Here is a 56246-nt window from a genome sequence, read left to right as displayed (position 1 = left end):
TGTTCCGCGCGCGGCAACGGGAACTGCTCGCATTCCGCGCCGAGGTGCAGAAGGCGGACGGGCACCTGGTCGTCGTGCTGCCCGGTTCCCTCGCCCACCACGTCGAAGCCGAGCTGTCGAGGTACATCGTCCGGATCGAACGGCCGGACGGCCGCGAGGTGCTGGCCGCCCACCTCGCGGCCGAGCAGATCACGCTGCCGACCGATCGGCTGGACCACGAGGACGTCGAGCAGCACCTGACCGCCTCGATGGCCGAGATTACCAACCTGGCGCGCATGACGGTCGAAGCACGGCGCTCGGATCCCGGCGGCGACGCGGAAAGCTGGTTCCTGGAGGCGATCTCGGCTTGCACGGATCGGCGCGGTGAAGTCGCGGAAGTGGTCGGGAAGCACGCACGGGGCCGGGCGCGATCGGTGCTCCTGGCCGCGGCGATGTGCCGGGGCGCGACCAGTGACGCGGTGTTCTTCGCCTCCCACCGGCTGGTGAAGCAGCTCGGCTTCGAGGAGGAGCCCCGGCTGGAGCAGGACGGCCACCACGACCACCTGGTGTCGCTCGGGATCGAGGTGACCGCGGACGGCCGGGTCGAGTTCGACAAGCTGGGCTACGACCAAGCCGCGCGGGACTACTTCTGGGACAGCTACCCCGACCTGCGGAAGCGCTTCTGCGGCTGGGTGCACAGCATCATCCGCGATCCGCTGTTCACCGGCCGGGACCGGATGAACCTGGTCGACCACGTGGTGGCCGCATCCCTGCGGACCAACTCCCCCGCGCACGTGCGGTGGCTGATCGAGCAATGGGTGTTCCCCGAAAGCAACGCGCGGTCGAACCCCCTCCAGGACTTCGGGGTGCGTGCGCTCATCGCGGGGCTGAGCGACGAGCGGCACGGGCGGTTCTTCCGGCGCATGGTGTGGGAGTGGTCCACTTCGGACGACCTGCCCGCCGCCGTCGGGCAGATCCTGGTCGAGGTGTGCACCGAGGTGATCGCCCCCAGGTTTCCCGCGCAGGCGCTGGTTCGACTGCACCAGCGGGCGCGCCGGGAGGACGGGCGGGGAGATCCGACGGCCAGGCAAGCACTCCTCGAACTCACCAGCACGAACCCGACCCTGTGGCGTCTCCTGCTCGACCGGCTGGCGAATGATGCCGCCCGGGACAACAACTGGCCCATGGACCTGTACCTGTTCCTCGCCCTCGCCGACCCGACGCACCTCATCCGCGGTGACCGACCGCTGATCACCGATGCGGTCGTCCGGCCGCAGCTGGTGTTCCTGTGGTACCGAGCGATGGTCGCGGCGGGGGCTCCGGCGGCCGTCCCGGACCCGGTGCGGCACCGCGTGAGCCACTGGCTGGCCGCAGCTGTGCAGCCAGCACCGCGGGACCTCCTGCTGGGACTTCTCGTCGAAGCGGCGCAGCAGAACCTGCCGCTCCTGGGATTCCTGCACGTGTCCGCGCGGGACTGGAGCCACGCCGGGGACGGACGCGCTGAAGTGGCCATGCGGTTGTCCCAGCTGATCGACCTCGCGCAGGGCTTGCAGCCCACCGACTACCTGTTCGACCGGATGCCTCAGGAGGCCGCTCGATGAGCAAGGAGAACAAGATCCTCTACCTCGGCCTGGCCACGGCTGCTGTTCTTCCGCTGGTGCTGGGCCTGCTGCTGGAGTGGCCGGGCTGGGTGACCGTGCCGCTGTTCGCGGGGGTGCTCTACGGCATCTACCGGAAGCTGATGCACGGCACCAGGACCGCGAGCGACCACGTCGGCATCCTGCTGGACAAGATCGGGTTGCACGCGGGGAACCCGGTTCGCGACCTGAGCGCGCACCGGATCGCGAAGTTGATCGAGGCGGGCGGGAATCAGGCAGTTGCCGACCAGGTTCGGCAGAAGTTCGACGCGCCCCGCCCCTTCGTCTGAGGCCAGGCCGACCTGGGAATACCGCCGGAGGTGGCTTCCGTTCCACCCACGTAGCGGTTCGCCGCGGTCACCGGCGGCTACCGATCCGGAGTCCGGCCGGTAGCCGCCGGGTCCGCGGGTTCCGGGTGGGGTGCTCCGGATTCGGGGAGTGATCATGGGTATCGAGCTGAACCACACCATCGTCGGGGCGCGGGACAAGCACCGGTCCGCGCGGTTCCTGGCCGATGTCCTCGGGGTCTCGGTCGGTGCCGAGGTGGGGCCGTTCGTGCCGGTCGTGCTCGACAACTCGGTCACGCTGGACTACATGGCGCAGGACGAGGTGCAGCCGCAGCACTACGCGTTCCTGGTCGGCGACGCCGAGTTCGACGCGGCTTTCGAGCGGATCCGCGCTGCGGGGATCACCTACTGGGCCGATCCCGGGCACGCGGAACCCGGCGAGATCAACCACCGCTGGGGCGGTCGGGGTGTCTACTTCGAGGATCCCGACGGGCACAACATGGAGATCCTGACCCGGACTCCGTGATCGGGACGTCCACTCAGGTCAGCGGCCGTCGGCGAGGTCTCGGAGGGATTCGAGGAGACCGGTGCTGGCGCGGAGGCCGGTCAGGAGCTCGCGTTCCGCGGTTGCCACCTGCGGGGCGATGCGGCGGTGCTCCGACTGGCCGCGGCGGCTCAGGTGGACCAGGACCTTGCGGCGGTCCGCCGGGTCGACCTCGCGGTACAGCAGGGCGGTGCTGACCAGGCGGTCCACCAGGCGGGTGAGCGTCGGCCCGGGTGTCGTGGTGCGCTCGGCCAGTTCGGCCATCGCCAGGCCGCCCTCGGTCGCCAGGGTGTCCAGCACCAGCCACTGGTCGAAGGTCAGGCCTTCCGGTTTGAGCACCTGCTCGACCGTCGCGACCACCGCGCGGGCCGCCCGGACCAACGGGCCCGCCAGGGCTGTGGCGTTCGCTGCTCCCATGCGCTCCGTTCCTCACTCTTGCGCGATCCTGCTCGGATAGTAAAACTTCCACCTGGAAGCAATCGAGCGCCCGCACCGTTTCGGAGCCCGGATGACGACAGGCACAGCGCTCCGCGAGCGAGCCGCGCAGTGGCGCGTGTGCATGGTGATCCCGCTGCGCGGTCCGGCCGGGTTGTTCGGACCTTCGTGCGAGGCGATCACCGATCTCGCGGTGCACGAGCTCAACGAGAGCGGCGGCATCCTCGGGCGGGAGGTCTCGGTGGAGGTCGTGGACGGCGGGGCGCCGCCGCACCAGGTCGCCGCCGAGGTCCAGCGGCTGGTCGCGCGGGGCGCGGTGGACGCGGTCAGCGGCTGGCACATCTCCTCGGTGCGGCACGCCATCGCGCCGGTCGTGGCCGACCGGATCCCGTACGTCTACACCTCGCTGTACGAGGGCGGCGAGCGGCGGGCGGGCATCTTCTGCTCCGGTGAGACGCCGCAGTTCCAGATCGCCCCGGCGCTGCGGTGGTTGCGCGACAACCTCGGTGTGCGCCGGTGGTTCGTGGTCGGCGACGACTACGTCTGGCCGCACGGGTCGACCCGGGCGGTTCGCGCCTTCGCGCACGAGCTGGACCTGAGCATCACCGGTGAGACCTACGTCGGGTTGGGCTCCGGCGACATGCGGCGGGTGACCCGGCAGGTGGCCGCCGCGCCGTGCGACGGCGTGCTGATGCTGCTCGTCGGCCAGGACGCTGTGCGGTTCAACCGGGCCTTCGCCGCCGAGGGGCTGCACGACCGGCTGGTGCGGTTCAGCCCGCTCATGGAGGAGAGCATGCTGCTGGCCAGCGGTGCACACGCGACCCGGGGACTGTTCGTCGCCGCCGGGTACTTCCGCTCGTTGGCCACCGGGCACGCGATGGACCTGCTCAGCTCGTACGTCCGGCGGCACGGGCCGAGCGCGCCGCCGCTGAACAACGCCGCCGAGTCCTGCTACGAGGGGCTCCACGCGCTGGCCCAGCTCGCCCGTCGAGCCGGGTCTCCACGGCTCGCCGAGCTCAACGCCGCGATCGACGGCACCGCCTACCAGGGCCCGCGCGGCACCGTCGAGTTCCGCGGCCACCAGGCGGCCCAGCACGTCCACCTGGCCGTCGCCGACTGCTACGACTTCGACGTGATCACCCGGCTCTAGAAGCACCGCGCTTGACGGCACCACCGCGACGTCTTACTTTCATTCGGAATATTTCCACCTGAAAGTTCCTGCTCGCGGAGGCACCCATGCGACACGGAGACATCTCGGCCAGCCCGGACACCGTCGGCGTGGCGGTGGTCAACTACAAGATGCCGCGGTTGCACACCAAGGCGGAAGTGCTCGCCAACGCGCAGCGGATCGCCGAGATGGTGGTCGGCATGAAGACCGGGCTGCCCGGCATGGACCTGGTCGTGTTCCCGGAGTACTCGACGCAGGGCATCATGTACGACCCCGACGAGATGTACGCGACGGCATCCACCGTTCCCGGCGAGGAGACCGAGATCTTCGCCGAGGCCTGCCGCCGGGCCGAGACCTGGGGCGTCTTCTCCATCACCGGCGAACGCCACGAGGAGCACCCGGCCAAACCGCCGTACAACACGCTGGTGCTGATCAACGACCGCGGCGAGATCGTGCAGAAGTACCGCAAGGTCCTGCCCTGGGTCCCCGTCGAGGGCTGGTACCCGGGCGACACCACGCACGTCGCCGACGGCCCCAAGGGCCTGAAGATCTCGCTGATCATCTGCGACGACGGCAACTACCCGGAGATCTGGCGGGACTGCGCGATGAAGGGCGCCGAGCTGATCGTGCGCTGCCAGGGGTACATGTACCCGGCCAAGGAGCAGCAGGTGCTGATGTCCAAGGCGATGGCATGGGCGAACAACTGCTACGTCGCGGTGGCCAACGCCGCCGGTTTCGACGGCGTGTACTCCTACTTCGGCCACTCCGCGATCATCGGCTTCGACGGCCGCACCCTCGGCGAGACCGGCGAGGAGGAGTACGGCATCCAGTACGCCCAGCTGTCGGTGTCGGCGATCCGCGACGCCCGCCAGCACGACCAGTCGCAGAACCACCTCTTCAAGCTGATGCACCGCGGCTACACCGCGGTGCACGCGGCCGGCGAGGGCGACAAGGGCGTCGCCGACTGCCCGTTCGACTTCTACCGGACGTGGGTGACCGACCCGCAGCGCGCGCAGAAGGAGGTCGAGTCGTTCACCCGCGACACGGTCGGCGTCCGGGGCTGCCAGGTCGGTTCGCTGCCGGTCGACCCGAGCTGACCTCGCTACCGCGGGATTCCGAGGCGCTGCCGGATCGAGGCCCGGACGTGGTCGGCGGCCGTCCAGTCACCGTCGAGCGGGGTGACGGAGACGTGGTCGGCCGCCAGCGCGTTGTTGTCGGAGTCGCGCACCGGGTCCGGCGAGGTGTCGAACTCGGGCCGGATCACGTAGCAGTCGGGGCACAGGTCGGTGCGCTCGTAGCGCGGCCGGACGAACGCCGCACGACCGGTCGAGGTCACCTGCGTGCCCCTGACCTCGGACGCGACCGGGTAGTTGATGTTGAGCGCGATGTGCGGCGGGAGCAGCGGTCCGCCGTTCGAGGTGCTCCGCAGCTGGTCGAGCACGCGGGTCGCGTGCTCGGCGACGGCGGGGACCGAACCGACCTGCGGCGGGTCGGTGCTGACGTCGATCTCGACGCTGACCGCGATGGCGGGGATGGCCAGCTCCGCGCTGGTGATGGTGGCGCCCACCGTGCCGGAGTGGTTCGCGACGGCTCCGGTGTTCTGCCCGGGGTTCACGCCGGAGACCACGACGTCCGGCGGCTCGGACGCGAAGACGTTCTGCACCCCGAACAGCACCGCGTCCCCGGGCGAGCCGCACACCGACCACACGTCCGGGGCCAGCTGCTTCGCCGTGATGGTGTTCTCCTCCGTCGGCTCCCCGGTCGCGTAGTTCGAGGACAGCTCGGTGCCGCTGCCGCTCTGGTCGTCGCACGGGGCGACCACGGTCACGCGGTGCCCGGCAGCGGTCAGCGCTTGCTTCAGCACTGCGAGCGTGGGTGCCGCGTACCCGTCGTCGTTGGTCAGCAGGACGTCCAGCGGTTCCTGCGCCGGACTCACCGAAGCCGTCGCGAGCACGCACGCGACCGCAGCCGTCGAAGCCGCCCACCACCGGAAACTCCGTCTCATGACGCCACCTCTCCTCGGGTGCACCGGAGCTCCCATCGCACCGGACCAACCAAGCACTTGTCCAAGTCCGGTTCGGTTTGCTTCCATGCCCACTGGACATGAACCTGCAGCAGCTGAGCTACCTCATCGCCGTCATCGAGCACGGCACGATGACGGCTGCCGCTCGCGCGCTGCACATCTCCCAACCGGCGCTCGGACGTGCGGTGCGAGCGCTGGAGCGGGAGGTCGGCACGTCGCTGCTGGCCTCGGACGGGCAACGGCTGCACCCGACTCCCGCCGGGCTGGCGGTCGCCTCCCACGCACGAGCGATCTCCGGCCACATCGCGGACATCCTGTCGCTGGGCGAGAGCCGAGAGCTCGTGCTGGCGGCGACCCCCACCCTCGGCGCCGGGACCGCGCCACGACTCCTGCGCGTGCTGACCGAGCAGTGCCCGACGGCAACGGTGTCGCTGGTGCGGCGCGACGGTCCTGCCGACGTCGCCGCCATGGTGCGCAGCGGACAGGCGATGGCCGGGGTCGTCGAGCTCCCCGCCGACGGCCGGGCCGATCTGGCCGACGGGTTGGGCACCGCGCCGCTGGGACGCCGCGAGATCGTGCTGCTGTGCCCGGTCGGAATCCCGGTGCGCACCCCGCTCCCCCACGAGGACCTGGGCGGGCTACCGCTGATCGTGCCCGCGAGCGGCCACCGGCGCAGCCAGCTCGACCTGTGGTTCGCCGAACTCGGAATCCGCCCGCGCGTGGTGTGCGAGACGGACGAACGCCTCGCCTGGGAGCACATGGTCGGCACCGGCCTCGGCTGCGCCTTCACCGACCGGTGGCACGCCGAGCACGCACCGGTGCGCAACACCCGCATCGTGGAGCTGGCACCACCGGTCCGCACCCGCGTGAAGCTGCTGTACCGCGAGGACAATCCCAGCCGCACCCTCCGAGCGCTGCTGGAGGGTCTGCCGTGAGATTCCCGAATGCGCTCAGATCCGCCGTTCCAGCAGCTGCCCCGGCCAGTCCCCGACCGTGAGCGGGGTGGTCGCGGTGAAGCCGTTGCGGCGGTAGTAGTCCACCAAGCGCCCCTCGCCGCCCGCATAGCAGTCGACGCGCAGCAACCCGACGCCGAGTCGCTCGGCCTCCTGCTGGGCGTGCGCGAGCAGCCCGCTGCCGACTCCCATCCCCGCGTACGCGCGGGAGCTGACCAGCAGGGAGATGTACAGCTCCGGTTCATCGACCGGCGGGACGTAGGGATGAGGATCGGACGAGAGCGTCATGGCGCCTGCTGCCCGACCGTCCACCTCGGCGATCCAAGTGGTGCCGCCCCCGACCATTTCGGCGATGTGCTCCCGCCGCTTCTGCGACTCGGACCAAGGACTGCTCCCCCACTGCCCCGACCGCCCGTTCGCGACGAGCCAAGCCACGGCCTCGTCCAGCATCTCCAAGATCCTCGGCACATCGCCAAGCCCGCCCCGCCGGATCACCATCGCATCCTCCCCACCTCGCTCGCCCGGCACATCCACCAGGCGAAGCCAGGCCCGGCAGATCCGAAATCGATCGCTAGAGCCTCGCACGGGAGAAGGACCACGCCAACGCATCGGTGCCGGGTGTCCGCGATTTTCGGGGACTTGTGCTGTGTTCGCGGGGATTGGGGCCTGGCGGGTAGGAATCCGGTTGCCGCGGCGTGCCGAAGGCTGCGGTGGGGATGACGTTCCCGGCCGGTCCATCGGTGTCCCGGATCCCTTCGAGGCTTGGGTGCTGGTGGTCGTTTTGCCAGGTAGGGCACGGCTTTTCATGAAATCGGCGTCGTTGCCCGGTTGATGCCGCAGCGATTCCGAGAGAAATCTGACTCTCCTGCCGCATCTGCGGGTGTCCGAGCGCGGCGTCGTCCGGTGGTCGGCGGACGTTTCCGGGGAGGTACTCGGCGCCCGGTGGTGATAGCGGGGTGGAGTTGGCGAGGAGGAGTGCCGTTGCGCACGGGGTCACGTCGGGTTCAACCCCGTGCCCGACCGGCCCCTTCTCGTCGTGACCCCACCCCGCTATCACCACCGATCCCCTGGCCCAGGTCTTGTGTCACCGACCGCCGAACCCGGCCTCCCGATGGTCAACCCGGCGGTAAGACCGGTCCCTGGTGGCCTTTCGGGGGTTTGAGCACCACTGGTCGGTGCGTCAGCGCCCCAGGGTCTTGTGCCTCCACCTGATCGAGCGGCCTCACCCCTCCTCTCGCCGCGTTGATGGATTCCGTTAGTGCCGGTAGGGCTCAAACGAGCGCTGCCGGGTCCCACACTTACAGATCTGTCCATCATGGACAGTCCAGAGCAAGCGCCGGTGACCGTCACCCGATGCCACGCGTCCGCCACCAACCCCACCTACACCAGATCAATCACCAGCACCACAAGTCACTTCAGCATCAGCAGGCTCCCCAAAACCCCACGCCCCGCCGCAAGGCCCCGCCCTCCGCCGTCCGGGCCTGCCGGGACGGCTCGGCTGCGCGACGATGGGGCTCATCGTGGTGTCGGACGAGTTCGGGGCTTGTGCCGGGGTGGACGTCGGAGGCACGTTCACCGATGTCGTCGTGCACGGCCCCGGTCACCGGCCGAAGGCCGTCAAGGTGCCCACCACCCCGGCCAACCCCGCTGAAGGCGTCCAGCGGGGCGTCGAAGTGAGCCTGCCGGGCGGCGCCCCGCGGCTGCTCCCGCACGGCAGCACCACTGCGACCAACGCCGTGCTGGAGCGCAAGGTCGCCCGCACCGCCTTCGTCACCACCGCAGGTTTCACCGACGTGCTGCAGATCGCCCGGCAGAACCGCCCCGCGCTCTACGACCTGTCGGTCACCAAGCCCGAACCGCTCATCCCGCGGGACATGGTGGTCACGGTCGAGGAGCGGATGGGGCCGGACGGCGAGCCGGTCATCGCCCTCACCGACGCCGAGATCGAACGCGCGGTGGCCGCGGTGCGCGAGCTGGAGCCCGAGTCGATCGCGGTGAGCCTGCTGTTCGCCTACGCGTGCGACGACCACGAGCGGCGGTTGTGCTCGGCGCTGGCCGAGCTGGGCGTGCCGATCACCCGCTCCAGCGCGCTGCTGCCGGAGTTCCGCGAGTTCGAGCGGGCGTCCACCTGCGTGCTCAACGCAGCGATCGAACCGGTCATGCACCGCTACCTGTCGAACCTGGCCTCCCGCCTGCCCGAACCGACCATCACCGTGATGACCTCCAGCGGCGGCACCGCGGGCGTGGACTTCGCCGCCACCTCCCCCGTGCACACCCTGCTGTCCGGTCCGGCCGCCGGGGTGGTGGCGGCCGGGGCGGTGGCGCGCTCGGCCGGGTTCGCCGATGCGATCGCCTTCGACATGGGCGGCACCTCCACCGACGTCTGCCTGATCCGCGACGGGCACCCCGAGGTCTCCACCGCGTCGGAGATCGCCGGGCTGCCGTTCCGCACTCCGGCGGTCGGGATCCACACGGTGGGCGCCGGGGGCGGCTCGATCGCGTGGGTCGACGCCGGTGGTGCGCTGCGGGTCGGCCCGCGCTCGGCCGGTGCTGATCCCGGCCCCGCCTGCTACGGCTCCGGCGGGCAGGAGCCGACCGTGACCGATGCGCACTGCGCGCTGGGGCACCTGGACCCGGCGCGCGAGCTGGGCGGCGGGCTGCGCCTGGACGCCGATGCGGCGCGCCGGGCACTGGACGGGCTGCCGGAGTCGGCTGCGGGCGTGCTGGCAGTGGTCCGGGCGACGATGGCGCGGGCGCTGCGCAAGGTCAGCACCGAGCGCGGTGTCGACCCGGCCGGGCTGGCGCTGGTCGCCTACGGCGGCGCGGGACCGCTGCACGCGACCGCGCTCGCGCGCGAGCTCGGCTGCCCGGCCGTCGTGGTTCCCCCGGCTCCGGGCGTGCTCAGCGCGCTAGGCCTGCTGCTGGCGCCGCCGCGCTTCGAAGCCTCGCGAACGGTGCTGGCCGACGCCGGGGACGACCTGTCGCAGATCTGGGCGGAGCTCGCCGAGGAGGCGCACGCCGAGCTCGAGAAGCAGGGCGTGGCAACGGACATCGCGCCGTCCAAAGTGGCCGACATGCGCTACGCGGGCCAGTCGCACGAGCTGCGGATCGACGTCGTCGACGAGACCGGGGCCGCCGAGCTGCTGCACGCCGCGCACCGCGAGGCCTACGGCTACGAGATCCGGGACGAGCGGGTCGAGGTGGTGACGCTGCGGGTCGTCGCCCGGGGCGAGCCGGTGCTCGCCGCCCCGCCGGGGAACTGGGACCAGGGCAGCCCGGAGTCCAAGCCGGACCGCGAGATCGGCATCGGCGACCGGACCGCGCGCGCCCGCGTCGTCCCGCGCGCCGGGCTGCGGCCGGGCGATGAGATCACCGGCCCGGCGCTGGTCGAGCAACCGGACACCACGACGCTGCTCGGCGACGGCGAGGTGGCGGTCGTGGACGAGGCGGAGAACCTGGTGGTGCGGTTGGCATGACCGAACTGTCCGCGGTGGAGCTGGAGGTCTTCCGGCACGCCCTGGCCGGGGTGGCCGACGAGATGGGCGTGGCGCTGCGGCGCGCCGCCTACTCCCCCAACATCAAGGAGCGCGCCGACTGCTCGGCCGCGGTGTTCGACGCCGACGGGGAGATGGTCGCGCAGGCCGAGCACATCCCCGTCCACCTCGGCGCGATGCCCGCCAGCGTCCGCGCGGTGCTGGACACCTGCGGTCGGCTCGAACCGGGCGCGCAGGTGTGCGTCAACGACCCGTACCTCGGCGGCACCCACCTGCCGGACCTGACGATCGTCGCCGCGGTCGGCTACGGCGACCGGTTGCTGGGTTACGTGGCCAACCGCGCCCACCACGCCGACGTCGGCGGCGCGGCACCGGGTTCCATGCCCGCTTCAGCCACCGAGATCGCGGTGGAGGGGGTGCGGATCCCACCCGTCCGCATCGCCGACGCCGCCGGGGAGCGCGAGGACGTCGTCCGCCTGATCGCGGCCAACTCGCGGACCCCCGGTGAGCGGCGCGGCGACCTGCGCGCCCAGTTCGCGGCCAACCACGTCGGCGCGGTGCGGATGCGCGAACTCGCCCACCGGATGGGCTCGGCGCGGCTGCGCGCGGCGATGTCGGCGGTGTGCGACTACTCCGACCGCCGGGTGCGCGCGGCGATCCGCGAGATCCCCGACGGCTGCTACCGGTGCGAGGACGTGCTGGAGATCGGCGACGGGGTGCCGATCCGGGCGGCGGTGACCGTCAACGGCGACGAGGTGTCGATCGACTTCTCCGGCAGCGCCCAGCAGATCCCGGTGAACTGCAACGCGGTGTTCGCGGTGACGCTGTCGGCGTCGATGTTCGTCCTGCGGATGCTCACCGACCCCGGCGCACCGCCCAACGCGGGCTGCTACCGCGCGCTGCACGTGACCGCGCCCGAGGGCACCGTGGTCAACCCGACGTTCCCGGCCCCGACGGCGGCGGGCAACGTCGAGACCAGCCAGCGCATCGTCGACGTCCTGCTCGGCGCGTTCGCCCGGGCCATCCCGGACCGCGTGCCCGCGGCGAGCCAGGGAACCATGAACAACCTGCTCATCGGCGGCAGCGACCCGGCGTTCAGCTACTACGAGACGCTCGGCGGCGGCGAAGGCGGCACCCCCGACCGGCCGGGCATGTCCGGCGTGCACACGGGCATGACCAACACCCAGAACACCCCGGCCGAAGCGGTGGAGCTCGGCTACCCGCTGCGGGTCTGGCGCTACGAGCTGCGCCCGTCCTCCGGCGGCGCGGGCCGCCACCCCGGCGGTGAGGGCTTGGTGCGCGAGCTCGAAGCCCTGGCCGACTGCACCTTGACCATCCAGTCCGAGCGCCGCGCCAACGCCCCCTGGGGCGCCCGTGGCGGCCACCCCGGCGAGGTGGGCCGCAACGTCCTGATCCGCGCCGACGGCACCGATGAGCAGCTCCCCGCGAAGGGCACCTGGCCGCTGCGCCGGGGCGACCGGATCCGCATCGAAACCCCGGGTGGCGGCGGCTGGGGAAGCCCCGAGCAGGGGGTACCCTGAGGGTGCGGGCCGGGCGCTCCGCGCTGGCACGTGGAGCATCCGCATCCCCGGCCCAGCGGAGCCTCCGACCCCAGCGGCCGGAGGCTTCCCCGTCTCAGCCGAGGTCCGGGGGCGGGGCTTCGGCCAGCAGGGTGCGGATCGCTTCCCCGGCCCGGGTGCTGGTCCGGTCGGTCCGCCACCACAGGGCCACCTCGCGGCCTCGGGTCGCGTCCGCGATCGGGACGACGCGGACTCCTTCGGTGTTCGCCATCGACATGGCCAGGGCGTTCGTCACGCCGACCGCGATCCCGCCGCGCACCAGGGCGATCAGGGTTTGCGGTTGGTTGGTCCGGAAGACGACGTCCGGTGCGAGACCGGCCTGTTCGAAGACCAGTGCGGGCTCGACGTGGTCGTTGCCGCGGCCGCCGTTCTCCCCCACCGTGACCAGCGGCCGGGCGGCGAGGTCGGCCAGCCGCAGCGGGCCGTCCGGACGTTCGTCGCCGGGCAGGACCGCGACCAGCGGTTCCCGCCACAGGGGCTGGTGGGTCAGCGCGTCGCTGGCCGGGACGGGCAGGACCGGGCGGACGGCCAGGTCGACGTCGCCGGAGAGCAGCGCCGCCTCCAGCTCCAGCGTCGCGCCTTCCCACAGCACCAGGTCCACGCCCGGGTACCGCTGCGCGCTCTGCTCGAACAGGTACGGGAACAGGTGCGCCGCGGCGCTGGGGTAGGCGCCGAGGCGGACCTTCCCGCGCACGCGCTGCACGGCGCGCGCCGCGTTGTCGCTGGCCGCTTGGAGGTGCTGCAGCATGCCGCGGGCGTGCGGCAGCAGCTCGCGGCCTTCGGCGGTGAGCTCCACCGGGATGCGGGTGCGGTCGAACAGCCGCACGCCCAGCGCACGCTCCAGCTCGGCGACGTGCGTGCTGATCCTCGACTGCGACCGGTACAGGGCCTGCGCCGCGGCGGAGAAACCACCTTGCTCCACCACGGACACGAAGCTGATGAACCAGTCCAGGCGGAAGCGGTACGCCTCCGCGGCCTTCACCACGACCACCCGATGTCCACCGGACAGATGATCGCGGTCAGCCGAACAACTTGTCCAGCTGCTGGTTCACCGTCAGCACCGCGAGCACGCCGAACAGCAGGATCGACCAGACCAGCGCCACCAGCCGGTAGCCGCGGATGCGGATCGGGGCGGGCAGCATCTTGCGGTTGATCGCGATCAGCAGGCCCGAGTACACGAACATCATCACCCCGCCGGTGCAGGCCGAGATCGTCGCCAGCAGCAGCGGCTGCCCGAGACCGGCGACGACCACGACGATGCCGATCAGCACCAGGCCCCACACCAGCGCGGCGTAGATCTTGCTCTCCGAGGCGTTCGGGAAGTAGCTCGTCTTCAGCACGTCGGCGGCCAGCCTGCTGGTGTAGTCGACGATGCCCAGCGCCGCGGCGAACAGCGAGAACGCGCCCACGATCCAGAAGAAGTAGCCGAACCAGCCGCCTGCCGCGGCCATCATGGCCTCGCCCTCGACCCGCAGGAACGACACGTCGTTGGACGCCTCGCCGGAGCCGAAGACGGTCGCGTGCGCCAGCATCGACATGAACATGATGGACAGGAACGTGATGGCCACGAAGGTCAGCGCCTGCTCCTTGTTGGCGAAGCGCCACCACACCCGCCAGCGGTCCAGGTTCTCCTCGGTGGCCGGGAAGATGAACCCGGCCTGGCCGCGCGCCTCGGCCTCGCCGGTGAGCGGGGAGACGATCTTCGGCACGTAGCGGCCCATGCCGAAGCCCTTGTCCCGGATCCAGTTGCTCTGCACCAGGTTCTGGCCGCCGCCCGCACCGGCGAAGGCCAGCGCGCCCATGAGCACGGCGAAGCCGAGTTCCTCCGCCGGGAAGCGCGGTTCGGTGACGATCGTGGGCAGCGCGCTCCAGGTGCGGGCGCCGAGGACGAACAGCGAGCCGATCACGATGAGCAGCAGGATGGCGGCGACCTTGAGCATCTGCGCCCGCTCCAGCGCGGTGTAGACCGCGGGCGCCAGGGTGAGGATCAGCGCCACCACGACGAGGATCACCACCGACACCACCGCGACGTCGCCGCCGAAGGCGTAGGTGAACAGGGTCGCCGAGCTGGTCGCCCACGCGGGCCACAGGTTCGCGAAGTAGGCCAGCACCGCGAACACCAGGCCCCAGTGCTTCCACAACCGGCTGAACCCGGTGACCGCGGTCTCCCCGGTGGCCAGCGTGTAGCGCTCGATCTCCATGTTCAGGAAGTACTGGGTGAGCAGCCCCAGCAGCGCGGCCCACACGAAGGTCAGGCCGACCTGCGAGGTGATGTAGGGGAACAGGATGAACTCGCCGCTGGCCAGCCCCACCCCGGCGGCGACGATGCCGGGGCCGATCAGCCGCCACTGCCGGGCCGGGGGTTCGGGCAGGTCGCGCACCTGCGGGCGCGGGATGTGCTTGTCCGGGAAGGCCTTCGCCGGGTCGGTCGGGTTCACTTCGGTCATCTGGCCCTCCGCGTCTTCCGTCTGCTGTGGACAGTGCTGGGTCACCGGACCGGCGCGGGCTCCTCGGTCAGGCCGACCGGTTTGCCGACCAGGAACGCGTAGCTGAGCGCGGCGGCGATGGCGATCCCGCTGGCCGCCAGCAGCGCCAGCACGAACGACCCCGTCCGGTCCACGATGATCCCGGTGATCAGCGGCGCGAACGCACCGCCGAAGTAGCCGCCGAAGTTCTGCAGGCTGCCCAGCGATGCGGTGATGCGCTCGGCGCCGACCGTGGTGGCCAGCGACCAGGCCCCGGCGCTGGCGTTGTTCATGAAGAACTGCGAGGCCGAGATGCACACCAGCGCGAGCGTGGTGCTCGGGGTGAGCGCGACCGGGATGGTGCACAGCCCGCCGAGCAGCAACCCCGCGCAGATCGGCACCTTCCGCGCGATCATGGTCGGAACCCCGCGCCGCACCAGCAGATCGCCGACGCCGCCGCCGGAGAGCATGCCCAGGGTCCCGGCCAGGTAGGGCACGACGAGCGCCAGGCCGGTGTCGGCCACGCTCAAGCCGCGCTCGCCCTCCAGGTAGGCGGGCAGCCAGGTCAGGTAGAGGTAGATGGAGTAGATGACGCCGGAGAAGCCGATCATCATGCCCCAGGTGCTGCGGTGCCGCAGCAGGCCCAGCCACTCGCGCAGCGACACCGGCTCCGGGGCCGGCCCGGGTTCGGCGGACAGCTGCCCGCGGTCCCGGTAGACGGCGAACCAGATCAGCGCCAGCACGATCCCGGCGACCCCGGCCACCACGAACATCGTGCGCCACCCGTAGCTGAGCATCAGCCAGGTTAGCAGCGGCGGCGCGATCGCCGGGGCCAGCGTCGACGCGGTGTTGAACAGCCCGATCGGCAGCCCGCGGGACTCGCGCGGGAACCAGTCCGCGACGACCTTGGCCCCGCCTGGGAAGGCCGGTGCCTCGCCGACCCCGAGGAACAGCCGCCCGAACAGCATCTGCTTGAAGTTCGCGGCGATCCCGCAGAACGCTTGCGCGACCGACCACAGCAGCAGCCCGCCGCCGAGCACCTTCCGCGGCCCGAACCGGTCGAGGAGTCCCCCGGCGGGCAGCTGCGCGAAGGCGTAGGCCCAGGAGAACACCGAGAGCAGCAACCCCATCTCGGTCGGGCCGATGCCGAACTCGTCCTGCACGCTGTGGTTGGCGATGGCCAGCGTGCTGCGGTCGACGTAGTTGATGATGCCGATGAGCAGCAGCAGGACGAGCAGCAGCACGCGCATCCGGCGGATGCTCTGCGGTGGCCTCATGCGGTCTCCCCCGGACGGCGGTGTCCTGAGCGTCCCGGAACCGACCGCGATCCGAGATCACCCACCGGATTCCGGCGCTTGACCATAAGCAGCCGTCACACCCCGGTGAAGCGCACTTTTCGCATACCCGCCATCCGCTCCGCGGATGGGCTCAGCGCTCCGCGCTCCGCAGCCGCTCCGCTATCGCGTCGCGGTCGCGCTGCGCGCGCTCCCGGCGCTGCCGGGCGGCTTTCGCACTGCGTCGGAGCTCGCGCTGCTCGCCCTCCGCGTGCTCCAGCTCGTCGCGCCGCTGCGCGAGCTGCTCGCGCAGGGCGTCGATCTCGTCGCGGAGCTCCTCGCACCGCTCCTCCGCTTCGCGCTCCTCGCGCTCGGCGGCTTCGAGCGCGTCCGCGGCTTCGCTGAGCTGGGCGTCGCTGCGCCGCAGCTCCTCGCGGAGTTCCGCGAGCTTCTTCGCCGGCGGCTCGGCCTTCTCCGCGGTGCGGCGGATCGCGGCGGCGGCGAGCTCGTCGAGTCCGAATCCGCTGTACTCCAGGGGTTTGGCGAGGGTCGCCGAGCGGACTTGGCGCGCCGCCTCCGGGTCGGAGAGGGCGGCGGTGAGGGTTTGCTCGACCTGCTGGCGGGTCGTTTCGGTCAGCGGGTGGCCGTGCTCCTCCGCGAGGGCTGCCGCTCGGGCGGTGAGGTCGCGCAGGGTCCTGGTGCGCTCCCCGGCGAGGCTGCGGAGGTCGTCGCCGCGCAGTTCGCGCTGGGCCGATCTCAACCGCTCCCCCAGGTCCAGCAGGGTGTCCAGCGCGCGGGGGTCGCGGGCGGCCAGCAGGTTCACCGCCCAGGCCGCGGTGGTGGGTTTGCGCAGCTTCTTCAGCGCGGCGGCGAGGTCGCGGTCGCCGCCCTGCTCGGCCGCCGCCGCTTCCCGGTCGCGGGCGGGGATGAACCCGGCCGGGTCGGCGGTGCACAGCTCGCGGGCGATCTGGTCGAACTCCACCGGATCAACGTGCCACGGCTGGTCGAGGTGCGCGATGGCTCGGGTGATCGCAGGCTGTGGGCATGAGTGGTTTGGAACGTCCGCGCGAGGGGCGCATGATCGCCGGGGTGTGCCGGGCGATCGCCAACCGGTTCGGCTGGCGGGTGGGCCTGGTCCGGCTGGCCTTCGTGGTCTCCTGCGTCCTGCCCGGCCCGCAGGTCCTGTTCTACGTGGTGCTCTGGGTCCTGATCCCCAGCGCTCCGTGAGCCGTCAGATCGTCCAGGTGCAGGCGGGCGCGATCGAGCAGCGAGTTCGGCACGCGGGGAAGCGCCGCATCGCGGTCAGCGGCCGCGAGTGCGGTGGGCGATCAGCTGGGTGCGCGCGGGTCCGTTCGTGCTCCGCCAGCCCCGCGCGCACGCCGAGTTCGTCGACCGCGGCCGAGAGTGACGGCGTCAGCGCCTGGCAGGTGCCCTGCTGCGGCCAGTCCGCCGATGCCGCCGCCCGCGATGGTCCTGCTGGGTCCGCCTGCTGTGCACGGAGGTGCACCAGCTGGACTTCGCCGGCACCGACCTGGAGCCGGTCTTCGAGGAGTGCCTGGCCGGGCTCCTCCGGCATCGACCGAGCCGCGCCGGGGAATCTTGCGGCGCCGCACGCGTTGACCGGGGTGTGAACTTGCGCCTCTCCGTGCTGGACCGCTCGCACGTCGGCCTCGGGCTGAGCCCGCAGCAGGCGCTGCGGGACACGGTCCGCTTCGCCCAGCAGGTCGAGGACCTCGGCTACCACCGGTTCTGGGTGGCCGAGCACCACAGCGTGCCCGGGGTCGCCGGGGCCGCGCCCACCGTGCTGGCCGCCGCCGTCGCCGCCGCGACCAGCCGGATCCGGGTCGGCACCGGCGGCGTCATGCTGCCCAACCACCAGCCGCTGGTGGTGGCCGAGCAGTTCGGCGTGCTCGGTTCGCTGTTCCCGGACCGCATCGACGTCGGGCTGGGCCGCTCGGTCGGCTTCACCGACGGCATCCGGCGCGCGCTGGGGCGCGGCAAGGAGGCCGCCGAGCAGTTCGGCGACCAGCTCGCGGAGCTGCTGGGCTACCTGCACGGCCGGTCGGCCTCGGGGGTGCACGCAGTCCCGGCCGAGGGGCTGGACCTGCCGGTGTTCCTGCTCGCCACCGGTTCCGGCGCGACCACCGCGGCGGAGTTCGGGCTGCCGCTGGTGATCGCCGCCGCGCACGGCGACGAGCGGATGATCCGCACCATCGAGGAGTACCGGGCGGACTTCCGCCCGTCGGCGCAGGCCGCCGAGCCGTACGTGGTGCTGGCCCGGTCCATCGCGGTCGCCGACAGCACCGAGCGGGCCCGGCGGCTGCTCGTCCCGGAGGCGTGGGCGACCGCCTACTCCCGCACGCACGGCGAGTTCCCGCCGCTGGAGGCGCCGGAGGAGATCCTGGCGCGCTCGATGTCCGACCGGCAGCGCGCCCAGTTCGAGCGCGCCCTGCGCGGTCACCTGTTCGGCACGCCGGACGAGGTCGCCGCGGGCCTGCAGGACCTGGTCGCGCGCACCGGGGCGGACGAGGTCCTGGTCACCACCACCGCCCACGACCCGGCGGACCGGCTCGACTCCTACCGCCTGCTGAGCCGCGTCCAGCGCACCCCTACCCCGGTGGGTTGATGCCCCGGCGGGCGTGCCCGGGGGCGCGGTCGGCGCGGTCGACCCGCCGGTGGCTGGAGTCCAGCTGCCAGGGCACGTTGACCACCAGCACGCCCGGTTCGAACCGCAGGCGCCAGGCCAGGCGCAGCGAGCTCTGGTTGTGCAGCAGGTTCTCCCACCAGCGCCCGACCACGTACTCCGGGATGTAGACGCACACCAGGTCGCGGGGCCCGGCGCGGCGGATGCGCTTGATGTAGTCGATCACCGGCCGGGTGATCTCCCGGTACGGCGACTCCACCACCTTCAGCGGGACCTCGATCCCCTGCCGCTCCCACTCCCGGCGCAGCAGCTCGGTGTCGTTCTCGTCGACGTTCGCGGTGAGCGCGGTCAGCGTGTCCGGCCGGTTCGCGCGGGCGAACGCCAGCGCGCGCAGCGTCGGCTTGTGCAGCGTGGACACCAGCACCACCGCGTGCACCCGGCTGGGCAGCGCGACGTCGCCGGACTCGGGCTCCAGCTCCCGGCGCACCTCGGCGTAGTGCCGGTGGATGCCGCGCATGATCACGTAGAGCAGCGGGATCGCGAGCACGACCAGGTAGGCGCCGTGGGTGAACTTGGTCGCCAGCACCACCACCAGCACCGTCGCGGTCAGCACCGCGCCGACGGCGTTGATCAGCCGGTGGCCGTGGATGCGCCGCCGCTGCTGCGGGTCGGCCCCGGCCAGCTCGTGGTTCCAGTGCTTCACCATGCCGATCTGGCTCAGCGTGAACGAGGTGAACACCCCGATGATGTAGAGCTGGATCAGCGCGGTGACCGAGCCCTCGAAGGCCGCGATGAGCGCGATCGCGACCAGCCCCAGCAGGACGATACCGTTGGAGTGGGCCAGCCGGTCACCGCGCGTGTGCAGCTGGCGCGGCAGGTAGCGGCGCTGGGCCAGCAGCGAGGCCAGCGTCGGGAAGCCGTTGAACGCGGTGTTGGCGGCCAGCAGCAGGATCAGCGCCGCACCGGCCTGCACCACGAAGAACAGCGGGCTGTCCAGGCCGAACACCGCCCCCGCCAGCTGCGCGATGACGGTGCGCTGCCCGGTGCTGCGGCAGTCGGTCGGGAACCCGATCAGGTCGCACGGGTCCTCGGCGACGCGCACCTGGGCGATCACCGACAGCGCGGTCACCCCGCTGAACAGGAAGATCGCCAGCACGCCCATGATCACCAGGGTCCGCCCCGCGTTGACCGCCTTCGGCCGCTGGAACGCGGGCACCCCGTTGGAGATGGCCTCCACCCCGGTCAGCGCCGTGCAGCCGGACGAGAAGGCCCGGAGCAGCAGGAACACCAGTGCGAGGCCGGTGATGTCCACCTGCTCGGGCCGGATGCCCCACCCGGCGCTCTCCGCGACCGGCGGGTGCCCGACGGCGGCCTGGGTCAGCCCGACCACGATGGTGAGCCCGAGCGCGCCGACGAACAGGTAGGTGGGCACCGCGAAGGCCCGCCCCGACTCGCGCGCCCCGCGCAGGTTCATCGCCATCAGCAGCACCACCACGCCCACCGCCACCCACACCCGGTGCGGGTAGAGCTGCGGCAGCGCCGACACCACGTTGTCCACCCCGGCGGCCACCGACACGGCCACCGTCATCACGTAGTCGACCATCAGCGCCGCGGCCACCACCAGGCTGGGGTTGCGGCCGAGGTTGCGCACCACCACCTCGTACGAGCCGCCGCCGTTGGGGTAGGCGTGCACCACCTGCCGGTAGGAGGCGACCACGACCGCGAGCAGCACCACCACGGCCACCCCCACCCACGGCGTCAGGTGCAGCACCGCGAGCCCGCCGATGGAGAGGATCAGCAGGATCTCCTGCGTGGCGTAGGTGACCGAGGAGAGCGCATCGCTGGCGAAGATGGGCAGCGCGATCCGCTTCGGCAGCAGCGTCTCCGCCGCCCGGTCGCTGCGCAACGGCCGCCCGAGCAGCAAGCGCTTCACCAGGTTCACCGCCGAAGGCACCGCTCCAGCGTAGGCCGCTTCAGCGCCCTCCACCCGTCCAGCGCGCACGATTCGTCCACAGTGGCCAGAAATGGGCGGCCGGTAGGCTGTGCCGGGACGACGGGAGGCGTGTCGACCATGATCGAGTGCTCCCCGGCCGTGCTGGCCGGACGCGTGCGGGAGTGCGACCGGTTGTTGCCCAGGCCGGGCACGGTGCCCTCCTCCGCCCTGCCGACCGTGCCGTGGGCGGAGTTCTGCGATCCGACCGGGCCGTGGTTGTCGCGCTGCGTCGAGGAGTGGCAGGAGCGCGGCGGCTTCCGGCACCGACGCGCGGGCCTCGTGCTGGTGGCGTTCCGGTTCGGCTGGCTCGCGGCGTGCGCCACCGTCCCGGAGTTCCACCTCGGCGCGCCCGTCCCGTCGCTGCGCGACCTGCGCGTGGCCGTCACCGCGGAGGGCCGCCTGTCCGCGCTCCGGCCGGAGACGTCGCGGGTGGTCACCGCGCAGCAGTGGTGGCAGGACCTGGCCGAGGCGTTCGAACCGCTGACCGAAGCGCTGCACGCCCTGGGCGGACCGCCGCCGGAAAGCCACGAGTACTGGGGAAACCCGGTCGGCTCGGTGGGCACCGTGCTCTGGCGGCTGCACCGCGCGGGCATGCCCGGCGACGCGATCGCCACCGCCCGCGAACTGCGCGCCGCCACCGGCCGCGAACACCTGCTCGACATCGCGCCCGACCGCGACCCGTGGCCCCGCCGGACCACCTGCTGCCAGTGGTGGCGAGCGGGCGGCGGCTACTGCGACGAGTGCGTCCTGTCGTGAGTGCGAAAACCGGCTCCAACCGGCTTTCGCACTCACGACCTGCGCGCCCGAACCGCGGCACGGGTTTGGCGGGCTATTTCCAGGTCCTCGCGGGCTTGGACCACCGCGGTCCGCACCGGGGCTCCGACGGCCGTGATGTCGGCGTCCCCCGACGCCGCCTCGTTGCGCTCCGGGTCCAGCGCCGCCCCGGCGAACGACAGCGCTTCGCAGACCGCGGCGCGCACCGGCGGTTGGTGCTCGCCGGTACCGCCGGTGAACACCAGCAGGTCCAGGCCGCCGAGCACCGCCACCATCGCACCCGCGTACCGCACCAGGCTGCGCCGGTAGACGTCGAAGGCCACCGCCGCGTCACCGTCCCCTTCGGACCGCGCGGTCAGCACGTCGCGCAGGTCGCCCGAGGTCCCGGACAGCCCCGCGAGCCCGGACCGCTTCGCCAGCACGTCGAACAGCTCTTGCGGCGCAACGCCTTTCGTGTTGATCAGGTAGCCGATCAGGCCCGGGTCGACCGTGCCGCTGCGGGTGTTCATCACCAGGCCCTCTTCCGGGGTGAAACCCATCGTGGTGTCCGCGCAGCGGCCGTCGCGCACCGCGGCCATCGACGCGCCCGCGCCGAGGTGGCAGCTCAGCACCCGGCCCTGGCGCGGCGGCAGACCCGTCAGGTCGGCTCCGCGCACCACCGCGTAGGAGTGCGAGAGGCCGTGAAAACCGTAGCGGCGCAACGACCACTTGCGGTTCCACTCCCTGGGCAGCGCGTAGGTCGCGGCCGCGGGCGGGAGACCCGCGTGGAAGGCGGTGTCCACGCACACCACCGACGGCGTGCCCGGAGCGATCGAGCGCGCTGTTCGCAGGCCGCCCAGCGCTCGCGGCTGGTGCAGCGGCGCCAGCTCGGTCAGCGATGCGAGGTAATCGACCACGTCGTCGTCGGCCACCGTCGCGGTGACGATCCGGTTCCCGCCGTGCACGACGCGATGTCCGATGGCGTCGGCGCCGTGCTCGTCCAGGAACCGGCGGATCGGCTCCGGCTCGCCCTCCCAGCGCTCCAGGTGCTCGTGGGCCACCACGTCGTCGCCGTCCAGCAGCACGAGCTTCAGGCTGCTGGAGCCAGCGTTGACGGCCAGCACCCTCATCGCGCCGACCACGTCCAGTCCCGGACCTCCGGCAGGTCCTCGCCGTGCGTCGAGACGTAGTTCCGGTGCTCGATCAGCTTGGCCTGCAGCGCCTCCCGCGCGTACGCCGCGCTCGGGCCCAGCCGCGGCACCCGGTCGATCACGTCGATGGCCAGGTTGAACCGGTCGATCTGGTTGAGCACGCACATGTCGAACGGGGTCGTCGTGGTGCCCTCCTCCTTGTAGCCGCGCGCGTGGATGTTGTCGTGGTTGCGGCGCCGGTAGGTCAGCCGGTGGATCAGCCACGGGTAGCCGTGGTAGTTGAAGATCACCGGCCGGTCGCGGGTGAACAGGCTGTCGAACTCGGCGTCGGACAGGCCGTGCGGGTGCTCCCGCTCGTCCTGCAACCGCATCAGGTCGACCACGTTGACCACCCGCATCCGCAGGTCCGGGAAGTACCCGCGGAGCAGGTCGACGGCGGCCAGCACCTCCATCGTCGGCACGTCGCCGGCGCAGGCCAGCACCACGTCCGGTTCGCCGTCCCGGTCGTTGCTGGCCCAGTCCCAGATCCCGATGCCCCTGGTGCAGTGCACCACCGCCGCGTCCATGTCCAGGTACTGCGGCGCGGGCTGCTTGCCCGCCACCACCACGTTGATGCAGTCGCGGCTGCGCAGGCAGTGGTCGGCGACCGACAGCAGGGTGTTCGCGTCCGGCGGCAGGTAGACCCGCACGATCTCGGCCTTCTTGTTCACCACGTGGTCGATGAACCCCGGGTCCTGGTGCGAGAAGCCGTTGTGGTCCTGCCGCCACACGTGCGAGGTGAGCAGGTAGTTCAGCGACGCGATCGGCGGTCTCCAGGACAGCCCGCGGCTGACCTTGAGCCACTTGGCGTGCTGGTTGACCATCGAGTCCACGATGTGCGCGAACGCCTCGTAGCAGGAGAAGAACCCGTGCCTGCCGGTGAGCAGGTAGCCCTCCAGCCAGCCCTGGCAGGTGTGCTCGGAGAGGACCTCCATCAACCGGCCGTCGGGGGCCAGCGCCTCGTCGTCCGGTTCGGTCTCGGCGGCCCAGGTGCGGGAGGTGGCTTCGAGGACCGCGTTGAGCCGGTTGGAGTTGTTCTCGTCCGGCGCGAACACCCGGAAGTTGCGCTCCTCGGCGTTGCGGCGCAGCACGTCGCGCAGGAACCGGCCGAGCACCTTGGTGGCCTCCCCGGTGGTCGCCCCGGGTTCGTCGACCGAGACCGCGTAGTCCCGGAAATCCGGCAGCCGCAGCGCCCGCAGCAGGAGCCCGCCGTTGGCGTGCGGGTTGGCGCTCATCCGCCGGGTACCGGTCGGGTTGTGGTCCTTGATGCGCTGCACCGGGGCCCCGTCGGCGTCGAACAGCGCGGCGGGCTCGTAGCTGCGCAGCCAGGATTCCAGCTGGCGCAGGTGTTCCGGGTTGCCGCGCGGATCGCTGATCGGCACCTGGTGCGAGCGCCACGACCCCTCCACCCGCATACCATCCACAGTGGACGGACCGGTCCAGCCCTTCGGGGTGCGCAGCACGATCATCGGCCAGCGCGGTCGCTGCGCCCAGCCGTCGCGGCGGGCCCGGCGGTGGATCGCGCGGATCTCGTCCAGGCACCGGTCCAGCGTCGCGGCGAACAGGTGGTGCATCGCCTCCGGCACCGCACCGGCGACCAGGTAGGGCTCGTAGCCGTAGCCGCGCAGCAGGCTGAGCAGCTCGTCGTCGGGGATGCGCGCCAGCACCGCCGGGCTGGCGATCTTGTAGCCGTTGAGGTGCAGGATCGGCAGCACCGCGCCGTCGGTGGCCGGGTCCAGGAACTTGTTGGCGTGCCAGCTGGTGGCCAGCGGACCGGTCTCCGCCTCGCCGTCGCCGATCACGCACGCCACGATCAGGTCGGGGTTGTCGAACGCCGCTCCGTGCGCGTGCGACAGCGAGTAGCCGAGCTCGCCGCCCTCGTGGATGGACCCCGGTGTCTCCGGGGCGACGTGGCTGGGGATGCCGCCCGGGAAGGAGAACTGGGTGACCAGCCGCCGCAACCCGTCGTAGTCCTGCGCGACGTCCGGGTAGACCTCGCTGTAGGTGCCCTCCAGCCACGCCGCCGCGACCAGCCCGGGGCCGCCGTGACCGGGCCCGATCACGTACATCATGTCCAGGTCCCGCTCCCGGATCGCCCGGTTGAGGTGCGCGTAGACGAAGTTCAGCCCGGGCGTGGTGCCCCAGTGCCCCAGCAACCGGGGCTTGACGTGCTCGGGGCGCAGCGGCTCCCGCAGCAGCGGGTTGTCCATCAGGTAGATCTGCCCGACGGAGAGGTAGTTCGCGGCCCGCCACCAGAGCTGCAGCCCGTCCAGCTCCGCCCGCTCGAGGTGCTCGGTCACGGCCGGGGTGGTGGTCCACGCCGCGCTGCCGGTCTCGACGCTGATCTCGCTGCTCATCCGCGGCTCCTTCGCGCTCGGCGCCCGCCGTCCAGCGTGGGACGCCCGGGCCCGTTCGCAACTCGGCGAGTGAAGTCCTGCGGACAACCGCACCTCGACCGTGCAGCGCACCGCATTACGCAACGCCGCCCGCGCCCGGAGTTTTCCGCGCTGCGAACGGGGAGTTCAGCGCCGAGCGGGCCATCGCCGAGCTGCGGGAGCTCGCGACCGGGCCGCGACCGATGGGCAGCTCAGCCGCCGACCCGGTTTCCGCCCGCGGCCAGCGGACGTCGAGGCGGGGACCCGCGAGGACGGCGACCTCGTCGCGGTCGCCCGGAGCTACCGGTTCTGACCCGAACGCTCGTGAGCGTTTTCGGGCGTTATGGCACCTCAAAACGCTCACGGGACCTGACCAGGCCAAACCCTCCCAGTCCCGGGAATCGGTTCTGCTGAGCGCTAGATCAGCCGCTCGACGGTGATCTCCGCCGCCGAGCGGTGGGCCGCGGAGATGATGTCCAGCGCCGCCACCGCGTCGGCCGGGTCGACCGGTGGCGGCGTGCCCTCGCGCAGGGACTCGACCACTCCGTCGTAGAACGCCAGGTAGTCGCCCCGCTCGCTGGGCACGCGGCGCACGTCGTCCCCGGCGCCCAGCACTCCCCAGCTCGCCTCCGGTTCGCGGCCCCAGGAGTCGTCCACCGGGAGGCGCCCCTCGCGCAGCGCCGCCTCCTGCGGGTCGAGGCCGTGCTTGGTGAACGCCGCGCGGTCGCCGAGCACCCGGAAGCGCGGGCCCGGCTGCGCCGCCACCTTGCTCATCCACAGGTGCGAGCGGACCCCGTTCACGTGGGTCAGCGCCAGGTAGGAGTCGTCGTCGGCCCGCACCCCCTCGCGGCGGCGGTCGATCTCCGCGTACACCGAGGCGACCGGGCCGAACAGCTGCAGCGCCTGGTCGATCAGGTGGCTGCCCAGGTCGTAGAGGATGCCCGCGACGTCCTCCGCGCCGCCGGAGTCGCGCCAGGTCGGCTTCGGGGTCGGCGACCAGCGCTCGAACCGCGATTCGAAGCGGTGCACCCGCCCCAGCTCACCGTCGCCGATGAGCTTGGCCACGGTGCGCACGTCGCTGTCCCAGCGCCGGTTCTGGAAGACCGTCAGCATCAGCCCCTTGGCCGCGGCGTGCTCGATCAGCCGCCGCCCCTCCACCGCGGTCGGCGTGAACGGCTTGTCCACCACGACCGGCAGCCCGGCGTCCAGCGCCGCGGTCGCCAGCTCGACGTGGGTCCGATTCGGACTCGCCACCACCACGAGGTCCAGCTCACCGGCCAGCAGCGAGTCCACGTCGTCGACCACCGCGGTGTCGGGGTGCTCGGCCCGCACCTGCTGCTGCCGCTCGGGGTTCGCGGTGACCACCGCGGACAACTCCAGCGACGGGTGCGCGGCGATCAGCGGGGCGTGGAAGATCGCGCCCCCGACGCCGTAACCGACCAGACCGACTCGCAGTGCAGAACTCATGTCCCCATTAGACCCCGCCGCCCCTCCCCCAGCTCCGGCCCGGGGTGTGTGCAGTTTCAATGAGGTTTTTCCAACCTCGTTCAATCGCGTCAGGCCGAGGCTCGGCGGAGGTTGCCGTTGTCCTGGCCGGGGCAGACCAGGCCGGTCTCGTAGGCCGTGATCACCAGCTGGGTGCGGGAGCTGAGGTGGAGCTTCTGCATCACGTGGTACAGGTGCGACTTGACGGTCAGCTCGGCCAGCCCGAGGTTGCGGGCGATCTCGGCGTTCGACCCGCCGCGCGCCACCTCCAGCAGCACGTCCAGTTCCCGCTCGGTCAGCACGCTGAGCTCGCTGCGCGCGTCGCGGACGCCGAGCGCGGCGAACCGCTGCAGCAGCCGCTTGGTGACCCGCGGGGCCAGCAGCGCTTCTCCGGCCGCGACCGTGCGCACCGCTTTGACCAGGTCCTCCGGGGTTGCGTCCTTGAGCAGGAAGCCGCTGGCCCCGGCGCGCAGCGCGGCGTAGACGTACTCGTCGAGGTCGTGGACGGTCAGCATGATCACCGCGGTTTCCCCGCCGGTCTCGGCGATGATGTCCGCGGCCGCGGTGATGCCGTCCTTGCCGGGCATGCGCACGTCCATCAGCACCACGTCGGGGCGGCGCCGCCGGACCGCGGCCAGGGCCGCGTCGCCGTCCGCCGCTTCGGCCAGCACCCGCAGACCGGGCTCGTTGGACAGCAGCGCCACCAGTCCCGCGCGGATCATCGCTTGGTCGTCGACCACCAGGACAGTCGTGTCCTCAGTTTCCACGCCGGGCCTCCTTGCTCCGGGCCGGCCCAGTTCCGATTCAGGCCAGGTCCGAATTTTCCGCGCACGGTAGCACGGCTTCAAGGTGAAATCCGTTCAAAACCGGATGTGCGGTCAAGGTTCCGCCCAGCAGCGCAACGCGTTCCCGCAGACCGATGAGCCCGTGTCCCGAAAAATGGGACACCGGCGGTACCTCCCCCGCGCCCTGGTGGTTGGTCACCTCGATCCGCAGCGCGCTCGGCCCGTAGTCCAGCAGCACCCGCGCCCGCCCGGACCCGGCGTGCTTGAGCACGTTGGTCATGGCCTCCTGCACGATCCGGTAGGCGGTCATCTCCACCCCGGGCCCGAGCTCGCGGACCTGACCGCGCCGCTCGAACCGCCACTCCACCCGGCCGCCCCGGACCGAGTCGACCAGCGCGTCGACCCCGTCCAGCCGCGGCGTCGGCTGCCAGTCCATCGGGTCCTGACCCGCGGAGTTGCTGTCGCGCAGCGCGTTGAGCAGGTTGCGCATCTCCCCCAGCGCGCTGCGCGAGCTCTGCTCCAGCTCCTGCAGGGTCTGCCGCGCGTGCTCCCGGTCGCGGTCGATGAGCGCCCGCGCGACGCCCGCGCGCAGGGCCACCACGGACAGGTTGTGCGAGACGATGTCGTGGAACTCCCGCGCGATGCGGGCCCGCTCCACCACCGCTGCGTCCGCGGCCAGCTGGTCGCGCGCTTCGTCGAGCATCGTCAGGGTCTGCTCCAGCTGCGCCGCGCGCTGCCGTCCGATCTGCATGGTGCGCGCCCAGCCGATGACCATCACCAGGTTGACCACCCCGCCGGTGATCCGCAGGAAGCTCTCCACCGGCGTCAGCTCGAAGACCACCGCCTGGGTCACCGGGAAGATCATCGCGACCGTCCCGGCCACCACCGACACGGCCAGCGACCCGCGCACGCAGACCGAGTAGATCGCGACCAGGATCGCCAGGTTCAGGCCGCCGATGTAGAGCTTGAGCAGGGTCAGCGCGATGGTGACGACCAGGATCACCAGGAACACCGTCCACGGCGCCCGCCGCCGCAGCACCAGCAGCGCGGTGGCAGGCACGCTCACCAGCAGCGGCCACCACCAGTCCATCCACGGTGGATGCTCCCCGATGGACAGGTCGAAGCCGTGCGCCACCGCGAGCACCAGGACGAACCCGATGTCGCCGAGCACCGCGCGGTGCTCCACCAACCAGGCCCACAGGCCCGTCCGCGAACTCGTCGCAGCGGTGCGGCCAAGCGCATGATCGACCATCGGACCTGCCTCACGGTGCGCGGGTCGGCTCGCGGTGCCAGCCGTGAGCAGGCCCCGTCCCCGCTCACGAGCAAGATCGTGCGCACCGCACCGCGCAGCTTCATCCGCCGAAAGTGGTAACGGAGAACCTACCGCGCGCCCAACCCGGGACGATCAGCTGCCGCGCGCCACCCAGTCGTCGAACTGCGCCCGCACTTCGCCGATCGTGGTGCTCTCGCCGTGCCCGGGGCGGACCTCGGTGTCCGCGGGCAGCGGCAGCAACCGGTCCCGGATGGACGCGGTGATCGTGCCGAAGTCCGAAAAGGACCGGCCGGTCGCTCCGGGACCACCGGCGAACAGCGTGTCACCGGTGAACACCACGCCCAGCTCCGGCGAGTGCAGGCACACCGCGCCGGGCGCGTGGCCGGGCGTGTGCAGCACGCGCAGGCCGATCCCGCCGACCTCGACCACCTGCCCGTCGGCCAGCTCCCCGTCCGGCTCGCGCTCCGGGTGGGTCAGGCGCCAGAGCACCATGTCGTCGGGGTGCAGCAGCACCGGCGCACCGACCGCCTCGGCCAGCTCCGGCGCCTTGCGCACGTGGTCGTCGTGGGCGTGCGTGCACAGCACGGCCCGCACCTCGCGGTCGCCGACCAGCGCGCGGATGGCATCGACGTCGTGCGGCGCGTCGATGACCACGCACTCGGCGTCGTCGCCGACCACCCAGGCGTTGTTGTCCACCTCGAAGGTCTGCCCGTCCAGCGAGAACGTCCCGGACGTCGTGGTGTGGTCGATGCGCGCGGCCATCAGAAGACCACCACCGAGCGCAGCACCTCGCCGCGCTCCATCCGCGCGAACGCCTGCTCCACCTCGTCCAGCGCGATCTCCTCGCTGACGAACTTCTCCAGCGGCAGCCGCCCCTGCTGGTGCAGCTCCACCAGCATCGGGAAGTCGCGCTCCGGCAGGCAGTCGCCGTACCAGCTGGACTTCACCGCACCGCCCCGGCCGAAGACGTCCAGCAGCGGCAGCTCCAGCGTCATCTCCGGGGTGGGCACGCCCACCAGCACCACGGTCCCGGCCAGGTCCCGCGCGTAGAAGGCCTGCTTGAACGTCTCGGGCCGACCGACCGCGTCGATCACCAGGTCCGCGCCGAACCCACCGGTGAGCTCGCGGATCGCCGCGACCGGATCGGTCTCGGCGGCGTTGACCACGTGCGTGGCGCCGAACTGCCGCGCCCAGTCCAGCTTCTTCGCGTCGGTGTCCACCGCGATGATCCGGCGCGCCCCGGCCAGGTCCGCCCCTGCGATCGCGCCGTCGCCGACCCCGCCGCAGCCGATCACCGCCACGGTGTCGCCGGGCCCGGCACCACCGGTGTTGACCGCCGCGCCGATCCCGGCCATCACGCCGCAGCCGAGCAGCCCCGCGACCGCCGGGCGGGCCGACGGGTCCACCTTGGTGCACTGCCCGGCGTGCACCAGGGTCTTCTCCGCGAACGCGCCGATGCCCAGCGCGGGCGAGAGCGGGGTGCCGTCCAGCGTCATCGGGCGGGTGGCGTTGTGCGTGCTGAAGCAGTACTGCGGGCGGCCGCGCTTGCACGCCCGGCACACCCCGCACACCGCGCGCCAGTTCAGCACCACGAAGTCGCCGGGCCGCACGTCCGCGACGCCCTCGCCGACCGCCTCGACCACCCCGGCCGCCTCGTGGCCGAGCAGGAACGGGAAGTCGTCGCTGATCCCGCCCTCGCGGTAGTGCAGGTCCGTGTGGCACACCCCGCAGGCCTGCACCCGGACCACCGCTTCCCCCGGCCCGGGGTCCGGCACGTCGATGGTCACCACCTCGACCGGCCTGCCCCTGCCTGTCGCCACCACCGCGCGGACGTCGGTCACGAGCACCTCCTGGGAGTGCGTCTGTCGCGAGGAGCCCATCGTGATATGCGCGCACGACGATCAGCAAGGGCGGCGCGCGGCGGACGCCGAACACGCTGCGTTACTCGCTGACTACTGTACGATTCCGGCGAGAAGGGGGAGGGCCATGGTCGACACGCGCAACTCGCCGGCGCGGCAGATGGACATCGTCCGACCTGCCGCCGCGCGGATCTACGACGCGTTCCTGGGCGGCAGCCACAACTTCGGCGTGGAGCGCGGCTTCGCCGAGCGCATCGAGCAGGCGCTGCCCGGCATCGGCGCCACCTACCAGGAGAACCGCGCCTTCCTGCGGCGGACCGTGGAGTTCCTGCTGGCCCGCGGGGTGCGCCAGTTCCTCGACCTGGGCTCCGGCATCCCCACCATCGGGCACCTGCACGAGGTGGCGCGGCGGCGCACCCGCGACTTCCGGGTGCTGTACGTGGACAACGAGCCGCTGACCGTCGCGCACAGCAGACCGCTGCTGGCCGACGAGCCGCGCGCGGACATCCTGCTGGCCGACTGCCGGGACCCGGAGTCGGTCCTGCACGCCCCGGAGACGCAGGAGCTGCTCGACCTGGACCGGCCGGTGGGGCTGCTGATGACCTCGGTGCTGCACTTCGTCCCCGACTCCGACGACCCGCTCGGCCTGGTGGAGGCCTACCGGGACGCCCTGGTGCCGGGCAGCCACCTGGTGGTCTCGCACGTGACCGGCACGCACGCCCCGGAGGCGGTGCGGGTGCTGGCCGACTTCTACGCCGAGACCTCCGATCCGCTGCACCCGCGGGAGACCAGCTGGATCGACAAGCTGTTCGGCGACTTCGAGGTCCTGCCGCCGGGCACCACCTACCTGGCGGACTGGCGCCCCGACCCCGGCCAGCCGACCTCCGCGGCGGACCGCTACCAGCTGCTCTACGGCGGGGTGGCCCGCAAGTCGGCCGACGCCCGCATCCCGGTCCAGCCGGTCAGCGGCGGATGAACAGCAGCAGGACGCCCGCGACGATCGCGGCCGCACCGGCCGCCAGCCAGGCCCCGGCCAGCCCCGCGTGCTCGGCGAGGACGCCGAACAGCAGCGGCCCCAGGCTGCCGCCGAGGTAGACGCCGGTCTGGGTGAACGAGGTGGCGCTGGCCACCCGGTCCGGGGCGATCTTGGCGACCGCGAAGTTCAGCAGCCCCGGCCAGGCCCAGCCCGCGCCGAACCCGATGGACACGCCGATCAGGAACGCCACCGGCGAGTGCACCGCCATCAGCCCGAAGCCGATCGAGCCGATCAGCAGCATCGCGGAGATGACCCGCACCAGGTTCGGGTTCCGGCGGTCGGCGACCACCCCCGCGCACAACCTGATCAGCAGGCCGGTCGCCGATCCCAGCGACAGCACCAGCCCGGCCGCGGACGGGCTGAACCCGACCTCGACCGCCGTGGTGGTGACGAACGCGCCGAGCGCGTTGGCCGCCGCCGACCCGAGACCGCCGGAGATCGCCAGCAGCAGGAGCGCGCTCCGGCGCGCACCCGGCCCGCCGCCCGCCGCGCTCCCGGACTTCGACCGCTCCGCCTCCGGCAGCCGGGGCACCGCGACCGCGGCCACCAGCCCGATGGCACCGGCGATCACGAACACCCAGCGCCAGCCGACGGTGAGCGCCACCGCGGGCACCGCCACCCCGGCCAGCAGGGTGGCCGCCGGGATCGAGGACTGCTTGACGCCGAAGCCCATGCCGCGCCGGTGGACCGGGATGCCCTGCGCGATGAGCAGGTTCGAGGCGGGCTGGGCCAGCGAGTTGGGCAGGCCGCCCAGCCACAGCAGCGCCAGCAGCCAGGCCGAGTTGGGGGCTACCGAGATCCCGAACAGGCACAACGAGCTGCCCAGCGCCCCGACCCGCATGCCCAGCCGCGAGCCGATCCGCTCCACCAGCCAGCCCATCGTCCGGGAGGACAGCGACGCGACGCCGAAGAACCCGGCCGCGCCGACGCCCAGCAGCGCCGCGCCGAAGCCGAACTCCCGCTGCAGCTGCACGCCGAGACCGCCGACGAGGAACACCGGGAACACCCCGACGGTGACCACCGCGGCGACCGACGACAGCACCCGCGCGGTCCCGACGGTCCGCTGGTGCTGCCCGACGGTTGCCGCTGCGGGCATCCCGGCCCCTCCTCGACGTCGAGCGGTGTCCTGGTCACCTCAGCGTGGAAACCCGAATGGTTTTTAGCAACGCTAACGTGACGTACGCCTCTGCCCGCACCGCTGCGGCCAGCAGGCGGTTGACGTGCGACCCCGCCGCCCGCGAAGGTCGAGGGGTTGATCGAGAGCACAGGAGGAAAGAGCGTGTCGGTAGCGCCCGGGTCCGGACTGCCAGCCTCGGAGATCCCCGGACTGGTGCTGCTCGACGCGGTCGAGCTGTCCTGGCTGATCTCCCGCCGCGAGGTCAGCTGCGCGGAGGTGATGGAGACCTACCTCGCGCACATCGACCGGTTCAACCCGGAGGTGAACGCGATCGTCTCCCGCGCCGACGAGGCGAAGCTGCTCGACGAGGCCCGGCAGCGGGACCAGGAGCTCGACCGCGGCGAGCACCGCGGCTGGATGCACGGCTTCCCGATCGCGGTCAAGGACCTCTCCGACGCCGCTGGCCTGCCCACCACGAAGGGCTCGCCGGTGTTCGCCGACGCCATCGCCGACCGCGACGACCTGCACGTGCGGCGGATGCGCGAGGCGGGCGCGATCGTCATCGGCAAGACCAACGTCCCCGAGTTCGGCCTCGGCTCGCACACCTTCAACCCGGTGTTCGGCACCACCCGCAACCCCTACGACACCGCGCGCAGCGCGGGCGGCAGCAGCGGCGGCGCCGCAGCGGCCCTGGCGCTGCGGTTGCTCCCGGTGGCCGACGGCAGCGACTTCATGGGGTCGCTGCGGAACCCGGCCGCCTGGAACAACATCGTGTCGCTGCGGCCGAGCTTCGGTCGCATCCCGGGCGAGGGGTTCCTCAGCTCGCCCTCCGTCATCGGGCCGATGGGGCGCACGGTGCGGGACGTGGCGATGCTGCTGTCCACGATGGCCGGTCCCGACGAGCGCTCGCCGCTGAGCATCGAGCAGGACCCTGAGCTGTTCACCGGCACGCTGGAGCGCGACTTCGACGGCGTGCGGATCGGCTGGATCGGCGACTTCGACGGCTACCTGCCGACCGAGCCCGGGCTGCTGGAGCTGTGCGCCGAGTCCTTCGCCGCCTTCGGCGAGATCGGGTGCGAGGTCGAGCCGGTGGCCAAGCGGCTGCCGGTCGAGCAGGCGTGGGAGACGTTCCTGCTGTGGCGGTCCTGGACCGTCGGCCGCAACCACGCCGAGCTCTACGACGACCCGGCCGCGCGGCCGCTGCTCAAGCCCGAGCTGATCTTCGAGATCGAGAACTACCACCGGCTCCGGGTCACCGACATCAGCCGCGCGCTGACCGGCCGCGACGAGTGGTACGCGGCGGTGGCGGAGCTGTTCGACGAGTACGACTTCCTGCTCGCGCCGAGCGCCCAGGTGTTCCCGTTCGACGCCGAGCAGCGCTGGCCGCAGCAGATCGGCGACCGGTCGATGGACACCTACCACCGGTGGATGGAGGCGGTGGCGCCGTGGACCCTGTCCGGGCACCCGGTGGCCAACCTCCCGGTGGGCTGCAACGCGGCGGGCCTGCCGATGGGCGTCCAGCTGATCGGCCGGAACCACGCGGAGTGGTCCCTCCTCCAGCTGGCCCACGCCTACGAACGGGCCACCGACTGGCCCCACCGGTTCCTCCCGCCCCTGCTCCGCTGACCCCGCCGGGCGGCTGGCCCGGGCGCGCGATCGCTGGTTCACTTCGCCCGGACGCGGCGGCACAATCGGCGCGGGATCACGAAGCGCGGAAGGGCGGGACGGATGGGCGACGACGTCTTCTCGTTGCAGGACAAGGTCGCGCTGGTCACCGGCGGTGGCCAGGGCATCGGGCTGGAGATCGCCAAGGCCTTGAGCACCGCCGGTGCGCAGGTGGTGATCGCGGAGATCAACCCGGACACCGGCCGGAGCGCCGCCGAGCAGGTCGGGGGCAGCTTCCAGCAGGTCGACGTGACCGATTCCGCGGCGGTGGCCGGGCTGGTCGACCGGATCGTGGCCGACCACGGCCGGATCGACGTCTCGGTGCACAACGCGGGCACGGTCACCAACGAGCCCGCGGAGTCCATTTCGGACGAGTCGTGGCGGCGCGTGCTGGGGCTCAACCTGGACGCGCTGTTCTGGTGCTGCCGCGAGGTCGGCCGGGCGATGCTGGCGCGGGGATCGGGCTCGATCATCAACATCGCCTCGATGTCCGGGCTGATCTCCAACCACCCGCAGCCGCAGGCGCACTACAACACCTCGAAGGCCGGGGTGATCATGCTGACCAAGTCGCTGGCCGGTGAGTGGGGCGGTCGCGGCGTGCGGGTCAACTCCATCTCCCCCGGCTACACCGGCACGGACCTGCTCAAGGGCGTCCAGGACACCCAACCCGAGTGGTACGCGCAGTGGCTGGCCCAGACCCCGATGGGCCGGGTGGCCGAACCGCGCGAGATCGGCCCGCTGGCGGTGTTCCTGGCCGCGGAGGCCAGCAGCTTCATCACCGGCAGCAACGTCGTCATCGACGGCGGCTTCACCGTCTGGTGACAGGCCCCGACGAGGGCTTCCAACCTCGTTTTGCGCGGCGGTGCGGGTAGCGGAACCTCAGCGCCCGCCTGGCTGTGGGTGCCCAACTTTATGTATGCCAATACACAGCAGTTGGGCCGTCCTCGCCGGAAGGAACCCCGGAGGGGTGGGCACCGTGAACCCGCATCGGTGCCAGCTGCGAGGGTGGGTTATGCGCCTGGCGGCGCATGCGACACCTGCCCGGTCGGTGCCGGTCGCCCTTCGCGGCTGCGGTCCACAGACGGGGATGAACAATTTCAATGGAAATCGGACCTCCGATTTCCATTGAAATCGCGGAACCCCCGGTCAGCCGCGGAAGGCGTTCTGGCCCGTGAGGGCCTGGCCGATGGTCAGGGCGTGCATCTCGCTGGTGCCCTCGTAGGTCAGGACCGACTCCAGGTTGGTCATGTGCCGGATCACCGGGTACTCCAGCGAGATCCCGTTCGCACCGAGGATGGTGCGGGCGGTCCGGGCGACCTCCAGGGCGCCGCGCACGTTGTCCAGCTTGCCGAAGCTCACCTGCTGCGGGATGAGCTGCCCGGCGTCCTTGCGCCGACCGAGGTGCAGGGCGAGGAGGCGACCGTTCTGCACCCGCACCGCCATGTCGGCGAGCTTGCCCTGGGTGAGCTGGAACCCGCCGATCGGGCGGCCGAACTGCTCGCGGGTGGTCGCGTAGTCCAGCGCGGCCTCCAGGCAGGCGCGGCCCGCGCCGACCGCGCCCCACACGATGCCGTAGCGCGCCTCGTTGAGGCAGGACAGCGGGCCCCGCAGGCCGGTGACCTCGGGCAGCACCGCGTCCGCGGGCAGCCGGACGTCGTCGAGCACCAGCTCGCTGGTCACCGAGGCGCGCAGCGACAGCTTGTGCTTGATCTCCGGCGCGGAGAAGCCCGGGGTGTCGGTCGGGACGACGAAACCGCGCACGCCCTCGTCGGTCTTGGCCCACACCACGGCGACCGAGGCGATGCTGCCGTTGGTGATCCACATCTTCCGGCCGTTGAGCACCCAGTCGGAGCCGTCGCGGCGGGCCGAGGTGAGCATCGAGGCCGGGTCGGAGCCGTGGTCGGGCTCGGTCAGGCCGAAGCAGCCGATCGCCTCACCGGCGGCCATCTGCGGCAGCCAGTGCTGCTTGTGCTCCTCCGAGCCCCAGCGCCAGATGGCGAACATCGCCAGCGAGCCCTGCACCGACACCAGCGAGCGCAGCCCGGAGTCGCAGGCCTCCAGCTCCTCGCAGGCGATGCCGTAGTCCACAGCGGACAGCCCGGCGCAGCCGTAGCCCTCCAGGTGCATGCCCAGCACGCCGAGCTTGCCCAGCTCCCGGGCCAGTTCGCGGGCCTGCGGGAACTCCCCGCGCTCGTACCACTCCGCGACGTGCGGCTGCACGTGGTCGCGGCACAGCGCGCGCACGCTGTCGCGGATCGCCAGCTGCTCCGGGGTGAATTCGGCGTCGATCCCGAGCGGGTCGCGCGGGTCGAACGCGGGGCGCTTTCCACCGGCACTCATTGCGAGTTCCTCCTAGATTCTTTATTGAGCCGCAGCCGCGACGCGTACCGCAACACCGGCGTGAGCTGCCGCAAGCGCGCAGCGATTAACCCACCCTCGCAGCTGGCAGTCCAGGGAACCCCTGAGGTTCCGCTACCGGCACCGCTACGCAAAACGCGTATGGAATCCATCATTTGGACACGATGGGGGGAAGCGGTTCTGCTGGGTCTTCCAGCCAGGCCAGGACTTCCTTGCCGTGCTCGCCGAGCAGCGGCGGGGGCGTCGGGTCGGCGCTGCCGTGCGCGGAGAAGTCGATGGGCATCCGCACCTGCATCGCCGCCCCGCCGCCGGGGTCGACCATCGGCCGCAGGCCCAGGGACTCGGCGTAGTGCACCGCCCGCGACAGGTCGTTGACCTGACCGCACGCGATCCCCAGGCCCTGCAGCCGCTCCTGCCAGTCGGCCGCGGTGCGGGCGCCGAGCACGTTCTCCAGCTGCCGGGCTAGCTCGTCGCGGTGCGCGACGCGCTGCGCGTTCGTGGCGAAGCGCGGGTCATCGGGCAGCCCGACCAGCCCGAGCGCCCCGCACAGCTTGCGGAACTGGCCGTCGTTGCCGACCGCGACGGCCAGGAAGGCGTCCTCGCAGCGCAGGGTCTCGTACGGCGCGATGCTCGGGTGCCGGTTGCCCATCCGCTGCGGTGCGACGCCGGTGGTCAGCAGCCCGCTCATCTGGTTGACCAGCGAGGCCAGCAGGCTGGACAGCAGGTTCACCTCGACGTGCTGGCCCTCTCCGGTCAGCTCCCGGTGGCGCAGCGCGGCCATGATGCCCAGCGCGGCGTCCTTGCCGGTGAGCACGTCCACCAGCGCCACGCCGACCTTCATCGGCGGCCCGTCGGCCTCGCCGGTGATGCTCATCAGCCCGCCGAGCGCCTGCACCACGAAGTCGTAGCCGGGCAGGTCCGCTCCCCCGGCGCTGCCGAAGCCGGAGATCGAGGTGTAGATCAGCCGCGGGTTGATCTCGCGCGCGGCGGCGTGGTCCAGGCCGTGGCGGGCCAGCGCGCCCGGTTTGAAGTTCTGCACCAGCACGTCGGCGCGGCGGACCAGGTCCAGCGCGGTCGCCCGGTCCTGCGGGTCGTCGAGGTCCAGCGCGATGCTGCGCTTGCCGCGGTTGACCGACTCGAAGTAGGACGAGCTGTGCTCGGTCCAGGGCGGACCCCACGACCGGGTGTCGTCGCCGGTGCCGGGGCGCTCCACCTTGATCACGGTGGCGCCGAGGTCGGCGAGCAGCATGGTCGCGTACGGCCCGGCGAGGACCCGGCTGAAGTCCGCCACGACCACGCCGTCCAACGGCAGCGTCTGCATCCACCCCGCCCTTCCCCGGCGCACGCGCCAGTGGCTTGCGTCACGGCGATTTTGGATCCAATATACAGTTGTTCGGCGGCCGGTCAAGGCGGCGGAGACGGCGAGCGCGGGAGAACCGGGGATGCAGCGACCACCCACCACGCAGGAGTTCGTGCTCGGCGAGCTGCGCCGGTCCATCGTGTCCGGCGACCTGGCCCCGGGCCAGCCGATCCGGCAGGACTCGATCGCCCAGCGCCTCGGCGTGAGCCGGGTGCCGCTGCGCGAGGCGCTGAAGACGCTGGAGGCGGAGGGCCAGGTCGTCTACCAGCCGCACCGGGGCTACTCGGTGGCCGAGCTGTCGCTGCGCGACCTGCTGGAGGTCTACCGGATGCGGGAGCTGCTGGAGGCCGAGGCCGCCGCGGTGGCCACCGAGCGGTTCACCGAGACCGACCTGGCCCGCATCACCGACGCCCAGCAGGACGTGGAGACCGCCGCCGAGGAGGGCGACCTGGTCGCCATGATCGCGGCCAACCGCCGCTTCCACTTCGCGCTGCTGGAACCGTCCGGGATGCCGCGGCTGCTGCGCGTCGTGCGCACCCTCTGGGACGCCACCGACGCCTACCGCGCGGTCTACTACAACTCCAGCACCAACCGGGCGCGCGTCCGCCACGAGCACGACGACATCGTGGCGGCGGCGCACGACCGGCGCGCGGACGACCTGGTCCGGCTGCTCGACGAGCACCGCCGCCACGCGGTCGACGCCCTGCGCGACACCATCACGTCCGAAGTGGACTGAGCGGTAGCGTCGCGCCCATGAGCGTTTTGTGTTGCCATAGCGCCAGAAAACACTCACGACACCCCGTCCGCACCCTGCCACGGGAAGCCGCCCGAGGTATCACCACCGATCACCCTCCGAGCAGCACCTCAGCAGTCCGCCGCGCGTGCTGGACCGCGCCGGGGATGTCGGCCGACGCCACGACCGTCGCGCCTTCGAAGAGCAGCAGGGCGCTGTCGGCGAACTCCCCCGGCTCGGCGACGCCCGCAGCCGCCGCGAGCTTCTCGAAGTACTCCCGCATCCACCGCTTCTGCTCGACGATCACCGCCCGCGCGGGGTGGTCGGGGTCCGGGGTCTCCGCCAGCGCGTTGACGAAGCCGCAGCCCCGGAAGTCCGCGCGGTCCATCCACGCGCCGAGCGCGTCGAACACCGCCAGCAGCTCCTCGCGCGGTCCGCTCGCGTGCTCGGCCACCCAGCTGCTCAGCCACTCCCGCCAGCGCTGGTCGCGCTCGACCAGGTACGCGGTGACGAGCTGGTCCTTGGAGCCGAAGCAGGCGTAGAGCGTCTTCTTGGTCACCCCGGCCCCGGCCGCGATCGCCTCGACGCCGACCGCGTGGATGCCCTGGCCGTAGAACAGCTCGGCCGCGACGTCCAGCACCCGCCGCCCGGCCGGGGTCAGCTTCTCCAGCAACTCCGCGACTTCCGCCATGCCCTGACTATACCGACCGGTGGGTTGACACGGACCGCACCGCGGCGCCTATCGTGGTAACCACACCGGTCGGTATACCTCGATGGGAGAGTGCCCCTGATGCGCGCAGTGCTGCTCACCGGCTTCGGCGGACCGGAGAAGCTGGAGTACCGAGAAGACGTGCCCACCCCGCAGGCCGGACCCGGCGAGGTCCGGATCCGGGTCGCCGCGACCGCCATCAACAACACCGACATCTGGACCCGCGAAGGCGCCTACGGCTCGCCGGAAGACCCGACGAGCACCGCGGGCTGGCGGCGCGAACCGCTGGCGTTCCCGCGCATCCAGGGCGCCGACGTGGTCGGCCGCATCGACCAGGTCGGGGCGGGCGTGCCCCGGTCGCGGCTGGGCGAGCGGGTGATCGTCGACCCGATGCTCTACACCGGCGGCGAGCGCGAGCTGGTCGACACCGAGTACCTGGGCAGCGAGCGCGACGGCGGGTTCGCCGAGTTCACCACCGTCCCCGCGGGCAACGCCCACGCGGTCGAAAGCCCCCTCAGCGACGCCGAGCTCGCCACCTTCCCGACGGCCTACGCGACCGCGATGCGCATGCTCAACCGGGCCGACGTCCGCGACGGGGAGACCGTGGTGGTCACCGGCGCGTCCGGCGGCGTCGGCTCGGCGCTGATCCAGCTCGCGACGCTGCGCGGGGCGCGGGTGGTCGCGGTGACCAGCGCCGCGAAGCGCGAGCGGGCGCTGAAGCTCGGCGCGCACGCGGCGGTGGACCGCAACTCGCCGGACCTGGCCGCGGAGCTCGGCCCCGTCGACGTGGTGGCCGACGTGGTGGCGGGCCCGGCCTTCCCGCAGCTGCTGCGGGTGCTCGCCCCGCTCGGGCGCTACGTCGTCGCCGGGGGCATCGCCGGGCCGCTGGTGGAGACCGACCTGCGCACCATCTACCTGCGGCAGCTGCAGCTGATCGGCTCGTCCTTCGGCACCCACGAGGACTTCGCCCAGCTGCTCGGCCACGTCGAGCGCGGCGAGCTGACCCCGCTGCTGGCGGGCACCCACCCGCTGCGCGAGCTCCGCGAGGCCCAGCGGACCTTCACCGCCAAGGACTTCTTCGGCAAGCTCGTCATCACCGTTGCGGAGCAGGCATGATCGACGTCCTCGTGGACGGCGTCCGGCTGGCCCACCGCCACACCCGCGGGAGCACCGGGGAGACCCTGGTGCTCCTGCACGGAACGCCGTCGCACTCCCACATCTGGCGCAACGTGGCGCCCGAGCTCGAAGCGGACGGCCACGCCGTCCTGGTCTACGACCTGCTGGGCTACGGCGCCTCGGAACGCTCGGTCGACCGCGACACCTCGGTCACCGCGCAGGCCGACCTGCTGGCGAAACTGCTGGCGCAGCTGGACATCCGGCGCTGCACGCTGGTCGCGCACGACATCGGCGGCGCGGTGGCGCAGCTGTTCACCACCGCGCACCCGGACCGCGTCGACCGGCTGGTGCTGATCGACTCGGTCAGCTACGACTCCTGGCCGTCGAGCACCTGGCAGCGGATCATCCGCGACCACCTCGACGATCACGCGGCGATGTCCCAGCAGGACTTCGAAGCGCTGCTCACCCGCCAGCTGGTGATGACGGTCGCCGACCCGGCCCGCATGACCGGCGACACCCTCAAGGCGTACCTGCGTCCACATCGGACACCGATCGGCCGGGCGTCCTTCTTCGAGCACCAGGTCCGCCACTACGACTCGACGCCGACCCAGCGGGTGGCGCCGCTGCTGAGAACCCTGGCCACCCCGACCCGGATCATCTGGGGCGCCGAAGACCGCTGGCAGCCGGTCGACTTCGCCCACCGGCTGGCCCGGGACATCTCGAACGCGACCCTCACCACGATCCCCGGAGCGGGCCACTTCCCCATGGAGGACGCCCCGCGCCGCATCGTCGAGGAGATCCGGGCCGCTCTGGCGTGAGCGAGGGGGCACCGCGACCGGTGCCCCCTCGCACGGGATCAGCTGTAGTCGTAGAAGCCCTTGCCGGACTTCTTGCCCTTCAGCCCCGCGTCAACCATGCGGCGCAGGAGCGGCGGGGCGGCGTAGTTCGGGTCGCCGTACTCCTCGTACATCGAGTCCGCGATGGCCTTGAGGGTGTCCAGGCCGACCAGGTCGGACAGCCGCAGCGGGCCCATCGGGTGGGCGCAGCCCAGCACCATGCCCTTGTCCACGTCCTCGGCGCTGGCGAAACCGCCCTCGACCATCCGGATCGCCGACAGCAGGTACGGCACCAGCAGGGCGTTGACGATGAACCCGGAGCGGTCCACCGCCCGGATGGTCTCCTTGCCGAGCTGCTCGGTGGCGAACACCGCGGCGCGCTCGACCGTCTCCTCCGAGGTCAGCAGCGACGGCACCAGCTCGACCAGCTTGAGCACCGGGACCGGGTTGAAGAAGTGCACGCCGAGCACCTGCTGCGGGCGGCTGGTCGCTCCGGCGAGCTTGGCGATCGGGATGGAGGAGGTGTTCGACGCCAGGATCGCGTCCGGGTCGGACACCACCTTGTCCAGCTCGGCGAACAGCTTGGTCTTGAGCTCCTCGTCCTCGGCGATGGCCTCGATGACCATGTTGCGGTCGTCGAGGTCGGCCAGGGTGGTGGTGAAGTGCAGGCGGGCCTGCGCGGCGTCGCGCTCGGCCTCGGTCAGCTTGCCGTTCTGCACCGCGCGGTTCAGCGATTTCCACAGCCGGGTGCGACCGGCGCGGGCGGCTTCGTCGCTGACCTCGCACACGATCACGTCCAGACCGGCCCGGGCACCGACCTCGGCGATGCCGCCGCCCATCTGCCCGCCGCCGACGACTCCCAGGCGTTCGATCTTCGTCACCACACGATCCTTCCCGCTTCCGGCTGCGCTGCCCTCGTCGGGCCGATCATGCCAGCTACGGCGGTTACCGACCGGTAAACAGTGCGCTAGACCACGCCGATCACACAGCGGTGCGCCGACGGGCGGCGCGGAGCCGGCCCCATCGCCCCCACGGCTCCCGGCTCCGCGCGGTCGAACCCCCCGATCCGACCCTGACCCCCGAAACATCTTCAGGTTACCGCACGGTGAGTGCATGAATGCATGCGCTCCGAACATCAGTCCGACTGGCAGGCGGGGCACCACAGCGTCCCGCGACCACCCACGCGCGTGCGGCGCAGCGCCGTCGAACAACGCGGACACCGCTGGTCGGGGGCGTCGCGGTGCCCGGTCAGCCAGGACGCGTCGTCCGGCACGCGACCGGCCCGCACGGCGTCGCGCAGCATCGCGCGCATCTCCCGGTGCAGCTGGTCGAGGTCGTCGGCGGTCAGCTCGGTGGTGGCCCGGTTCGGGTGCACCCGCGCCCGCCACAGCAGCTCGTCGGCGCAGATGTTGCCCAGCCCGGCGAGCACGGACTGGTCCATCAGCGCCGCCTTGATCCCGCGCCGGGTGCGGGTGAGCCGCTCGCCGAACTCCTCGGCCCCGATCCGCTGCGCGTCCGGCCCGAGCTCGGCCAGCAGTTCGTCCACCTCGCCCCGCTGCCGCGCCAGGTGCAGGCCGGTCAGCTTCCGCATGTCGTGGTAGCGCAGCTCGCCGGGGGCGAAGTCGAACACCACCCGGTCGTGCCGGTGGACCTCCCCGCCGTGCCCGCACCACTCGAAGCTCCCGGTCATCCCGAAGTGCGCCAGCACGGCCGGAGCCCCCGGTTCCGCGTTCGGCGCGCCCGCGGTGGGGATCACCAACCACTTCCCGCACCGCCAGGGCTCCCCGAAGTACCGCCGCCGCAACGCCTCCTGGAACTCCGCGCTGCCGACCCCGCGGAGCACCTGCGCATCCCGCACCTGCACGCCGCGCACCTGCCGCCCCTCGGCCCGCTGCGCGACCCGCCGAAAACCCTCGACATCCGGAAGTTCGGGCACACCCCCGGCTACCCACCCGGAGGCCCCGCCCGAACCCGCGATCTCCGCACCGCCCGGTGCGTGATCGGGTGATCTTCGCCGTCGAAGCGCAGGGGGCGCGCGGTCCGCCAATACCCTGGTCGCGATCAGACCGGACTTCAGGAGGAGCGGGCATGCGGGACGGCGATGTGGTGGGCGGCTTCGCACTGCCGGACCAGGGCCGTACCGCCCTGCCAAGCACCTTGACTGCTTGTTGAGCGTTCAGACCTCCTGAACAACTGCCATCTGGTCCCGGTGAAGTTGGCCATCCCTCCGCCGCCGCAGAACTGTCGCTTGCCAGTCCCGATTCTGCCTGTCGGGGATATCTCGATCCAAGTCCGCCGCAAGATCGAAGCCAAACCGACCATCGGCCGCGTGGAGTTCAACCTCATCCAGGCCAACACCGATGGAGACAATTGAAAAGTGCGCGTCGCCGAATTGCGCCACGGCGGTCCACCCGCCGGCAAACTCCCAGAAGCGCACACCAATCTCGATCTCACCCATTTTGACAGCGGAAACTTCCCATTTTGCGCATCCGTCAGCACGTTCACGCGCATGCCGGATCAACGATGACGAATACTCGGGAGGTGCGGTCAGAAAGGCAAGGGCTTCCGCTCCGGAACGTGCCGCCAGCACTTCAGGTGATACACCAAGCTCACCTGCGCGCTGCTCCAGATGAGACTTCCCGAAAGAACCGACCCGAACACCACGCTCCCCATTCGAGGAAGCAGAACCCAACCATATTTCAACCACCCTCCCCTCCATCGACACAAAATCGTCAACCTCATGCAGATCAGCCCAAGCACCGCTCGCACAGAGGACCGAAAACGACGGCGGCGAGCTCCAGCGCCCAACATTCCCATTCGACATGGACACAGTTTACACCCACCAATTCGACTAGGCGAACAACGAGACCAATTCAGCCACCACGCGACCAGACCACGGAAATACCGCAGCCAGTGCCCCGCACACCATCATCACGGCACAGACCGCAATCGAACCGGGGCTCAACTTCGGTTTAATCCGGACAGCTAGCACCGCAACGACGAAAGCATCAAACCCAGCCCCGAACATTGAATTCTCATTAAAAGCATGCAGGAGCACATAACAAGCGTCGGCAAGCAACACCCCGAATGCAAACCCCCCAGCCACCTGGCGACCATTATGGCCATAACGGAGAGCCCAACCAGACCAGGCAAGCAACGGTGCAGCCACAGCTCCAGCAAGAAGCCAGACCACGAGCCGGCCGAGGCTACCGCTGTAGTCCAGCAACGCGCCAGTCACGTGATACGCACAGAGCAGGGCGGCCACACCCGGCAATGACATTGCGGCAGCTGCACCAGCCGTCGGCGCAAACATACCGATAATGATGAACGCGGCAGCAAATATTCCGCCGTAACTAAAGAGAGGGCCAATCACCGTCACCTGGTCCAGGTCCGCAAATTTGGAAACCACCCCCAACAAGATCATGAATACCAGCGATATTCCGAAGTACACGAGCGAACGACGGCGACCACCCACGTCAACCATGTCTCAGCCATTCAGAAGAACACGTGGGCCCCGACAGCGCCACCCGCCGAGGCCCACAACTTGATCAAACCTATCCGCGCCACATCGCAAACGATCTCATTCCACCATTATCCCATTCCGCGCCGACCCAGGCCTGATCCCCGTAAAGGGTGTTGGAATACCTTCCCGTCTTGTTGTAGCCAGAGAACTTCTCAGATCGATTGCAATCCCCACTCAACCTGTAAGAAGAGATCCCACCTGCACCAACATAACTGTGGACACCGTCCAGATTATTGATGCTGTATCCCGTCGCATCACACGTCCCATCCCTGGACTGGATGGTGTTTGCCGTTCCTCCGTAATCAGGACCCCCGAAGAACGTGACCAGGTCGTAAATAGCTTCCGACTCGAACGGGGATTCGATCTGCACTCCTGCCGGAGCACAACCAGACCAAACAACCCGCACTTCAGGGGACCCGGGGGCCACCCTTTCGATCAACGTCGTGCAATGCTGCGCCCCGCCTGCTTCCTCTGCCACCGCAGCGGGAGCCGTGAGCACAGCGATCGCCAGAAACCCGCCGCTTGCGACTAGCGATACGACCGACCGCAATCTATTCATTCCGCACAAAAACCCTTCTTGCGTTCCAGTCCACCCAGGTCAGACAGATTCAAATCGAAGCCGATGGGCACTTCGGCTACCAATTGCAGCGCGAACACGCCGCGAGACGCCCCAGATTCCCCCTCCGCCCTCAAATCCCCCAATGGGGGAATTTATCGATGACCGCCGGAGTTGAAATCCACCAAAAGCGTGAGACCACTGTGATACAGATCATCGGGCTGCCAGGTCTGGCCGCCTTCGTTCTCGTGGGCACGAACTGCACTCAAGTCCGGCACTCAATGCGATGACGGTCTTCCTTGTCCTCGGGTCTCTGCCACATGGACCTACCTGCGGAGTCTGCCCCACTCGCCGCTGCACGGTTGCGCTCGAACACGAGCCCCCGCGCGCCCAGCGCGTTCCCGCGCTGTCTGTTGGCTGTGATCAGGTGGAGTACACCGGCGGTGCGGGACTGGCGTTCACCAATACGCTGAGTCCGCTCAGGTTTCGATCAGTTGGAGGAGCGGGGATGCGGGAAGGCGATGTGGTGGGCGATTTCGCGCTGCCGGACCAGGACGGCGGGGAGCGGAAGCTGTCCGAGCTGGTCGCCAGCGGGCCGGTGGTGCTGTTCTTCTACCCGGCGGCGATGACCACCGGGTGCACCGCGGAGGCCTGCCACTTCCGGGACCTGGCCGCCGAGTTCGCCGAGGTCGGCGCGCAGCCGGTGGGGATCAGCGCCGACCAGGTCGGCAAGCAGCGGCAGTTCGCCGACGCGCACGGCTTCGGGTTCCCGCTGCTGTCCGACGTCGACGGGGTGGTCGCGCGGCAGTTCGAGGTCAAGCGCCGGTTCGGGCCGATCCCGGTCAAGCGGCACACCTTCGTCATCGACGAGCAGCGCCGGGTGCTGGGCGTGATCCGCAGCGAGTTCCGCATGGGGGTGCACGCCGACAAGGCCCTGGAGCTGCTCAAGCAGCGCTCATAGCGACGATCCCCCGCGCGCCAGCGGCGCTCGCCAGCCGTAGCGAAGCGCGAGCAGCCGCACCACGACCGCCAGGAGGGCGGCGAACGCGCTGGTGATCGGCGTCAGCGCGCCCAGCACCGCCAGCAGCGCGACGAGACCGCTGCCCAGCAGCGCGGGCACCGCGTAGATCTCGCTCTCCGGGTGCAGCAGCGCCGGGATCTCCCCGGCCAGCACGTCGCGGATCGCGCCGCCGCCGATGGCGGTCGCGGCGCCGAGCGCGATCGCGGCCAGCGGGTGCATGCCGAAGTTCAGCGCCTTGATGCTGCCCGCCACGCAGAACACGCCCAGCCCGATCGCGTCGAAGAACAGCACGAACCGGCGGATGCGGGCCAGCCGCGGGTGCCAGAAGAACACCACCACCGCGGCCACCAGCGGCGTGGTGAAGTACGAGAGGTCGGTGAAGGCCACCGGCGGCACCGCGCCGATCACCAGGTCCCGGAACACCCCGCCGCCCAGCGCGGTCACCTCGGCCAGCACCGCGATGCCGACGACGTCGAAGCGCTTGCGCACGGCGAGCAGCGCGCCGGAGAGCGCGAACGCGAAGATCCCGATCAGGTCCAGGACCTCCTGCACCAGCGGGTTGAGGATCGCGGTGACCACCGGACGGTTCTACACCGGGTCCCCCGAGACCGCGAGCCTCAAGCCTCCTCGGCGGCCTTGGCCGCCTGCGAGGAGAAGATGCGCCCCTACGTCGCCGCGGGCAGCCGCCTGAACCGGCCCGATCAGGCGGGCGGGTTGTCGCAGCTGGGGTTGAGCAGCTTCTGGACCTCCGGGCTGTCCACGTTCCCCCTGGTGATCAGGGTCGAGCCGGTGTCGGTGTCCGGCGACGGGTTCTGCTCGCCGCGGATCTTGGTGACCGCCGCGTTCACCGCGGCGTAGCCCATCTTGAACGGGTTCTGCGCGATCAGGCCGGTGATCACGCCGTCGCGCAGCGCCTGGATCTCGCCCTCCGAGGTGTCCCAGCCGATGATCTTCACCTGGCCGACCTTGCCCGCCTGCCGGACCGCTTCGGCCGCCCCGAGCACGCTGGGCTCGTTGGCCGCGTAGATGCCGTTGAGGTCCGGGTTCGCGGTCAGGATGTCCTGGGTGACCTGCAGCGCCCGGTTGAAGTCGCTGTCGCTGGACTGCTGCGCGACCAGCTCCAGCCCCGGGTGCTTGGCCATGCCCCGCTTGAAGCCCTCGGCGCGCGTCTCGTTGGTGCTGGTGCCCGGCTGGAACTCGATGAACGCCACCTTGCCGCGCCCGCCGAGCTGCTCGGCCAGCAGGTCGGTGGCCTGCTCGGCGGCGGCCACGTTGTTGGTGGCGTAGACCGGGACGTCCGGCGGCTGCGGGGTGGTCCCGGAGTCCATGTTGACCACCGTGGTGCCCTGGCCCTGCGCGGACTTGGTGACGTCGGCCAGCGCCTTGGCGTCGGTCGCCGCGTACACCAGGCCCTTGACGTCGCCCTGCGACAGCAGGTCCTGCAGCAGGCTCTGCTGGCCGCTGACGTCGCTCTCCGCGTGCACGCCGTCCCAGTGCACGGTGACGTCCCGCTGCTTGGAGCCCGCGCACTCCGCGCCGACCCGCACCTTCTCCCAGAAGTCGAAGCCGATCGCCTTGGGCACCACGGCGAGCTTGATCGGCCCGCCCTGGTCGCCACCGCCGCCGGTCTGCTCGCGCACCCCGACGCTGCAGCCCGCCGCCGCCACCGACACCAGCACGCACGCCGCGGTCAGAACCTTCTTCATCCCCGAGCTCCCTTGCTCATCACCGGATTCCGGAGCCCGACACCGCTCATCCGGTGTCGCCGCCGAGTTTGCGCCGCTGGTAGCGGTCCCACCAGACCGCCAGCCAGATGATCACGCCGATCAGCACGTTCTGGTAGAAGGTGCCGATGTTGAGCTGGACCGCGCCGTTGCGGATGACCGCGACCAGGAAGGCCCCGATCAGCGAGCCCAGCACGGTGCCGCGCCCGCCGAACAGGCTCGCGCCGCCGATCACGACCGCGGCGATCACGTCCAGCTCCAGGCCCTCGCCGAAGTTCGGCTGGCCGGAGTTGATCCGGGACGCCGCGATCATGCCGCCCAGCCCGGCCAGCGCCCCGGAGAGCACGTAGACCAGGGTCGTGTAGCGCTTGACCGGCACGCCGGACAGCCGCGCGGCCTCCATGTTCGAGCCCATCACGTACGCGTAGCGGCCCAGCCGGGTCCGGGTCAGCACCAGGTGCCCGAGCACCGCGACCACCGCGATCAGCAGCACCGGGATCGGGATGGCGTTGATGACGCCCTGGCCGAGCAGCCGGAACGACTCCGGCGCGCCGAACACCGCGACCGCCCCGGTGGCGATCAGCACCAGCCCCCGGCCGACGCTGAGCATGCCGAGCGTGGCGATGAACGGCGGCAGCCCCACCACCGACACCAGCAGCCCGTTCACCAGCCCCGCGACCGCGCCGACGGCGATGCCGCCGAGGACGCCGATCAGCGGGTTGAACCCATGCTCGGCCATCAGCAGCACGCCGACCACCCCGGACAGCGCGGCCACCGAGCCCACCGACAGGTCGATGCCACCGGTGATGATCACCAGCGTCACGCCGACCGCCATCACCGCGTTCACCGAGGTCTGCGAGCCCAGGTTGAACAGGTTGTCCGCGGTCAGGAACGACGGCGCGACGATCGACAGCACCACGAACACCACGATCAGCGCGCCTGCCGCCGCGACCTGCGAGACCGCCCCGGACATGCGGTCGCCCAGCGCCCCCAGCAGACCTCGGTCCGATGTGGACGGTTCAGCCATTCTTGCCCCCGTTCTCGACGTTGCGGGCGCCGGTCGCCAGCGCGACGACGCGCTCCTCGGAGAACTCCGCGCGACCGACCTCGCCGGTGATCCGCCCGCCGCGCATGACCAGGATCCGGTCGCACATGTTCAGCAGCTCCGGGAGGTAGCTGGAGATGAGCACCACCGCAGCTCCGCGCGCCGCCAGCGAATCCATCTGCTGGAACATCTCCGACTTGGCCCCCACGTCCATGCCGCGGCCGGGTTCGTCGAAGAACAGCACCTCCGCGCCGGTCTCCAGCCAGCGCGCCAGGATCACCTTCTGCTGGTTGCCGCCGGAGAGCTGGCGCACCGGCCGCCCCACCCACGGCACCCGGATGCGCAGGCCGTCGCGCTCCCGCTCGGCGATGCGCCGCTCGGCGGCGAGGTCGATCAGCCCGGCGCGCATCGGCAGCTTGGCCAGCGTGATGTTCTTGTCCACGCCCAGCTGCAGGGCCAGCCCGTCGGTCTTGCGGCTCTCGGTCAGGTAACCGATCCCGGCCGCGATCGCGTCGGCCGGTCCGCGGATGCGCAGGGGCCGGCCGTCCAGCTCGACGGTGCCCGCGTCGGGCAGCTCCGCGCCGAACACCGCGCGGGCCAGCTCGGTCCGCCCGGCCCCGACCAGCCCCGCCAGGCCGACGATCTCCCCGGCGCGGACCTCGAAGGACACATCGCGCACGGCATCGCCGCGGGTCAGCCCGGAAACGCGCAGCCGCACCGCGCCGGGCTCCTGGTAGGTGCGCGGGTACAGGTTCGCCACGTCGCGGCCGACCATGAGCTGCACCAGCTGCGCCTCGTCCAGGTCGGCCACCGGCCGGGTGGCCACCACCGCCCCGTCGCGCATCACGGTGACCCGGTCGCCGATCTCGAAGATCTCGTCCAGCCGGTGCGAGATGTAGAGCACCGCGATGCCCCGGGCGGTCAGGTCCCGCACGATGCCGAACAGCTCCTCGGCCTCGCCCTCGGTCAGGCTCGCGGTCGGCTCGTCCAGGATCAGCACTTTCGCCTGCACGGCAAGGGCTTTCGCCAGCTCGACGCGCTGCTGCTCCGCTGTGGACAGCTGCGCGACGCGGCGGCCCGGGTCGATGTCGAGCCCGACCTCGGCGAGCAGGTCGCGCGCGGCGCGCCGCTCGGCGGACCGGGAGATCCAGCCGCCGCGACCGGGTTCGTGGCCGATGAACAGGTTCTCCGCCACCGACAGGTCCGGGGCCAGCGCGAACTCCTGGTGCACCATCGACACGCCCAGCCGCCGGGCCGCGCCGGGCCCGTGGTGCTCCACGCGCACCCCGTCCAGCTCGACGTACCCGGTGCTCGGCGGCTCCACCTGCGCGATCAGCTTCATCAGCGTCGACTTGCCCGCGCCGTTCTCACCGGCGAACACGTGCACCTCGCCGGGCGGGATGCTCAGCGTGACGTCGGAGACGGCCACCACCCCGGGGAACGACTTGCCGACGCCGTGCAGCGCCACGGCCGGGCGGAGCTGGTCGGTGGACGTCACGCGTGCCTCCCTCGATCCGCGTTGATCGTTCCTCGGGCTCGCAGTGCGCCGGATCATACCCACAACACCGACCCCGAGAAAGGGTTGGAACGAAGCCAAGTATTCGATTACCAGCCCGCACGGTCCGCAGCAATGCGGCACAGCTCGACAGCGCCCGGCGGACACCGGCTCACCGGACCCGCGCACGCGGGCGCGCCCGGATCCGTAAGCTCGAACGGGACGAAATGTGCGATCTCTTGTGACGGGAGGCCGATAGCCCGTGCAGCCGTTGCTGGCCAGCGACCCGCACCGGGTGGGCGACTACCGGCTGCTGGCCCGGTTGGGGCGCGGGGCGATGGGCGGGGTCTACCTCGGCCGCTCGCGCGGCGGCCGGGTGGTGGCGGTCAAGGTCATCCGACCTGATCTGGCCGAGGACCCGGAGTTCCGGGAGCGGTTCCGCCGCGAGGCGGTGGCCGCGAGCTCGGTCGGCGGGTTCTGGACCGCCGCCGTGGTGCACGCCGACCCGGACGCCGAGCAGCCCTGGCTGGCCACCGAGTACGTGCCCGGGCCGACCCTGCACCAGGCGGTGGCCGACCACGGCCCGCTGCCGGAGGCCACGGTGCGCGGCCTGGGGGCCGGGCTGGCCGAGGCGCTGATCGCCATCCACCGCGCCGAGCTGGTGCACCGCGACCTGAAACCGGCCAACGTGCTGCTCGGGCCGGACGGCCCGCGGGTCATCGACTTCGGCATCTCGCGGGCGATGACCGGCAACGCGCTGACGGCGACCGGGATGTTCATGGGCACCCCCGGGTTCTTCTCCCCCGAGCAGACCCTGGGCGACGAGGTCGGCCCGCCCAGCGACGTCTTCTCGCTCGGCGCGGTGCTGGTGTTCGCCGCGACCGGTTGCGGCCCGTTCGGCGAGGAGAGCACCGCCACGCTGCTGTACCGGGTGGCGCACGCCGAACCGGACCTGTCCGGGGTGCCGGACGGGCTGCGCCCGCTGCTGGCCGCGTGCCTGGCGAAGGACCCGGCGGCCCGGCCGACGCCCGGCCAGATGCTGGACGAGATCGGCGAGTCCAGCCCGCACGGCGCACAGTGGCTGCCACCGGCGATCAGCGACGTGATCGCCCAGCACGCCACCCAGCTGCAGCAGACCGCCAGCGCGCAGCTGCCCGACACTCCCCCGCCGCAGCCGGTCGCCGAGCCCAAGCCCGCGACCCGCAGCTACACCCAGTCCGCACCCGCACCCGCACCGCCGCAGCCCGCTCCGCAACCGGCGGCTCCGGTCGTCGCGGCGCGGAGCGAGGTCGAGCCGATGCGGGGCAAGATCGTGCCCGCGCAGCCCCGGCAGACCTCCCAGCAGCCGCGGGTGCGCCGCGACAACCCCGGCCCGGTGTTCGCCACCGCCGGGCGCTTCCGGGCGCTGGTGTCGGCGCTCGTCTGCCTGGCGATCATGTACGGGGCGTACCGGCTGGCGCAGTCCGGCCTCGGTGCGGGCGGCCGGTACGCGATCTTCCAGCTCGGCATGCTGCTGCTGGGCATCAGCGCGGCCTGGTCGGCGGCCCGGGTGGTGCTGCCCAGCTTGCGCCTGAAGGTCAACAGCGATGGTCTGCTGATCTCGCGGATGGGCCTGACCAGGGAGATCCCGTGGAGCCAGGTCCAGCGCGTCGGCGTGGTGGGCAGCGGCAAGCGGGCCTCGGTGGCGGTGTGGTTCACCGAGGGGGCCGCCCAGCGCTCCGCGCTGTGGCACCGGCTCCGCCCGCACCACGGCGGGGCCCGCGTCTTCCCCATCGGCGCCACCGGCGGCTGGCTGGCCCGCCGCCAGGAGATCCGCCGGGTCCGCACCGCCCTCCAGCAGCACGCCCCGGGCCGCTACGACTCCCGCATGCTCTGACAGTCGTGAGTGCGAAGCGGTGCTGGAGCACTCCTTCGCACTCACGACCCGCTCAGGCCGTTCGCCGGTTGAACACGGCTCTGGCCCAGAGGTAACCGCCCAGGGCCAGGGCCGCGCACCAGGCGAGGGCGAGCACCCCGTCGGCTCCGACCGGGGTTCCCATCAGCAGGGCGCGGAGGGTTTCGTTGATCGGGGTGAACGGCTGGAGCTCGGCGAACCAGCGCACCGCGGTCGGCATCGAGTCCGTCGGCACGAAGGCGCTGCCCAGGAACGGCAGGAACGTCACCGGGAGCACGACGTTGCTCGCGGTCTCGACGCTCTTGGTCATCAGCCCCGCGGCCGCCGAGATCCAGCTCAGCGCGAAGGCGACCAGGGCGAGCAGGCCGAACGCGGCCAGCCACGCCAGCGGACCGGCCACCGGCCGGAAGCCGACCAGCAGCGCGACCACCACGACCACCGCGACGCTCACCGCGGTCTGCACGGTGCCGCCCAGCACGTGCCCGGTCAGCACCGAGGCGCGGGAGACCGGCATGGTGCGGAACCGGTTGATGATGCCCTCGGTCATGTCCGAGCACACCGACACCGCCACCGCCACCGATCCGGACGTCGCGGTCATCAGGATGATGCCGGGCGCGACGTAGTCGGTGTAGTCGCCGTGCCCGGCCATCCCAGCACCCAGCACGCCGCCGAGGACGTGGACGAACAGCAGCAGCATGATGACCGGCATGCCGACCACCGACAGCGTCATGGACGGGTAGCGCAGCGCGTGCAGGAGGTTGCGCCGCAGCATCGTCCTCGAATCGCGCACCGCGTGGGCGAACGTGCTCATCGCAGCACCTCCCGGACCCCGTCGGGCTGCCCGGTGAGGGCGAGGAAGACGTCGTCGAGGTCGGGCGTGTGCACGGACAGCCCCTCGACCTCGATCGACTCCTGGTCGAGCCGGTCCAGCAGCGCCCGCAGCGCGTGCGTGCTGCCGTCCCCCGGGACCTGCAGGGTCAGCGCCTCGTCGTCGCGGGCGAGCACGCCCAGGACCGCGGCCGCCGACTCCAGCTCGGCGATGTCGCCGAACTGCAGGCGGACGTGGCCGCCCGGGATCCGGCTCTTCAGCTCGGCCGCGGTGCCCTCGGCGACGATCCGGCCGCCGTCGAGCACCGCGATGCGGTCGGCGAGCTGGTCGGCCTCCTCCAGGTACTGCGTGGTGAGGAAGATGGTGACCCCGTCGGCCACCAGCTCCCGGATCAGCTGCCAGGTGCCGCGGCGGCTGCGCGGGTCGAGACCGGTGGTCGGCTCGTCCAGGAAGATGATGCGCGGGCGGCTGATCAGCGTCATCGCGATGTCGAGCCGCCGCCGCATGCCTCCGGAGCAGGTCGCCGCCGGTTTGCGGGCCGCGTCCTGCAGGTCGAACCGCTCGAGCAGCTCGGCGGCGCGGCGCCGCCCCTCCGCGCGCGGCAGGTGCCACAGGTCGGCCATCAGCAGCAGGTTCTCCTCGGCGGTGAGCAGGTCGTCCACCGCGGAGAACTGGCCGGTGACCCCGATCGCCGCGCGCACCCGGTCCGGTTCGGACTCCGGGTCGTGCCCGGCGACGCGTATCGCGCCGCCGTCGGCTCTGAGCAATGTGGACAGCAGCTGCACGGTGGTGGTCTTGCCCGCCCCGTTCGGCCCCAGCAGCGAGAAGATGCTGCCCTCCGGGATCCGCAGGTCGATGCCGTCGAGCACCAGCTTGTGCCCGTAGGACTTGCGCAGCCCGACGGCTTCGATCGCCAGCTTCGTCATATCGTCCCCCCTCAGGCCGCGGTGGAGCGGCGGACGGTGATGTCGCCGAAGGAGGTGCGGGCGCGCACCTCCACCTTCTCGTCGGGTTCGGCCGGACCGTCCGCGGCGGTCAGCGAGTTGTGCACGTGCCCGAAGGACGACCGCACGTCCAGCCAGGCCGCGGTGCCCTCGCGGATGCCGATCTCCAGGCCGCCCATCGACGTCGCCAGCGACACCTCGCCGCGGACGACCTCGCCGACCCGGATGGTCCCGTTGGCGGTCCGGGCGTCCACCGACGCCTGCGCGCTGTCCACCGAGATGTCGCCGTTGGCGGCGCTGACCCGCAGGTCGCCGCCGACCAGCCCGACCCAGCTGGCGCCGTTGGAGTTCTTGATCGCCGCCGAGCCCTCGATCTCGGTGATCCGCACGCTCCCGCTGTGGGTGGTGACCTCGGCGCGACCGGCCACCCGCTCGGCGCTGACGTCACCCGCGGCGGTGCTCAGGGTCAGCGCCCCGGTCCGGTCGAGCTGCAGGTGCCCGGCGGCGGTCTTGAGCCTGCACTCCCCGAGCTCGCCCTCGCAGCGCAGGCCCGCCGCGGCCGCGTCGAAGCGGAGCCGCGAGCCGGTCGGCAGCTCGACCAGCACGTCCACGGAGCCGATCTTGTTGAACGGCGACCAGCCCTTCGGGCCCTTGACCAGCAGGTTCCCCTGCGAGCAGGTGACCCGGACCTGCTCCGCGGCCTTGACGTCCTTGCTGTCGGAGTCGTCGGTGGGGCGCACCTCGACGACGGTGTCGGCGCGGTCCCCGGCGACGATGCGGACGTCGCCGAGCGCGAGTTCGAGGGTCGCGGAGATCGGTCCGGGGGTGTCGAATTTCGGCATGGCGGTGCCCTCCTGATGAGGTCGGTGAGCATCCCCGCTGGTCGGGGATGTGCGGTGAGGTGAGCGGGTTCCGGCGGGGTTAGCGGACCCAGCCGGTGTAGCGCTGGCCGCCCCGCGGGGAGCGGCGGGTGGTGCCGCGGCCGGGTTCCAGGGCGGCGGTCGCGGCCCGCACGAGCCAGGCGTTGGCCGACAGCCCGTCGCGGTTGGCGGCCGCCTCGATCTGGACCTTGAGGTGCTCGGGCAGGCGGAGGTTGATCCGCGTCATGGCCCCCTCGTCGCCGTCCTGCGGCGGCGGCGCGGGCTGCTCCGCGTCGGCCTCGGCCTCCTCCTCGGCCGGTGGCGGGGTCACGAGGAAGTCGGGATTCCCGCCGCGCAGCCGGAGGTCGACCGAGCCCGGGGCGAGGTCCCGGGTGATCTCGTCGGCGGCGGCCGACAGCGCGTCCAGCAGGGTCAGCCGGATGGCCGAGTCGAGCGGTGCGGCGAGGCGCTCGGCCAGCGCCCGGGCGTCCTCCCCGCTCGCTTCGGCCGCGACGGCGAGCTGGTGGCGCAGGTTGTCGACGTACGTCGTGAGATCCATGATGCCATCATGGCACCAATGCGGTGCCATCGCAAGCCAGACATGGAAGAGCAGTGGCACACCGAGCGATTCCCAGCAGGTCTATTTCGCCCTTCACCTGCGAAAACTCAACCGTGAGCCAGATGTGGCACCATCACGGCACCGGGAGGATGCAGACCGGCATCGGGGTCGGGACCGGATCGCCGAGCGGGCTCAGCTCGCCGTGCGGGGAGATCGCGAACGCCTGGACGTCGTCGCTGCGCTGGCCCGCGGCGAACAGGACCCTGCCGTCCGGGGACAGCGCGATGTGGCGGGGTTCGGCCACCAGCGCCGGGTGGATGCCGAGCAGCCGGAACTCGCCGTCGCTGGCATCGGCCTGGAACACCGCGATGCTGTCGTGGCCGCGGTTGGAGGCGAGCACGAACCGGCCGTCCGGGGTCACCACCACCTCGGCGGCCAAGCTCGGCCGCCCGTAGTCCGGCGGCAGCGAGCTCAGCGTCCGCCCCGGCTCCAGATCACCGGTCGACGGGTCGTAGCCGAACTCGGTGACCGAGGACGCCAGCTCGTTGACCAGGTACGCGCGCTCGCCGTCCGGGTGGAACGCCAGGTGCCGCGGCCCGGTCCCGGCGCGCAGCGCCACCTCGTGCCTCAGCACCAGGTGCCCGGTGTCCACCTCGAAGTCGTAGACGTG

General features: G+C 71.5%; 52 protein-coding genes (2 of these 52 cut by a window edge). 19 read left to right on the top strand and 33 right to left on the bottom strand.

Annotation, left to right across the window (positions count from 1 at the left end; genetic code table 11):
• The 3 genes from F1721_RS23505 to F1721_RS23495 form a co-directional block, all read left to right on the top strand.
• A protein-coding gene (locus F1721_RS23505; protein WP_150068933.1) for a hypothetical protein crosses the window boundary here: on the top strand, positions 1–1580 show its 3' portion. It extends 415 nt beyond the left edge of the window; the window shows 1580 of its 1995 coding nt (coding positions 416–1995); the start codon falls outside the window, past its left edge; its stop codon occupies positions 1578–1580.
• Complete coding sequence (locus tag F1721_RS23500) at positions 1577–1906, top strand: hypothetical protein (protein ID WP_150068932.1); 330 nt, start codon at positions 1577–1579, stop codon at positions 1904–1906. The genes F1721_RS23505 and F1721_RS23500 overlap by 4 nt, the downstream gene beginning before the upstream one ends.
• Before the next feature lie 154 nt (positions 1907–2060).
• The gene (locus F1721_RS23495) at positions 2061–2429 is read left to right on the top strand and encodes a VOC family protein (RefSeq protein WP_150068931.1); all 369 of its coding nucleotides are present in this window, start codon (positions 2061–2063) and stop codon (positions 2427–2429) included.
• A gap of 18 nt (positions 2430–2447) precedes the next feature.
• On the opposite strand, the gene F1721_RS23490 is transcribed toward F1721_RS23495, so the two are convergent.
• Positions 2448–2864, bottom strand: a complete 417-nt coding sequence (locus F1721_RS23490; RefSeq protein ID WP_150068930.1) for a MarR family transcriptional regulator — start codon at positions 2862–2864, stop codon at positions 2448–2450.
• A gap of 91 nt (positions 2865–2955) precedes the next feature.
• Here F1721_RS23490 and F1721_RS23485 point away from each other — a divergent pair, with 91 nt between their 5' ends.
• Together F1721_RS23485 and F1721_RS23480 are read left to right on the top strand one after the other, a co-directional pair.
• Entirely contained in the window at positions 2956–4032 is a 1077-nt protein-coding gene (locus F1721_RS23485; RefSeq protein ID WP_246155263.1) for a substrate-binding domain-containing protein, read from the top strand.
• Positions 4033–4118: 86 nt separating this feature from the next.
• Positions 4119–5147: an aliphatic amidase gene (locus F1721_RS23480; RefSeq protein ID WP_150068929.1), complete on the top strand. Its 1029-nt coding sequence runs from the start codon at positions 4119–4121 to the stop codon at positions 5145–5147.
• Between the two features lie 5 nt (positions 5148–5152).
• On the opposite strand, the gene surE is transcribed toward F1721_RS23480, so the two are convergent.
• A complete protein-coding gene (gene surE / locus F1721_RS23475; RefSeq protein ID WP_170301582.1) occupies positions 5153–6055 on the bottom strand; it encodes a 5'/3'-nucleotidase SurE in 903 nt (300 codons plus the stop codon).
• Between the two features lie 98 nt (positions 6056–6153).
• Here surE and F1721_RS23470 point away from each other — a divergent pair, with 98 nt between their 5' ends.
• Positions 6154–7008 carry a LysR family transcriptional regulator gene (locus F1721_RS23470; protein ID WP_150068927.1) on the top strand — a complete coding sequence of 285 codons (855 nt, stop codon included), beginning with the start codon at positions 6154–6156 and terminating at the stop codon, positions 7006–7008.
• Positions 7009–7023: 15 nt separating this feature from the next.
• Here the strand turns inward: F1721_RS23470 and F1721_RS23465 are convergent, their stop codons facing one another.
• A complete protein-coding gene (locus F1721_RS23465) occupies positions 7024–7476 on the bottom strand; it encodes a GNAT family N-acetyltransferase (protein WP_246155262.1) in 453 nt (150 codons plus the stop codon).
• 1058 nt (positions 7477–8534) lie between these two features.
• Here F1721_RS23465 and F1721_RS23460 point away from each other — a divergent pair.
• Both F1721_RS23460 and F1721_RS23455 read left to right on the top strand, forming a co-directional pair.
• Positions 8535–10502, top strand: coding sequence for a hydantoinase/oxoprolinase family protein (locus F1721_RS23460; RefSeq protein WP_150068925.1), 1968 nt, complete (start codon positions 8535–8537; stop codon positions 10500–10502).
• On the top strand, positions 10499–12061 hold the full coding sequence (locus F1721_RS23455; RefSeq protein WP_150068924.1) for a hydantoinase B/oxoprolinase family protein: 1563 nt from the start codon (positions 10499–10501) through the stop codon (positions 12059–12061). The genes F1721_RS23460 and F1721_RS23455 overlap by 4 nt, the downstream gene beginning before the upstream one ends.
• A 94-nt stretch (positions 12062–12155) precedes the next feature.
• Here F1721_RS23455 and F1721_RS23450 read toward each other — a convergent pair whose 3' ends face one another.
• The 4 genes from F1721_RS23450 to F1721_RS23435 form a co-directional block, all read right to left on the bottom strand.
• Positions 12156–13091 carry a LysR family transcriptional regulator gene (locus tag F1721_RS23450; RefSeq protein WP_150068923.1) on the bottom strand — a complete coding sequence of 312 codons (936 nt, stop codon included), beginning with the start codon at positions 13089–13091 and terminating at the stop codon, positions 12156–12158.
• A gap of 28 nt (positions 13092–13119) precedes the next feature.
• Complete coding sequence (locus F1721_RS23445; protein ID WP_150068922.1) at positions 13120–14547, bottom strand: Nramp family divalent metal transporter; 1428 nt, start codon at positions 14545–14547, stop codon at positions 13120–13122.
• 41 nt (positions 14548–14588) lie between these two features.
• Positions 14589–15842: an MFS transporter gene (locus F1721_RS23440; RefSeq protein ID WP_150068921.1), complete on the bottom strand. Its 1254-nt coding sequence runs from the start codon at positions 15840–15842 to the stop codon at positions 14589–14591.
• Between the two features lie 151 nt (positions 15843–15993).
• Complete coding sequence (locus F1721_RS23435; protein WP_150068920.1) at positions 15994–16821, bottom strand: hypothetical protein; 828 nt, start codon at positions 16819–16821, stop codon at positions 15994–15996.
• A gap of 62 nt (positions 16822–16883) precedes the next feature.
• On the opposite strand from F1721_RS23435, the gene F1721_RS23430 reads away from it, so the two are divergent.
• Positions 16884–17066, top strand: coding sequence for a PspC domain-containing protein (locus F1721_RS23430; protein WP_150068919.1), 183 nt, complete (start codon positions 16884–16886; stop codon positions 17064–17066).
• A 4-nt stretch (positions 17067–17070) separates the two neighbouring features.
• Here the strand turns inward: F1721_RS23430 and F1721_RS23425 are convergent, their stop codons facing one another.
• Positions 17071–17415: a hypothetical protein gene (locus tag F1721_RS23425; protein ID WP_150068918.1), complete on the bottom strand. Its 345-nt coding sequence runs from the start codon at positions 17413–17415 to the stop codon at positions 17071–17073.
• 57 nt (positions 17416–17472) lie between these two features.
• Between F1721_RS23425 and F1721_RS23420 the strand changes: the two genes are divergently transcribed.
• Complete coding sequence (locus tag F1721_RS23420; RefSeq protein ID WP_150068917.1) at positions 17473–18465, top strand: LLM class flavin-dependent oxidoreductase; 993 nt, start codon at positions 17473–17475, stop codon at positions 18463–18465.
• Here the strand turns inward: F1721_RS23420 and F1721_RS23415 are convergent.
• Complete coding sequence (locus F1721_RS23415) at positions 18449–20437, bottom strand: APC family permease (RefSeq protein WP_150068916.1); 1989 nt, start codon at positions 20435–20437, stop codon at positions 18449–18451. The two genes, F1721_RS23420 and F1721_RS23415, sit on opposite strands and share 17 nt — an antisense overlap.
• Positions 20438–20554: 117 nt before the next feature.
• On the opposite strand from F1721_RS23415, the gene F1721_RS23410 reads away from it, so the two are divergent.
• Complete coding sequence (locus tag F1721_RS23410) at positions 20555–21232, top strand: hypothetical protein (protein WP_150069080.1); 678 nt, start codon at positions 20555–20557, stop codon at positions 21230–21232.
• Between the two features lie 32 nt (positions 21233–21264).
• Here the strand turns inward: F1721_RS23410 and F1721_RS23405 are convergent, their stop codons facing one another.
• The 7 genes from F1721_RS23405 to F1721_RS23370 all read right to left on the bottom strand — a co-directional run bounded on the left by F1721_RS23405 (position 21265) and on the right by F1721_RS23370 (position 30217).
• A complete protein-coding gene (locus F1721_RS23405; RefSeq protein WP_170301581.1) occupies positions 21265–22359 on the bottom strand; it encodes an acetate/propionate family kinase in 1095 nt (364 codons plus the stop codon).
• Entirely contained in the window at positions 22356–24776 is a 2421-nt protein-coding gene (locus F1721_RS23400; protein ID WP_150068914.1) for a phosphoketolase family protein, read from the bottom strand. The genes F1721_RS23405 and F1721_RS23400 overlap by 4 nt, the downstream gene beginning before the upstream one ends.
• A 435-nt stretch (positions 24777–25211) precedes the next feature.
• Entirely contained in the window at positions 25212–26261 is a 1050-nt protein-coding gene (locus F1721_RS23390; RefSeq protein ID WP_150068912.1) for a Gfo/Idh/MocA family protein, read from the bottom strand.
• Between the two features lie 89 nt (positions 26262–26350).
• On the bottom strand, positions 26351–27046 hold the full coding sequence (locus F1721_RS23385; protein ID WP_150068911.1) for a response regulator: 696 nt from the start codon (positions 27044–27046) through the stop codon (positions 26351–26353).
• A gap of 37 nt (positions 27047–27083) precedes the next feature.
• Complete coding sequence (locus F1721_RS23380) at positions 27084–28316, bottom strand: sensor histidine kinase (RefSeq protein WP_150068910.1); 1233 nt, start codon at positions 28314–28316, stop codon at positions 27084–27086.
• A gap of 153 nt (positions 28317–28469) precedes the next feature.
• Positions 28470–29099, bottom strand: a complete 630-nt coding sequence (locus tag F1721_RS23375) for an MBL fold metallo-hydrolase (RefSeq protein WP_150068909.1) — start codon at positions 29097–29099, stop codon at positions 28470–28472.
• Complete coding sequence (locus tag F1721_RS23370; RefSeq protein WP_150068908.1) at positions 29099–30217, bottom strand: S-(hydroxymethyl)mycothiol dehydrogenase; 1119 nt, start codon at positions 30215–30217, stop codon at positions 29099–29101. The genes F1721_RS23375 and F1721_RS23370 overlap by 1 nt, the downstream gene beginning before the upstream one ends.
• 106 nt (positions 30218–30323) lie before the next feature.
• Between F1721_RS23370 and F1721_RS23365 the strand changes: the two genes are divergently transcribed.
• On the top strand, positions 30324–31172 hold the full coding sequence (locus tag F1721_RS23365) for an SAM-dependent methyltransferase (protein WP_150068907.1): 849 nt from the start codon (positions 30324–30326) through the stop codon (positions 31170–31172).
• Here the strand turns inward: F1721_RS23365 and F1721_RS23360 are convergent.
• The gene (locus tag F1721_RS23360) at positions 31159–32328 is read right to left on the bottom strand and encodes an MFS transporter (RefSeq protein ID WP_150068906.1); all 1170 of its coding nucleotides are present in this window, start codon (positions 32326–32328) and stop codon (positions 31159–31161) included. The genes F1721_RS23365 and F1721_RS23360 overlap by 14 nt on opposite strands.
• A 183-nt stretch (positions 32329–32511) precedes the next feature.
• On the opposite strand from F1721_RS23360, the gene F1721_RS23355 reads away from it, so the two are divergent.
• Positions 32512–33975 carry an amidase gene (locus F1721_RS23355; protein WP_150068905.1) on the top strand — a complete coding sequence of 488 codons (1464 nt, stop codon included), beginning with the start codon at positions 32512–32514 and terminating at the stop codon, positions 33973–33975.
• Between the two features lie 102 nt (positions 33976–34077).
• Positions 34078–34836 (top strand): SDR family NAD(P)-dependent oxidoreductase, encoded by a 759-nt coding sequence (locus F1721_RS23350; protein ID WP_150068904.1) that lies wholly within the window; start codon positions 34078–34080, stop codon positions 34834–34836.
• A gap of 324 nt (positions 34837–35160) precedes the next feature.
• Here F1721_RS23350 and F1721_RS23345 read toward each other — a convergent pair whose 3' ends face one another.
• Complete coding sequence (locus F1721_RS23345; RefSeq protein ID WP_150068903.1) at positions 35161–36354, bottom strand: acyl-CoA dehydrogenase family protein; 1194 nt, start codon at positions 36352–36354, stop codon at positions 35161–35163.
• A 169-nt stretch (positions 36355–36523) separates the two neighbouring features.
• A complete protein-coding gene (locus tag F1721_RS23340) occupies positions 36524–37693 on the bottom strand; it encodes a CaiB/BaiF CoA transferase family protein (protein WP_150068902.1) in 1170 nt (389 codons plus the stop codon).
• 121 nt (positions 37694–37814) lie between these two features.
• Between F1721_RS23340 and F1721_RS23335 the strand changes: the two genes are divergently transcribed.
• On the top strand, positions 37815–38468 hold the full coding sequence (locus F1721_RS23335) for a GntR family transcriptional regulator (RefSeq protein WP_150068901.1): 654 nt from the start codon (positions 37815–37817) through the stop codon (positions 38466–38468).
• A 109-nt stretch (positions 38469–38577) separates the two neighbouring features.
• On the opposite strand, the gene F1721_RS23330 is transcribed toward F1721_RS23335, so the two are convergent.
• The gene (locus tag F1721_RS23330) at positions 38578–39156 is read right to left on the bottom strand and encodes a TetR/AcrR family transcriptional regulator (protein WP_150068900.1); all 579 of its coding nucleotides are present in this window, start codon (positions 39154–39156) and stop codon (positions 38578–38580) included.
• Between the two features lie 99 nt (positions 39157–39255).
• Here F1721_RS23330 and F1721_RS23325 point away from each other — a divergent pair, with 99 nt between their 5' ends.
• Both F1721_RS23325 and F1721_RS23320 read left to right on the top strand, forming a co-directional pair.
• Entirely contained in the window at positions 39256–40290 is a 1035-nt protein-coding gene (locus F1721_RS23325) for an alcohol dehydrogenase family protein (RefSeq protein WP_150068899.1), read from the top strand.
• The gene (locus tag F1721_RS23320) at positions 40287–41108 is read left to right on the top strand and encodes an alpha/beta fold hydrolase (RefSeq protein WP_150068898.1); all 822 of its coding nucleotides are present in this window, start codon (positions 40287–40289) and stop codon (positions 41106–41108) included. The genes F1721_RS23325 and F1721_RS23320 overlap by 4 nt, the downstream gene beginning before the upstream one ends.
• 38 nt (positions 41109–41146) lie before the next feature.
• Here the strand turns inward: F1721_RS23320 and F1721_RS23315 are convergent, their stop codons facing one another.
• From F1721_RS23315 to F1721_RS23300, 4 genes are all read right to left on the bottom strand, one after another.
• Positions 41147–42007, bottom strand: a complete 861-nt coding sequence (locus tag F1721_RS23315; RefSeq protein WP_150068897.1) for a 3-hydroxybutyryl-CoA dehydrogenase — start codon at positions 42005–42007, stop codon at positions 41147–41149.
• 254 nt (positions 42008–42261) lie between these two features.
• The gene (locus F1721_RS23310) at positions 42262–43062 is read right to left on the bottom strand and encodes an Fpg/Nei family DNA glycosylase (protein ID WP_150068896.1); all 801 of its coding nucleotides are present in this window, start codon (positions 43060–43062) and stop codon (positions 42262–42264) included.
• Between the two features lie 240 nt (positions 43063–43302).
• Positions 43303–43950: a hypothetical protein gene (locus F1721_RS23305; protein WP_150068895.1), complete on the bottom strand. Its 648-nt coding sequence runs from the start codon at positions 43948–43950 to the stop codon at positions 43303–43305.
• Between the two features lie 27 nt (positions 43951–43977).
• Positions 43978–44610 carry a DUF6518 family protein gene (locus tag F1721_RS23300; protein ID WP_150068894.1) on the bottom strand — a complete coding sequence of 211 codons (633 nt, stop codon included), beginning with the start codon at positions 44608–44610 and terminating at the stop codon, positions 43978–43980.
• A 1103-nt stretch (positions 44611–45713) separates the two neighbouring features.
• On the opposite strand from F1721_RS23300, the gene F1721_RS23295 reads away from it, so the two are divergent.
• A complete protein-coding gene (locus F1721_RS23295) occupies positions 45714–46166 on the top strand; it encodes a peroxiredoxin (RefSeq protein ID WP_150068893.1) in 453 nt (150 codons plus the stop codon).
• On the opposite strand, the gene F1721_RS23290 is transcribed toward F1721_RS23295, so the two are convergent.
• The 4 genes from F1721_RS23290 to F1721_RS23275 form a co-directional block, all read right to left on the bottom strand.
• Positions 46161–46805: a trimeric intracellular cation channel family protein gene (locus F1721_RS23290; protein ID WP_150068892.1), complete on the bottom strand. Its 645-nt coding sequence runs from the start codon at positions 46803–46805 to the stop codon at positions 46161–46163. The two genes, F1721_RS23295 and F1721_RS23290, sit on opposite strands and share 6 nt — an antisense overlap.
• A gap of 122 nt (positions 46806–46927) precedes the next feature.
• Positions 46928–47932 carry a substrate-binding domain-containing protein gene (locus F1721_RS23285; protein ID WP_150068891.1) on the bottom strand — a complete coding sequence of 335 codons (1005 nt, stop codon included), beginning with the start codon at positions 47930–47932 and terminating at the stop codon, positions 46928–46930.
• Positions 47933–47978: 46 nt separating this feature from the next.
• Complete coding sequence (locus F1721_RS23280; RefSeq protein WP_150068890.1) at positions 47979–48977, bottom strand: ABC transporter permease; 999 nt, start codon at positions 48975–48977, stop codon at positions 47979–47981.
• Positions 48970–50493, bottom strand: coding sequence for a sugar ABC transporter ATP-binding protein (locus F1721_RS23275; protein ID WP_150068889.1), 1524 nt, complete (start codon positions 50491–50493; stop codon positions 48970–48972). The genes F1721_RS23280 and F1721_RS23275 overlap by 8 nt, the downstream gene beginning before the upstream one ends.
• A gap of 259 nt (positions 50494–50752) precedes the next feature.
• Between F1721_RS23275 and F1721_RS23270 the strand changes: the two genes are divergently transcribed.
• Entirely contained in the window at positions 50753–52366 is a 1614-nt protein-coding gene (locus F1721_RS23270) for a serine/threonine-protein kinase (RefSeq protein WP_150068888.1), read from the top strand.
• A 52-nt stretch (positions 52367–52418) separates the two neighbouring features.
• Here the strand turns inward: F1721_RS23270 and F1721_RS23265 are convergent, their stop codons facing one another.
• From F1721_RS23265 to F1721_RS23245, 5 genes are all read right to left on the bottom strand, one after another.
• On the bottom strand, positions 52419–53195 hold the full coding sequence (locus F1721_RS23265; RefSeq protein WP_150068887.1) for an ABC transporter permease: 777 nt from the start codon (positions 53193–53195) through the stop codon (positions 52419–52421).
• The gene (locus F1721_RS23260; protein ID WP_150068886.1) at positions 53192–54139 is read right to left on the bottom strand and encodes an ATP-binding cassette domain-containing protein; all 948 of its coding nucleotides are present in this window, start codon (positions 54137–54139) and stop codon (positions 53192–53194) included. The genes F1721_RS23265 and F1721_RS23260 overlap by 4 nt, the downstream gene beginning before the upstream one ends.
• An 11-nt stretch (positions 54140–54150) precedes the next feature.
• The gene (locus F1721_RS23255; RefSeq protein ID WP_150068885.1) at positions 54151–54999 is read right to left on the bottom strand and encodes a DUF4097 family beta strand repeat-containing protein; all 849 of its coding nucleotides are present in this window, start codon (positions 54997–54999) and stop codon (positions 54151–54153) included.
• A gap of 79 nt (positions 55000–55078) precedes the next feature.
• Entirely contained in the window at positions 55079–55576 is a 498-nt protein-coding gene (locus F1721_RS23250; RefSeq protein WP_150068884.1) for a hypothetical protein, read from the bottom strand.
• Positions 55577–55709: 133 nt separating this feature from the next.
• Positions 55710–56246 carry the 3' portion of a lactonase family protein gene (locus F1721_RS23245; protein ID WP_150068883.1) on the bottom strand. 513 nt of this gene lie beyond the right edge of the window, so only the last 537 of its 1050 coding nucleotides appear in the window; the start codon falls outside the window, past its right edge; it ends in the stop codon at positions 55710–55712.

The sequence above is a fragment of the Saccharopolyspora hirsuta genome, assembly GCF_008630535.1.
Classification (GTDB): Bacteria; Actinomycetota; Actinomycetes; order Mycobacteriales; family Pseudonocardiaceae; genus Saccharopolyspora; species Saccharopolyspora hirsuta.
The sequence above is the reverse complement of the archived record's forward strand: the minus strand, read 5'-3'. Positions and strand labels throughout refer to the sequence as shown.

Bases quoted from the DNA above. Each gene is read 5' to 3' on its own strand.
- F1721_RS23470 (WP_150068927.1), top strand. From the start codon at position 6,154: ATGAACCTGCAGCAGCTGAGCTACCTCATCGCCGTCATCGAGCACGGC.
- F1721_RS23425 (WP_150068918.1), bottom strand. From the start codon at position 17,415: ATGCCGGAGGAGCCCGGCCAGGCACTCCTCGAAGACCGGCTCCAGGTC.
- F1721_RS23345 (WP_150068903.1), bottom strand. From the start codon at position 36,354: ATGAGTGCCGGTGGAAAGCGCCCCGCGTTCGACCCGCGCGACCCGCTC.
- F1721_RS23350 (WP_150068904.1), top strand. From the start codon at position 34,078: ATGGGCGACGACGTCTTCTCGTTGCAGGACAAGGTCGCGCTGGTCACC.
- F1721_RS23335 (WP_150068901.1), top strand. From the start codon at position 37,815: ATGCAGCGACCACCCACCACGCAGGAGTTCGTGCTCGGCGAGCTGCGC.
- F1721_RS23325 (WP_150068899.1), top strand. From the start codon at position 39,256: ATGCGCGCAGTGCTGCTCACCGGCTTCGGCGGACCGGAGAAGCTGGAG.
- F1721_RS23280 (WP_150068890.1), bottom strand. From the start codon at position 48,977: ATGGCTGAACCGTCCACATCGGACCGAGGTCTGCTGGGGGCGCTGGGC.
- F1721_RS23500 (WP_150068932.1), top strand. From the start codon at position 1,577: ATGAGCAAGGAGAACAAGATCCTCTACCTCGGCCTGGCCACGGCTGCT.
- F1721_RS23390 (WP_150068912.1), bottom strand. From the start codon at position 26,261: ATGAGTTCTGCACTGCGAGTCGGTCTGGTCGGTTACGGCGTCGGGGGC.
- F1721_RS23410 (WP_150069080.1), top strand. From the start codon at position 20,555: ATGATCGAGTGCTCCCCGGCCGTGCTGGCCGGACGCGTGCGGGAGTGC.
- F1721_RS23330 (WP_150068900.1), bottom strand. From the start codon at position 39,156: ATGGCGGAAGTCGCGGAGTTGCTGGAGAAGCTGACCCCGGCCGGGCGG.
- F1721_RS23370 (WP_150068908.1), bottom strand. From the start codon at position 30,217: ATGGGCTCCTCGCGACAGACGCACTCCCAGGAGGTGCTCGTGACCGAC.
- F1721_RS23285 (WP_150068891.1), bottom strand. From the start codon at position 47,932: ATGAAGAAGGTTCTGACCGCGGCGTGCGTGCTGGTGTCGGTGGCGGCG.
- F1721_RS23400 (WP_150068914.1), bottom strand. From the start codon at position 24,776: ATGAGCAGCGAGATCAGCGTCGAGACCGGCAGCGCGGCGTGGACCACC.
- F1721_RS23465 (WP_246155262.1), bottom strand. From the start codon at position 7,476: ATGCTGGACGAGGCCGTGGCTTGGCTCGTCGCGAACGGGCGGTCGGGG.
- F1721_RS23305 (WP_150068895.1), bottom strand. From the start codon at position 43,950: ATGTCGAATGGGAATGTTGGGCGCTGGAGCTCGCCGCCGTCGTTTTCG.
- F1721_RS23455 (WP_150068924.1), top strand. From the start codon at position 10,499: ATGACCGAACTGTCCGCGGTGGAGCTGGAGGTCTTCCGGCACGCCCTG.
- F1721_RS23255 (WP_150068885.1), bottom strand. From the start codon at position 54,999: ATGCCGAAATTCGACACCCCCGGACCGATCTCCGCGACCCTCGAACTC.
- surE (WP_170301582.1), bottom strand. From the start codon at position 6,055: ATGAGACGGAGTTTCCGGTGGTGGGCGGCTTCGACGGCTGCGGTCGCG.
- F1721_RS23440 (WP_150068921.1), bottom strand. From the start codon at position 15,842: ATGAGGCCACCGCAGAGCATCCGCCGGATGCGCGTGCTGCTGCTCGTC.
- F1721_RS23300 (WP_150068894.1), bottom strand. From the start codon at position 44,610: ATGGTTGACGTGGGTGGTCGCCGTCGTTCGCTCGTGTACTTCGGAATA.
- F1721_RS23250 (WP_150068884.1), bottom strand. From the start codon at position 55,576: ATGGATCTCACGACGTACGTCGACAACCTGCGCCACCAGCTCGCCGTC.
- F1721_RS23495 (WP_150068931.1), top strand. From the start codon at position 2,061: ATGGGTATCGAGCTGAACCACACCATCGTCGGGGCGCGGGACAAGCAC.
- F1721_RS23490 (WP_150068930.1), bottom strand. From the start codon at position 2,864: ATGGGAGCAGCGAACGCCACAGCCCTGGCGGGCCCGTTGGTCCGGGCG.
- F1721_RS23485 (WP_246155263.1), top strand. From the start codon at position 2,956: ATGACGACAGGCACAGCGCTCCGCGAGCGAGCCGCGCAGTGGCGCGTG.
- F1721_RS23430 (WP_150068919.1), top strand. From the start codon at position 16,884: ATGAGTGGTTTGGAACGTCCGCGCGAGGGGCGCATGATCGCCGGGGTG.
- F1721_RS23340 (WP_150068902.1), bottom strand. From the start codon at position 37,693: ATGCAGACGCTGCCGTTGGACGGCGTGGTCGTGGCGGACTTCAGCCGG.
- F1721_RS23380 (WP_150068910.1), bottom strand. From the start codon at position 28,316: ATGGTCGATCATGCGCTTGGCCGCACCGCTGCGACGAGTTCGCGGACG.
- F1721_RS23480 (WP_150068929.1), top strand. From the start codon at position 4,119: ATGCGACACGGAGACATCTCGGCCAGCCCGGACACCGTCGGCGTGGCG.
- F1721_RS23460 (WP_150068925.1), top strand. From the start codon at position 8,535: ATGGGGCTCATCGTGGTGTCGGACGAGTTCGGGGCTTGTGCCGGGGTG.
- F1721_RS23320 (WP_150068898.1), top strand. From the start codon at position 40,287: ATGATCGACGTCCTCGTGGACGGCGTCCGGCTGGCCCACCGCCACACC.
- F1721_RS23365 (WP_150068907.1), top strand. From the start codon at position 30,324: ATGGTCGACACGCGCAACTCGCCGGCGCGGCAGATGGACATCGTCCGA.
- F1721_RS23375 (WP_150068909.1), bottom strand. From the start codon at position 29,099: ATGGCCGCGCGCATCGACCACACCACGACGTCCGGGACGTTCTCGCTG.
- F1721_RS23260 (WP_150068886.1), bottom strand. From the start codon at position 54,139: ATGACGAAGCTGGCGATCGAAGCCGTCGGGCTGCGCAAGTCCTACGGG.
- F1721_RS23360 (WP_150068906.1), bottom strand. From the start codon at position 32,328: ATGCCCGCAGCGGCAACCGTCGGGCAGCACCAGCGGACCGTCGGGACC.
- F1721_RS23445 (WP_150068922.1), bottom strand. From the start codon at position 14,547: ATGACCGAAGTGAACCCGACCGACCCGGCGAAGGCCTTCCCGGACAAG.
- F1721_RS23295 (WP_150068893.1), top strand. From the start codon at position 45,714: ATGCGGGAAGGCGATGTGGTGGGCGATTTCGCGCTGCCGGACCAGGAC.
- F1721_RS23405 (WP_170301581.1), bottom strand. From the start codon at position 22,359: ATGAGGGTGCTGGCCGTCAACGCTGGCTCCAGCAGCCTGAAGCTCGTG.
- F1721_RS23265 (WP_150068887.1), bottom strand. From the start codon at position 53,195: ATGAGCACGTTCGCCCACGCGGTGCGCGATTCGAGGACGATGCTGCGG.